Annotated in this window: 44 protein-coding genes and 1 pseudogene (1 of these 45 running past the window's edge); 23 read left to right on the top strand and 22 right to left on the bottom strand. The window is 67.4% G+C overall.

All coding sequences use genetic code 11. From position 1 onward, the window contains the following. Nucleotides 1-151: 151 nt before the first annotated feature. On the top strand, nucleotides 152-2,500 hold the full coding sequence (locus NE2_RS15475) for an SbcC/MukB-like Walker B domain-containing protein (RefSeq protein ID WP_084494070.1): 2,349 nt from the start codon (nucleotides 152-154) through the stop codon (nucleotides 2,498-2,500). Here NE2_RS15475 and NE2_RS15470 read toward each other — a convergent pair whose 3' ends face one another. The 5 genes from NE2_RS15470 to NE2_RS15450 form a co-directional block, all read right to left on the bottom strand. Next, nucleotides 2,501-4,003: a carboxylesterase/lipase family protein gene (locus NE2_RS15470; protein ID WP_063026734.1), complete on the bottom strand. Its 1,503-nt coding sequence runs from the start codon at nucleotides 4,001-4,003 to the stop codon at nucleotides 2,501-2,503. It abuts the gene before it with no gap. A gap of 83 nt (nucleotides 4,004-4,086) precedes the next feature. After that, the gene (locus NE2_RS15465) at nucleotides 4,087-4,614 is read right to left on the bottom strand and encodes a methylated-DNA--[protein]-cysteine S-methyltransferase (RefSeq protein WP_063026732.1); all 528 of its coding nucleotides are present in this window, start codon (nucleotides 4,612-4,614) and stop codon (nucleotides 4,087-4,089) included. Beyond that, nucleotides 4,611-6,251 (bottom strand): AlkA N-terminal domain-containing protein, encoded by a 1,641-nt coding sequence (locus NE2_RS15460; protein ID WP_082856877.1) that lies wholly within the window; start codon nucleotides 6,249-6,251, stop codon nucleotides 4,611-4,613. Before NE2_RS15460 ends, NE2_RS15465 begins: the two co-directional genes overlap by 4 nt. A 369-nt stretch (nucleotides 6,252-6,620) precedes the next feature. After that, nucleotides 6,621-6,815, bottom strand: a complete 195-nt coding sequence (locus tag NE2_RS37090) for a YbdD/YjiX family protein (RefSeq protein WP_373862251.1) — start codon at nucleotides 6,813-6,815, stop codon at nucleotides 6,621-6,623. 95 nt (nucleotides 6,816-6,910) lie between these two features. After that, a complete protein-coding gene (locus NE2_RS15450; protein ID WP_063026730.1) occupies nucleotides 6,911-9,202 on the bottom strand; it encodes a carbon starvation CstA family protein in 2,292 nt (763 codons plus the stop codon). A 338-nt stretch (nucleotides 9,203-9,540) separates the two neighbouring features. On the opposite strand from NE2_RS15450, the gene NE2_RS15440 reads away from it, so the two are divergent. Then, on the top strand, nucleotides 9,541-10,482 hold the full coding sequence (locus NE2_RS15440) for a hypothetical protein (protein ID WP_146165243.1): 942 nt from the start codon (nucleotides 9,541-9,543) through the stop codon (nucleotides 10,480-10,482). Nucleotides 10,483-10,540: 58 nt separating this feature from the next. Here the strand turns inward: NE2_RS15440 and NE2_RS15435 are convergent, their stop codons facing one another. Further along, on the bottom strand, nucleotides 10,541-11,494 hold the full coding sequence (locus tag NE2_RS15435) for a helix-turn-helix transcriptional regulator (RefSeq protein WP_063026724.1): 954 nt from the start codon (nucleotides 11,492-11,494) through the stop codon (nucleotides 10,541-10,543). A 100-nt stretch (nucleotides 11,495-11,594) separates the two neighbouring features. Between NE2_RS15435 and NE2_RS15430 the strand changes: the two genes are divergently transcribed. Further along, the gene (locus tag NE2_RS15430) at nucleotides 11,595-12,209 is read left to right on the top strand and encodes a TIGR03086 family metal-binding protein (protein WP_063026722.1); all 615 of its coding nucleotides are present in this window, start codon (nucleotides 11,595-11,597) and stop codon (nucleotides 12,207-12,209) included. Here NE2_RS15430 and NE2_RS15425 read toward each other — a convergent pair. Next, on the bottom strand, nucleotides 12,182-12,643 hold the full coding sequence (locus tag NE2_RS15425) for a MarR family winged helix-turn-helix transcriptional regulator (RefSeq protein WP_063026720.1): 462 nt from the start codon (nucleotides 12,641-12,643) through the stop codon (nucleotides 12,182-12,184). The two genes, NE2_RS15430 and NE2_RS15425, sit on opposite strands and share 28 nt — an antisense overlap. Between NE2_RS15425 and NE2_RS15420 the strand changes: the two genes are divergently transcribed. Then, a complete protein-coding gene (locus NE2_RS15420) occupies nucleotides 12,552-13,166 on the top strand; it encodes a GlcG/HbpS family heme-binding protein (protein WP_106958519.1) in 615 nt (204 codons plus the stop codon). The two genes, NE2_RS15425 and NE2_RS15420, sit on opposite strands and share 92 nt — an antisense overlap. Before the next feature lie 98 nt (nucleotides 13,167-13,264). Here NE2_RS15420 and NE2_RS15415 read toward each other — a convergent pair whose 3' ends face one another. Continuing rightward, the gene (locus NE2_RS15415) at nucleotides 13,265-13,702 is read right to left on the bottom strand and encodes a GlcG/HbpS family heme-binding protein (RefSeq protein ID WP_030518629.1); all 438 of its coding nucleotides are present in this window, start codon (nucleotides 13,700-13,702) and stop codon (nucleotides 13,265-13,267) included. Nucleotides 13,703-14,115: 413 nt separating this feature from the next. Between NE2_RS15415 and ychF the strand changes: the two genes are divergently transcribed. Together ychF and NE2_RS35700 are read left to right on the top strand one after the other, a co-directional pair. Beyond that, on the top strand, nucleotides 14,116-15,210 hold the full coding sequence (gene ychF, locus NE2_RS15410) for a redox-regulated ATPase YchF (RefSeq protein ID WP_063026716.1): 1,095 nt from the start codon (nucleotides 14,116-14,118) through the stop codon (nucleotides 15,208-15,210). Between the two features lie 231 nt (nucleotides 15,211-15,441). Continuing rightward, on the top strand, nucleotides 15,442-16,107 hold the full coding sequence (locus NE2_RS35700; RefSeq protein WP_146165242.1) for a hypothetical protein: 666 nt from the start codon (nucleotides 15,442-15,444) through the stop codon (nucleotides 16,105-16,107). Here NE2_RS35700 and NE2_RS37670 read toward each other — a convergent pair. From NE2_RS37670 to NE2_RS15385, 4 genes are all read right to left on the bottom strand, one after another. After that, the gene (locus NE2_RS37670; RefSeq protein ID WP_195022606.1) at nucleotides 16,040-16,435 is read right to left on the bottom strand and encodes a class I SAM-dependent methyltransferase; all 396 of its coding nucleotides are present in this window, start codon (nucleotides 16,433-16,435) and stop codon (nucleotides 16,040-16,042) included. The two genes, NE2_RS35700 and NE2_RS37670, sit on opposite strands and share 68 nt — an antisense overlap. Then, nucleotides 16,435-16,926 carry a hypothetical protein gene (locus NE2_RS36275; RefSeq protein WP_167356741.1) on the bottom strand — a complete coding sequence of 164 codons (492 nt, stop codon included), beginning with the start codon at nucleotides 16,924-16,926 and terminating at the stop codon, nucleotides 16,435-16,437. The genes NE2_RS37670 and NE2_RS36275 overlap by 1 nt, the downstream gene beginning before the upstream one ends. 2,087 nt (nucleotides 16,927-19,013) lie before the next feature. Further along, nucleotides 19,014-19,547, bottom strand: a complete 534-nt coding sequence (locus NE2_RS15390) for a ribonuclease FAU-1 family protein (protein WP_063909396.1) — start codon at nucleotides 19,545-19,547, stop codon at nucleotides 19,014-19,016. A 625-nt stretch (nucleotides 19,548-20,172) separates the two neighbouring features. After that, nucleotides 20,173-20,952 carry a hypothetical protein gene (locus NE2_RS15385; protein WP_063026705.1) on the bottom strand — a complete coding sequence of 260 codons (780 nt, stop codon included), beginning with the start codon at nucleotides 20,950-20,952 and terminating at the stop codon, nucleotides 20,173-20,175. A gap of 719 nt (nucleotides 20,953-21,671) precedes the next feature. On the opposite strand from NE2_RS15385, the gene NE2_RS15380 reads away from it, so the two are divergent. Continuing rightward, a complete protein-coding gene (locus tag NE2_RS15380) occupies nucleotides 21,672-22,100 on the top strand; it encodes a DoxX family protein (RefSeq protein ID WP_063026703.1) in 429 nt (142 codons plus the stop codon). A gap of 444 nt (nucleotides 22,101-22,544) precedes the next feature. Here NE2_RS15380 and NE2_RS15375 read toward each other — a convergent pair whose 3' ends face one another. Next, entirely contained in the window at nucleotides 22,545-22,856 is a 312-nt protein-coding gene (locus tag NE2_RS15375; RefSeq protein ID WP_063026701.1) for an EthD family reductase, read from the bottom strand. Nucleotides 22,857-23,006: 150 nt separating this feature from the next. Here NE2_RS15375 and NE2_RS15370 point away from each other — a divergent pair, with 150 nt between their 5' ends. Next, nucleotides 23,007-23,909, top strand: a complete 903-nt coding sequence (locus NE2_RS15370; protein WP_063026699.1) for a LysR family transcriptional regulator — start codon at nucleotides 23,007-23,009, stop codon at nucleotides 23,907-23,909. A 54-nt stretch (nucleotides 23,910-23,963) separates the two neighbouring features. On the opposite strand, the gene NE2_RS15365 is transcribed toward NE2_RS15370, so the two are convergent. Continuing rightward, on the bottom strand, nucleotides 23,964-24,605 hold the full coding sequence (locus NE2_RS15365) for a hypothetical protein (RefSeq protein WP_063026697.1): 642 nt from the start codon (nucleotides 24,603-24,605) through the stop codon (nucleotides 23,964-23,966). A 248-nt stretch (nucleotides 24,606-24,853) separates the two neighbouring features. Between NE2_RS15365 and NE2_RS15360 the strand changes: the two genes are divergently transcribed. Beyond that, nucleotides 24,854-25,498: a dihydrofolate reductase family protein gene (locus NE2_RS15360; RefSeq protein ID WP_063026695.1), complete on the top strand. Its 645-nt coding sequence runs from the start codon at nucleotides 24,854-24,856 to the stop codon at nucleotides 25,496-25,498. 128 nt (nucleotides 25,499-25,626) lie between these two features. On the opposite strand, the gene NE2_RS35695 is transcribed toward NE2_RS15360, so the two are convergent. Then, nucleotides 25,627-25,827, bottom strand: coding sequence for a hypothetical protein (locus NE2_RS35695; RefSeq protein ID WP_146165241.1), 201 nt, complete (start codon nucleotides 25,825-25,827; stop codon nucleotides 25,627-25,629). Between the two features lie 141 nt (nucleotides 25,828-25,968). On the opposite strand from NE2_RS35695, the gene NE2_RS15355 reads away from it, so the two are divergent. From NE2_RS15355 to NE2_RS15345, 3 genes are all read left to right on the top strand, one after another. Then, nucleotides 25,969-26,385 carry a hypothetical protein gene (locus NE2_RS15355; RefSeq protein WP_063026693.1) on the top strand — a complete coding sequence of 139 codons (417 nt, stop codon included), beginning with the start codon at nucleotides 25,969-25,971 and terminating at the stop codon, nucleotides 26,383-26,385. 103 nt (nucleotides 26,386-26,488) lie between these two features. Next, the gene (locus NE2_RS15350) at nucleotides 26,489-27,679 is read left to right on the top strand and encodes an NAD(P)/FAD-dependent oxidoreductase (protein WP_063026691.1); all 1,191 of its coding nucleotides are present in this window, start codon (nucleotides 26,489-26,491) and stop codon (nucleotides 27,677-27,679) included. Nucleotides 27,680-27,689: 10 nt separating this feature from the next. Further along, entirely contained in the window at nucleotides 27,690-28,631 is a 942-nt protein-coding gene (locus NE2_RS15345) for a sigma-70 family RNA polymerase sigma factor (protein WP_063026689.1), read from the top strand. A gap of 11 nt (nucleotides 28,632-28,642) precedes the next feature. Here the strand turns inward: NE2_RS15345 and NE2_RS15340 are convergent, their stop codons facing one another. The 4 genes from NE2_RS15340 to NE2_RS15325 form a co-directional block, all read right to left on the bottom strand. Beyond that, nucleotides 28,643-29,059, bottom strand: coding sequence for a nuclear transport factor 2 family protein (locus tag NE2_RS15340; RefSeq protein WP_218018612.1), 417 nt, complete (start codon nucleotides 29,057-29,059; stop codon nucleotides 28,643-28,645). 63 nt (nucleotides 29,060-29,122) lie between these two features. Further along, nucleotides 29,123-29,392 (bottom strand): Txe/YoeB family addiction module toxin, encoded by a 270-nt coding sequence (locus tag NE2_RS15335; RefSeq protein ID WP_063012445.1) that lies wholly within the window; start codon nucleotides 29,390-29,392, stop codon nucleotides 29,123-29,125. Further along, complete coding sequence (locus NE2_RS36270) at nucleotides 29,385-29,642, bottom strand: type II toxin-antitoxin system Phd/YefM family antitoxin (RefSeq protein WP_063012442.1); 258 nt, start codon at nucleotides 29,640-29,642, stop codon at nucleotides 29,385-29,387. Before NE2_RS36270 ends, NE2_RS15335 begins: the two co-directional genes overlap by 8 nt. 262 nt (nucleotides 29,643-29,904) lie before the next feature. Further along, a complete protein-coding gene (locus tag NE2_RS15325) occupies nucleotides 29,905-30,798 on the bottom strand; it encodes an NADP-dependent oxidoreductase (protein WP_063026683.1) in 894 nt (297 codons plus the stop codon). A gap of 70 nt (nucleotides 30,799-30,868) precedes the next feature. Here NE2_RS15325 and NE2_RS15320 point away from each other — a divergent pair, with 70 nt between their 5' ends. After that, nucleotides 30,869-31,462, top strand: coding sequence for a TetR/AcrR family transcriptional regulator (locus tag NE2_RS15320; RefSeq protein WP_063026681.1), 594 nt, complete (start codon nucleotides 30,869-30,871; stop codon nucleotides 31,460-31,462). Between the two features lie 36 nt (nucleotides 31,463-31,498). On the opposite strand, the gene NE2_RS15315 is transcribed toward NE2_RS15320, so the two are convergent. Beyond that, nucleotides 31,499-32,650: an epoxide hydrolase family protein gene (locus tag NE2_RS15315; protein WP_106958513.1), complete on the bottom strand. Its 1,152-nt coding sequence runs from the start codon at nucleotides 32,648-32,650 to the stop codon at nucleotides 31,499-31,501. Nucleotides 32,651-32,711: 61 nt separating this feature from the next. Here NE2_RS15315 and NE2_RS15310 point away from each other — a divergent pair, with 61 nt between their 5' ends. The 4 genes and pseudogenes from NE2_RS15310 to NE2_RS15295 all read left to right on the top strand — a co-directional run bounded on the left by NE2_RS15310 (nucleotide 32,712) and on the right by NE2_RS15295 (nucleotide 36,998). Further along, nucleotides 32,712-33,671 (top strand): helix-turn-helix transcriptional regulator, encoded by a 960-nt coding sequence (locus NE2_RS15310; RefSeq protein ID WP_063026679.1) that lies wholly within the window; start codon nucleotides 32,712-32,714, stop codon nucleotides 33,669-33,671. Nucleotides 33,672-34,386: 715 nt separating this feature from the next. After that, nucleotides 34,387-35,203, top strand: a pseudogene (locus NE2_RS15305) (zinc-binding dehydrogenase); the annotation flags it as partial. Between the two features lie 86 nt (nucleotides 35,204-35,289). After that, complete coding sequence (locus NE2_RS15300) at nucleotides 35,290-36,234, top strand: ATP-binding cassette domain-containing protein (RefSeq protein ID WP_063026677.1); 945 nt, start codon at nucleotides 35,290-35,292, stop codon at nucleotides 36,232-36,234. Continuing rightward, nucleotides 36,231-36,998, top strand: a complete 768-nt coding sequence (locus tag NE2_RS15295; RefSeq protein WP_063026675.1) for an ABC transporter permease — start codon at nucleotides 36,231-36,233, stop codon at nucleotides 36,996-36,998. The genes NE2_RS15300 and NE2_RS15295 overlap by 4 nt, the downstream gene beginning before the upstream one ends. Here the strand turns inward: NE2_RS15295 and NE2_RS15290 are convergent. Further along, on the bottom strand, nucleotides 36,982-40,107 hold the full coding sequence (locus NE2_RS15290; RefSeq protein WP_233429791.1) for an ATP-binding protein: 3,126 nt from the start codon (nucleotides 40,105-40,107) through the stop codon (nucleotides 36,982-36,984). The two genes, NE2_RS15295 and NE2_RS15290, sit on opposite strands and share 17 nt — an antisense overlap. Before the next feature lie 222 nt (nucleotides 40,108-40,329). Between NE2_RS15290 and NE2_RS15285 the strand changes: the two genes are divergently transcribed. Both NE2_RS15285 and NE2_RS15280 read left to right on the top strand, forming a co-directional pair. Further along, nucleotides 40,330-41,067, top strand: a complete 738-nt coding sequence (locus tag NE2_RS15285; protein ID WP_233429790.1) for a DUF4097 family beta strand repeat-containing protein — start codon at nucleotides 40,330-40,332, stop codon at nucleotides 41,065-41,067. A 44-nt stretch (nucleotides 41,068-41,111) separates the two neighbouring features. Beyond that, nucleotides 41,112-42,338, top strand: a complete 1,227-nt coding sequence (locus tag NE2_RS15280; protein ID WP_063026671.1) for a cytochrome P450 — start codon at nucleotides 41,112-41,114, stop codon at nucleotides 42,336-42,338. A 23-nt stretch (nucleotides 42,339-42,361) separates the two neighbouring features. On the opposite strand, the gene NE2_RS15275 is transcribed toward NE2_RS15280, so the two are convergent. Further along, nucleotides 42,362-43,585 (bottom strand): oxygenase MpaB family protein, encoded by a 1,224-nt coding sequence (locus NE2_RS15275; RefSeq protein WP_063026669.1) that lies wholly within the window; start codon nucleotides 43,583-43,585, stop codon nucleotides 42,362-42,364. Between the two features lie 177 nt (nucleotides 43,586-43,762). Between NE2_RS15275 and NE2_RS15270 the strand changes: the two genes are divergently transcribed. From NE2_RS15270 to NE2_RS15255, 4 genes are all read left to right on the top strand, one after another. Next, nucleotides 43,763-44,131, top strand: coding sequence for a DoxX family protein (locus tag NE2_RS15270; protein WP_218018611.1), 369 nt, complete (start codon nucleotides 43,763-43,765; stop codon nucleotides 44,129-44,131). Between the two features lie 168 nt (nucleotides 44,132-44,299). Beyond that, entirely contained in the window at nucleotides 44,300-44,980 is a 681-nt protein-coding gene (locus tag NE2_RS15265; protein ID WP_063026667.1) for a GAP family protein, read from the top strand. Nucleotides 44,981-45,151: 171 nt separating this feature from the next. After that, nucleotides 45,152-45,850, top strand: coding sequence for an NAD(P)-dependent oxidoreductase (locus NE2_RS15260; RefSeq protein ID WP_063026665.1), 699 nt, complete (start codon nucleotides 45,152-45,154; stop codon nucleotides 45,848-45,850). Between the two features lie 141 nt (nucleotides 45,851-45,991). Further along, nucleotides 45,992-46,398, top strand: the start of a protein-coding gene (locus NE2_RS15255) for a mycofactocin-coupled SDR family oxidoreductase (protein WP_063026663.1). It continues 433 nt past the right edge of the window; the window shows 407 of its 840 coding nt (coding positions 1-407); the start codon lies at nucleotides 45,992-45,994; the stop codon falls past the right edge of the window.

Genomic DNA, 46,398 nt, shown 5'->3' with positions numbered 1-46,398 from the left:
GGCCGCGGTCACCCGGCGCCGCCGCACCGACGAAGCCCGCGACCTGGCCGAACGCCTGGCCGCCCGCCTGCTCGAACCCGAATCCGCGGAGCTTCCCGGAACGACTTGGGCCGCAACCGATCTCGCTGCCGCCGAATTGGCGGATACCGATATGGCCGAGGAACTCTCGGCCATTCCGGACATCGGTGGCGCTGCCGCCGACGACGGTGTGGTGGCCACGGCACCCTCACCGGAGGAGCCCGGTGCGGTGGACGAACCGATCGAATGGGAGTTGTTCTCCATCGACCTCGTCCGGCCCGCAACGGCGCCGGAGTCGCGCGGTAACCGGACTCGCTCCGATGCGGGCGCCCAGAACCAGCCGGGCCGGCCGGGCGGGCAGAAGGTTGCCGGCGCGCTCGACGACTCGGGCACCGATGCGGCGGGAGCGGCCGCAGCCGACGCCGGGACGCCCGATATCTCGACCGGCGCAATGGGTGGGAGCGTGAACCCGCGCCAAGCGGAAGACAGCCCGCGTCCGGCGGATACGCACGCCGCAACCCCGCGCGGTCTCGACGCCGCGGTACAACGGTGGTCCGCGCATATCGGCTCGCTGGAAGAGGTTCGCGCGGACGCCGAGTCGGCCGTCCGCGTGACCGCCGAATTGGCCGGGCTGCGAACGGAATACGCCACCGTATCGCGCGAGCTGGAACAGCTGTCGCAGCGCAGGGAGCAGTTGCCACAGGCCATTCGATCGGCCGAGGTGGCGCTGCGGGAGGCGGCGGATGCCAAGGCCGCGCTGCCGGGTCTGGAACGCGAATGCGAGCGAACCCGCGCCGCGGCGCAGGCTGCGGTCGAGCTCGTGGGCACGCGGAAGGAACTGGCCACAGCGAGCGAGGAATTCGAGCGGGCCCGGGCGGACCATACCGATGCGCGCGAGCGCACCCTCGATCTTCGCGAACGTCGCCTCGCCGGAATGGCGGCGGAGCTGGCGGGTGCACTCGTCGAAGGGCAGCCGTGCACCGTGTGCGGTTCCGCCGACCATCCGGCTCCCGCCCGGCCCACCGCCGTCACCGTCGCGAAATCCGACGAGGACGCGGCGGTGCAGGCCGAACGCGCCGCCGAACAACGACGCGACCGCGCCCTCACCCGCCGCACGGAACTGGAACGCCGGATCGAACTGCTCGGGGAGCGCGGCGGCGACGGCGACCCCGCGGAATTGGCCGCCGCCGTGAACGCGGCGACCGAGCAGTTCCGCTCCGCACAGCAGAAGGCGAGCGCCGCCGCCGATCGCGGCGCCGAGGTGGAGCGGCTGCGCAGCGCCGAAACCGAACTGCACAGCCGCCTTCGAGAACTCGAAAGCCGTTCCAGCGCAGTGCAGGAACGCATCTTGGCCGCCGACCGCCGGCTGGCCGAACTGACGGATCGAGTCCGGGTGGCGGCCGGCGCCGACGGCACGGTTGAGCGTCGCCGTGCCCGGCTGGACGCGCTCATCGCCGACGCCACGGATCTGCTCACCGCCCGCGCCGACGCCGCCGTCGCCGACGACCAGTTCGCCGACCTCGCCCGCCGCGTCGAACAGACCGCCCGCGCCGCCGAACTGCCGGCAGCTCCGGAACCCGAGCGTCCCGCGTCCGGCGCGCCCGACCACGCCGTGCTCGCCGCCTATGCGAAAGTCGTTGCGGCCGCGACTCGTACATCGCAGCAGCAGAAAGAGATGGAGGCCGAGCTCGTCGCCGCCGACCGCCGTCGCGCCCACGCCGAAGCGGTTCTGGCCGAACCCGAGGTCCGAGCCGCGGCCGATGCCGCCGCCGTGGACCTCGCCGAGGTCGAGGCGGCCGTGGCCGAGGCCCGCCGCGCGCTGGACGCCGCGGTCGCCGCGCACGCCGAGAGCACCCGCCGCGTGGCCCAACTCGAGGAACTCGGCAGTCAGCTGTGGGCCGCGGCCGACCGCATCGCCCCCCTGCAGCAGGCGCACACCGAACTCGAGGGGCTCGCCGACGTGGTCGCGGGCCGCGGTGCCAACAACCGCCGTATGTCCCTGCGCTCCTATGTGCTCGCCGCGCGACTGGAAGAGGTCGCGATCGCCGGTTCGGCACGCCTGCGGCGGATGTCCGGTGGCCGATACGAATTCGTCCATTCCGATGCGGCCGGCCCGCGCGGGCGCCGCGGCGGTCTCGGCCTGGACATCCGCGACGACTACACCGGCGCGGTCCGTCCCGCGAAAACCCTGTCCGGTGGTGAAACCTTCATGGCCTCGCTGTCACTGGCGCTCGGCCTCGCCGATGTGGTCGCGGCGGAATCCGGCGGCCTGGTACTGGACACCCTGTTCATCGACGAGGGCTTCGGCAGCCTCGACGCCGACACCCTCGACGCCGTGATGGGTGTACTGGACGAATTACGTTCGGGTGGAAGGGTTGTCGGCGTGGTCAGCCACGTCGACGAGATGCGACAGCGCATTCCCAGCCGGCTCCACGTCATCCGGGAACCGACCGGCTCGCGGCTGCGTTCGATCGTCGCCTGATCACCCGCGGCGCAATCTGCTCCCCGATTCGCGCAGCGCAAGCAGTTCCGCGGCGTGTGGGTCGGGCACGGTGGCCGAGCTCGGGAAGTCGAACATCCGCACCTGCCGGTCCGTTCCGAACGGCGCCCATCCCGGGTCGCCGTGCGTCGCGAAATCCACCCAGGCCCGGTGGACGTCGTCGGCCAGTGGTTGCGGCGGGTTCGGTCCGGTCAGCGGATGCGCCTCGGAGAGTTTGTCGAAGACGAACGGGATCTCCAGCACGTGACAGGCGCCGAGATCGGGAACCTCACTGCGCCAGCCGAATTCGTACACGTGCGTCGGTGCACCGGCGGCGGCGTTGGCCGCCGCGATGCGCATCGAATCGTCGCGGAAGACCACGTCGGTGATCACGGCCGCGAACAGGTCGGCGGCTGTGGCCCGCGGCCGATGCTCGGCATACACCCGCACCACGGCGGGGTCGACGCCGTAGCGGGACAGCACCGGGCCCAGCGTCTCGTCGGTGAGCGTGGCCGCGATGCCGGTCGGAAAGGTGAAGAACCGGAATTCCTCGGCAGTCCAGCCGATGAGCAACGGCACCGCGTGGGCGGTGGAGCGGTCCAGCACATCGATCGGCCGATCCTCGATGAGTTCACCGTCTATCACCGGGAAGAAGCTCAGAATCCCGAGACCGTGGTCGATGATCGTACGGCCCCACCGATTCGGATCGGGATTCGTGATCAACTCCAGCGCCACCGCGTCCTGTGCGGTTCGCAGCCGATCCGGTCCGAGTTCGCCGAAGGCCGCCGCCGTCGGCTCGATTCCCAGTGTGCGAGCGAGATTTTCGGCGACCTTGACCGCGTCGTCGGCCTCGGCGACCGCGGATCCGTTGCCGCTCTGCACGATCGCGCGACGGAACAGGACGCGCGCCGGTGCGGCGGTCAGCAGATCGACCACGCTCATCCCGCCCGCCGATTCACCGAAGACGGTCACATTGTCGGGGTCCCCGCCGAACGCCGCGATATTGTCGCGCACCCAGCGCAGCGCGAAGATCTGGTCGTGCAGCCCGCGGTTGAGCGGCGCGCCGGGCACGGCGGCGAAGCCGGAGATCCCGAGCCGATAGTTGATCGACACCACCACGACCCCGTCGCGGGCGAACGTACTTCCGTCGTACATGGTCCGGGCGTTGGAGCCGCGAGTGAAGGCACCGCCGTGAATCCAGACCATGACCGGCAGACCCGAGCCGCCGACCTCGGGCGTCCACACGTTCAGGTTCAGGTACTCGTCTCCGGGCAGCCCGTCGCTGCCGATCAGGGCGTGGATCGGCGCGGGATACTGCGACTGCACACAGGTCGCCCCGTAGGTCAGCGCATCGCGCACGCCGTCCCACTCCGGAACCGGCCGCGGCAGGTCGAACCGGGCCGGACCGACGGCCGCGGCCGCGTAGGGAATACCGAGGAATGTGCTCACCGCGTTCTCGGTGTCGCCCCGGACCTTGCCACCTGTGACCGACACGATCGTTTCCATGCAGAACTCCTTCGTCGTTCCGCATTCTGCCCGCCGAAGCGAGGGTTCGACACGAGTTCGGCGCGGGGGATCCGGGATAGCGTTCAGCGGCTGAGGTGGGCGCTGTCCTCCGCCGCGCGCTCGTGGGCGAGCAGCCAGCGCTTACAGCCGAGCCCCCAGCGGAAGCCGCCGAGTGAGCCGTCCGTGCGGAGAATCCGGTGGCACGGAACGAAGAGGGCGGCGGCATTGCGCGCGCAGGCGTTGGCGGCGGCGCGGATGGCCTCCGGGCGGCCGGACCGAACGGCGAAGGCGGTGTAGGTGATCGGCGCGCCGGCCGGCACCGCTCGCAGGACCGACCACGCGTGTTCGAGGAACGGACCGGACACCTGCCGGACCGCCACTCCGTCGACGGCATCCAGCTCGCCCTGGTGATACCGCTCGACGGTGTCGGTGAGCTCGTCCAGCGCGTCGTAGCGGCGCAACGCGTCCGGCCGCAGCCGCGGATGGACGAGACCGCGCAGACCTTCCGCGTCGGCGGTCCAGCCGGAGGCCAGGACCGCGCCGTCGGCATCGGCGATGACCGTGAACGGCCCGATCGGGGTCGGTACGGTCGCGTAATCGGCGGTGCTCATCGCCGCGCGCCCAGATAGGCCGCGCGACGGCCGGCCTCGGCGGCCGCGACTCCGGTGCGCGCGGCGTCGCCACGACGGTCGAGCGTGCTGCGCGCGGGCGCGGGCCGGGTGGCGTCGTCGCGGCCGGCGGGGTATCCACCGTTGCGTGCGAGGGCAGCTCGCGCGGTTGCGGCGCCGGCCACCGCGGTGCGTTCGGAGAGCGCGCGCTTCCACAGATGCATCGACAGATACGACCGCCACGGCGCCCATCGCGACGTATCGGTGAGATCGATGCCGTACTGGGCCGCGCCCTGCCGGACCACGAGATCGGTGTGCAGCAGGATGTCGGGGTCGGCGAGCAGGCGCATGGTCACGTAGTCGGCGGTCCACGGGCCGACCCCGTCGAGGGCGAGCAGATCGCGGCGGACGTCGGCGGCGGTCCGGCCGGCATGCAGACGCAGGTCACCGGAGGCGAGGGCACGGGCGGCGCCCACGATCGAGGCGGTCCGCCGGGCCGGTCCGGTCAGTACGTCGGCGCCCCGTTCGGCGATGGCTTCGGCGGTGGGGAACAGGCGCGGCATCGGGCCGTTGACGTTCTCACCCAGCGCGTCGACCAGGCGGGCGGTGTGCGTGGTCGCCGCCGACACCGAGATCTGCTGACCGATCATGGTGCGCAGCAACAACTCCGAGCCGTCCAGGCAGCCCGGTACGCGGATGCCCGCGCCGATGGCCGGCGCCCCGGGCCCGAAGCCCTCGGTGAGGGCGGCATCGATCCCGACCGGATCGGCGTCCAGGTCGAGCAGGTGCCGGATCCGCGCGACGGTCGGCGCCAGATCGCGCATATCGTGCAGCGCCAGGCTGGCCCGCACATGGCCGGGATGGATGCTCGCGCGCACCGTGGCATGCCCGTGCGGAGTGCGCAGGCTGCGCGTGTAGACGCCGTCCTCCCAGCTCTCCAGTCCGGGGACGGCATGCGCGGAGAGGAACCATTCGAGCCAGCTCGCGTCGAGCGGTTCGCGATAGGGCAGGCGCAGGGTGAGGGCGCCGTTGGTGGCGGGCAGTGCGTCGCCGCGCAGCCGCCGCGCCTCCTCGCGCAACACGGTCGGACTCACCACGAACACCTCGCGCACGGTGTCGTTGAACTGCCGGATGCTGGCGAAGCCGGCCGCGAAGGCGATGTCGGACATGGGCATTCGCGTGGTCTGGATGAGCAGCCGGGCGGTGTGAGCGCGATGGGCGCGAGCCAGGGCGAGCGGACCGGCGCCGAGTTCGGCGGTGAGTACCCGGGTCAGTTGCCGCTGCGAATAGCCGAGTTTGTCGGCCAGGCCGGGGACGCCGCTGCGTTCGATCACGCCGTCGGCGATCAGTCGCATCGCCCGCGCGGCCAGATCGGCGCGGGTGTTCCACAGGGGTGAGCCGGGCGCGGCATCGGGCAGGCACCGGCGGCAGGCGCGGAATCCGTTCTGCTGCGCGGCGGCCGCGGTGGGGAGGAACGTGACATTCGTACGCTTCGGAGTGATAGCAGGACACGATGGCCGACAGTAGATTCCGGTGGTGCGCACCGCCGTGACGAATTGCCCGTCGAAACGGGCATCGCGGGTGGCCACCGCTCGATAACAGCGCTCGAAGTCCAGACCGTTCACACTCACGCAGTCCACCTTGTCAGCCCGAGCCCGCCTGCGCTAGCGGGAATCAGACAACTACCCCGGATGGTCAACGTTTCAGCGACATAGCTGTCGGCTATCAACGGTGCGCTGGGTGAGAGCAGCTGGATATAACCGCCGTAAAGGGCCTATTCCACAGCGTCGCAAGGGTTTCGGGTCGGCCGGAGCGGGCGGGTGAGGTGTGCAGGGTTGGTCGCAGATCACACGCGAACGTTTCGGCCACCGGGGCCGTGTGGACGGGCGAATCGCACCGGAACCGACCGCTCGCCGGCGGGGTGCGGCGACCGAGGCGAGCCGGATGCCTGGAACCGCTTCCGGTTGCCCGGTCGACCGGGCTCGCCGCCGATCAGCGGCGGGGCGAGCTCAGCAGCACCGGGTCCCGGGGTTGCGATCGGCCGCCGCGTGCCGTTCGCGCCAGTATTCACTCTCGGTCGGAATCGGCCGGTCGGGATGCCGACGCCGCAGATGTTCCACATATCGCGGGTAGTCCTGCCCGCCGAGCACCGCGTTCATATAGCGGGCTCCCGCCCGGACCGCGTCCAGCGGAGCCCGCAGCACAGCGCCGGTCCGTCGGTGCGCCTTCGCCGCATCCGTGGCGGCAGGCGGACCCGGCACGGGTCCTGCCGCCGTGCCGAGATCCTCGAATTCGCTTGCTAAGAAGCCGGTTCCGGCGTCGCCGCGGCCGCGCCGGGGACCTTCGCCGCGCCCGAACGCTCGTATTCCGCCCATTCGCGCTGCACCTCCTTCTCGGCCTTCGTCGTCACGAAACCCGACGGCCCGAAGATCTTCGACGGTACCTCCGGAGTCTCGGTGGTGGCCCCACCGCCGCGGCGCACCGCCTGCACACAGACGATCACACCGACCGCCGCCACGATCAGCACCAGCACCGCGAAGATGATCGACAGTGAGCCCTGGATGAACGTGTTGCGCACGACCTTGTCCATATCGGCCATGCTCTTGGCCGGCGCCAGCACCTTCCCGGCGTCACGAGCGTCGCTGTAGATGCGGTGCTGGGTCCAGTAGCCGATATTCTTGTCGCCGGAGAAGATCTTCTGCCACGAGGCCGTCATGGTGACGATGAGATCCCAGATCAGCGGCAGCGCCGGAATCCAGGCCCACTTCCACAGCCGCTTCTTCATCACGATCACCAGCACCACCGTCAGCGCGACCGCGGCCAGCAGCTGATTGGCGATGCCGAACAGCGGATAGAGCGTGTAGATGCCGCCGAGCGGATCGGTCACGCCCATCAGCAGCACCGAACCCCAGGCCGCGACCACGACGAACGTGCACAGCCAGGCTCCGGGCCGCCAAGACGGATCCTTGAATTTGCGCGCCGGGCCGCCGAGGTTGCCGAGCGTGTCCGAGAGCATGAACCGCGCGACGCGGGTGCCCGCGTCGATGGTGGTCAGGATGAACAGCGCCTCGAACATGATCGCGAAGTGGTACCAGAACGACTTCATCGCGGCGCCGCCGATGAAGTTGTGCATCACCTCGGCCATACCGACGGCCAGGGTGGGCGCGCCGCCGGTGCGCGAGTAGATCGCCTGCTCACCCACGTCGTGAGCGGCCTGGTTCAACTCGTTCGCGGTGATCGGTGTGCCGCCGAGCCCGAGGGCGTTCACCTTGTCGGCGGCGGCCTGCGCGCTGGTGAGGCCGCCGGTGTTCATCGCGAAGTACAGATGCTGGTCGAGAATGCTGGCCGCGATGATCGCCATCACCGCGACGAACGACTCCATCAGCATGCCGCCGTAGCCGATCATCCGTGCCTGCGACTGCTTTTCGAGCAGTTTCGGCGTGGTGCCCGAGGAGACCAGCGCGTGGAATCCGGAGAGCGCACCGCAGGCGATGGTGATGAACAGGAAGGGGAACAGGCTGCCGGCGAAGGCCGGACCCTTGGAGTTGCCGGCGAATTGGGAGACCGCGGGGGCGTGCAGCACTGGCATGGTGATCACCACGCCCAGCGCCAGCAGCACGATCGTGCCGACCTTCATGAACGTCGACAGATAGTCGCGCGGGGCCAGCAGCAGCCACACCGGCAGCACCGAGGCGATGAAGCCGTAGATGATCAGCATCCACGCGATGGTGGTGCCCGAGAGGGTGAACAGGTCACGGCCCCAGCCGGATTCCGACACCCAGCGCCCGGAGACGATGGCCAGCAGCAACAGCACGAAGCCGACGACGGAGATCTCGCCGACCTTGCCCGGCCGCACATAGCGCAGGTACAGGCCCATCAGCAGCGCGATCGGAATCGTCATCGAAATCGAGAACACACCCCACGGGCTGCCGCCGTGCAGCTGCCCGTCGGCCCCCTTGGTCGCGGCGAGCGCGTTGACCACCACGATGCCCAGCACGGCCAGCAGAATCACCATGATCACCAGCACCGCGATCAGCGCCGCGATACCGCCCACCACACCGAGTTCGTCGCGGGCCATCTGCCCGAGGCTGCGGCCGCGGCGCTTCACCGATGCCCACAGCACCAGATAGTCCTGGACTGCACCGGCGAGCACGACGCCGATCACGATCCACAGCGTGCCCGGCAGATACCCCATCTGCGCCGCGAGGACCGGCCCGACCAGCGGCCCGGCGCCGGCGATGGCGGCGAAATGGTGACCGAACAGGACCCGGCGGTCCATCGGCATGTAGTCGGTGCCGTTTTCCAGTTCCTCTGCCGGAGTGGCGGTGTCGTCGCGCGGTGTGGTGATCTTCCACTCGATCAGCCGGGCGTAGAACTGGTAGGCGATGATGTAGGTGCACACCGCCGCGATGACGATCCATACCGCGTTGACGTTCTCGCCGCGGGCGACGGCGAGAATCGCCCAGGCGACCGCACCGAAGACGGCGATGGCCGCGAAGATCGCCTTCTTGGCGGGCGTGATCGGCCGGCGGTCGACGATCCCGACGGGAGGCAGGTCCGGCTCGGTTCGGAGGTATTCGATGGTCGCCATGCGAGCTACTCTCCCGTGCTGGTGTAGGTCCGATCGGCGACGAGTTTCCCCGCCCGGCCGGACATCAGGTGGAACTGACTCAAGGTAGCGGAATCCCGCCGAACCGGGCGAGCCCACCGTGGGATCCGCACTCCGTTCAGAAACTGTTCATCGGACCGGATCCCAGCGTCCGAGACGAAACCGCAGGTGGCCGCGTGTCGTTCGGGCCGGGCGCGGGTGCGATCCGTAGCTTCGGATCTGGTGTGCGGTTGTATAGGTGGGTGAGGACTGCGCGTTCGGTGTTGTCGGCGATCATCATGCTGATCGCAGCGGCTTCGGTGTCCGGGTGCTCGAGGCCGATGCAGGGGCCTGACCAAGCCGAGCGTGATAGCTGGTCGCGGGTGATCGAATCCGCGATACAGGCCTTGCCGGGGGTGGCCGACGCATCGCACAAGTTCCAGTACCACCGGTACGGTGACTACAGCTCCGGCCTCGATGTTCGGTTGAAGGACAACGCAACGGCCCCGCAGGCAGAGGCCGTGGTGCGCGTGATGGCCACCCAGCAGCTACCGCCGCAATACCGAGGCGACTCGACCGTGCTGAAAATGGTCCGGATGACGGACTCGTATTTCGCATCCTGGCGTTTCGGTGGCGACACCACCACGAAAGCCGAGGCAGCGAACACCTGGGCCCGAGTGTCGGCGACCCGCCCTGGAGCCGAAATACATTGGAGCGACGGCGGAACATACGCGGCCAACGTCGAAGGCCCGGCCGAGAAGGTCATCGTGGCCGCGAGTTCTGGTGCCGAACCCTCGAGCGCCACCGCGGCGATGCGAAAGATCGCCGGCGAGTTTCCCGAACTGGCGGCCCGCGACTGGACGGTGGCCTCCGGTTACCACGATCTCTCGATCGTGGGCTCGAGTCTGGGACCCGACTCGAGCCCGAGCCGCCGTACCCGCTTCCCGTCCGGCAGTGAACTCGAATTGTGGGAGTGGGTGGTCAGCGATCAGCCCTTCCCGTACTTCGCCGACATCCGTGTGTACGACCCGCCCGGTATGGGTGGCCGCACACTGGGCATCGCGATTCTTCCGCCGGCGGGCAAGGTGTTCAGTGCGGAGCAGGCTGCACAGTTGGCCGGTCAGCACCTTCCCCGCCTCGCTCGGTCCGGTGCCGTGGTCGAGTACACCCTCCGCGGGCACCAAGGCTTCGGCTTCGAGGTCCTGGTAGGCGGTTGCCCGGGTCCTGGCCGAAAAATTTCGGCCGAGGCGGAGCCCTTCATTCGTCTGTACGAACGCTGTTAGTGCCGTATCGGCACCTCACATGGCTGTCCTCGGGCCGTTCCGGGGGCCATCGAAAGCGCTATTCGGGCGGGACAGCCGATGAATAACGACGGCCCAGTGTCCGGATGTGGTCCACGAGTTCCGGCGGCTCGTCGACGCGGAAGTCCATCATCAACATGCTCAGGTAGATCGCGATGGTCTCCAAAGTGTCCGCACCGGTGTACAACACACACGACTGCGCGTCGACGGGTTCCACCACACCGACGGCCGGGTTGATGCGCGCGATCACGGTGTCGGCCGGCGCCAGGACCGTGACCCGGGCGTGGACTCGCCAACCGGCCCTGGCGATTTCCCGCAGGACGAAGGCCACCAGATCGTCGTCGGGCAGCGTGCGGGCCGCGAAGTGGTGGGAGCCGGTCGCGACGTCGTCGACGGCGGCCACGGGAAGGGCGCGCCAGCAATGGTTTTCGAGGTCGTAAGCGACGAGATACCACCGGCGTTGCCAATTGATCAGCCGATACGGCTCGAGGCGTCCGCCGTCGACGTTCAGGACCCGGGTACCGCGTATCGCCGATGCGAGGGTGGCCAGAGTCTGCGCCGGCACGGGCGCATCGGGTTCGCGTGAGCCGGTCGTCGCGGGACCGATCTCGGTGGCCGTGCGCAACGCTGTCACCTTGCGCTGCAACCGAACCGGCAGAATTCGCTCCAGCTTGGCGAGCGCCCGCGCCACGTTCTCGTCGATATCCGCGATCCCGGTGGAGCCGTCCTCGGCGAGGCCGATCGCCACCGCCACCGCGACGGCCTCGTCGTCGTCGAGCAGCAGCGGCGGCATGGTCTTGCCCTGGCCGATCCGATAGCCGCCGACCGCACCGCGCTCGGCATGGACCGGATACCCCAGTTCCCGCAGCCGTGCGATGTCCTGACGCAAAGTCCGGTCGCTGACATCGAGCCGTTGCGCCAGCTCCCGACCGGTATAGGTGCGGTCCTGCAACAGCGACAGCAGCCGCAGCACACGGGTTGTGGTGGAGGTCACACCGAGACACTTTCCGTCAGCGAATTATTAGGAAGAAAACAAGCCTAATTGGCGCATAACCTGAGTTCAACGCCGAAAACGAAGAACGAAAGGCCCTCCGATGAACAGCACCTCCGTTTCCCCCGCCGCCGCTCTCGCCCCGGTCTGGCGTGACGTCGTCGCCGACTCCTACCGTGCCCTCGCCGACGCGGTCGCGGGAATCGGCGCCGCCCAGTGGGACCTGCCGACTCCCTGCTCGCAGTGGACCGTCACCCAGGTCGTGCAGCACGCCGCCGGTGATCAGCTCGCCTTCGCCGCGGCCCTGGGGGTGGGCACCGGCCCCGCCTACGATCCCTTCGCCCCCTCCGGCTCGCTCGACGGCACCGGCACACAGCTTGTCTCCGCCGCCATCGACCAGACCGCCGCCGCCTGGGCCACCGTCACCGACGACGCCGAAACCGTTCCCACCCCGCTCCCGCACGGCGCCCTCCCGACCCCTGTCGCGGCCGTCATGGCCGCCCTGGATGCTGCCGTCCACGCCTGGGACATCGCGATCGCCACCGGCCGGCCGTCTCCGCTGACCGACACCCTGGCCACTCATCTCCTCACTGCCGCAACCGATCTGATCGAACCGCTGCGCCAATGGGGCGCGTACGCCGCCGTGCTGGATGCCGAGCCCGGCGATACCGCCGTCGACACACTGCTGCGCTACCTCGGCCGCGACCCGCGCGTCTGAGTCTGCCGGTTGTCCAGCACGCGGGTCAGCAGCTTGACCAGGTGTTCGCGCTCCGCCTTCGTCAGTTCGCCGAATATCTCGTCCTGGGCGGCGGTCAACGTGGCATCCAGTTCGTGCAGTCGGCGCTCGCCGGCCGCGGTGAGGGTGATGAGGTTGCGGCGGCGGTCGTCCGGATCCGGCTCTCGCGCAACGTATTTCTGCGCCTCGAGCTCGGCCAGCATGGCGTGCATATCGCTGCGGTCGATCCGGCACCGCTGGCCGATCGCCACTTGACTGGCGGGCCCGAACTCGTCGAGTGCGGCCAGAATCGAGAAATGGTAGCCGCGGGCGCCGACCGTCGACATGGCTTCTCCGATACGCCGCTGGGCGAGTGTGGCGGTCTTGCTGACCAGCCAGCTTGGTTTGCCGCGCAGGCGTGCGGGCGTGTCGTCCATGCGTGAAGTCTACTGGATTCGTTGGACGAGCCAACGAATGTGGGGTAGCGTCGCCTGGGTGAACCGTTGGTATGGCCAACGATTATCGGAAGTGGAGAAGATGTCGCTCACGCTGGATGAAGCGCACGCCATCAGCACTCGGATACGCTCTCGCGCTGGGGAATTGGGTGCGCGGGTGACCGTGGCCGTCGTGGACGAGGGTGGACACGTGCGAGCGCTGGACCGGATGGACGGTGCGCCACCGCTGTCGGCCCGGATCGCTCCCGCGAAGGCGGCCGGGGTCGCCCTGTTTCATCGCGACGGCGGCGAACTGCAGCAACTCCAGGCGGCGTGGCCCGCACTGTTCGATCGAATCGATCAGCTGTCGCCGACGCCGATCGTGGTGGGTGCGGGCTCTCGGCTGATCCGTCGCGACGGTGTTGTGGTGGGTGCGGTCGCGGTGAGCGGCGGTCGGCCCGAACAGGACGATGAGTGCGCCGAGTTCGGGCTGGCTTCTGGCCGACCGACGCCGGACTCGGTGTAGCAGACCGCCGGCGGGCGTGGTGCCACGCGCGGAACTGCGCCGGTCGCATGGTCGGATCCCTCTGTCCCCGGCTACCAGAGCATGTGCAAGTGTCTCGATCAGGCTGTGTGCGAACGATATTCGTGCCAGCGCTGCACGGCGACCTGCACGGCCTCTTCGTCCTGTGTCGCATGAGCACCCGAAGCCCCGGCGGCCCCGAGAATCACCCCGTTCTCGGTGACGAGCACCCCGCCCGCGAACGGAATGTAATCACCGTCGTAGAGATGCTGAATGCTGTCGACGATCTCACCCGGCAGGGGGAGTTGTCCCGACGGATGCAGTGTCAGTAGTGCGGTGCGCGCCTTGGCCACCGCGAGGCGACTCGTCATCGGCATCCCGCCGTCCGCCCGGCGCAGCGCGATCACCGCACCGCTCACATCGGTAACCGCCACCGCCAGCGGCGGAAATCGATGTTCGGAGGCCACCGCCAGTGCGGCGGTCACCAGCCAATCGGCATCGGCCAAGCCCAATCCGGGAAGTCGAGGGATCTGCGCCATGAAACGACCTTAGCCCGGTGTGGCCGCAGTGTGCGGGCTGCGGTGTGGACCGTCGAATCCGTTGCGGCAGTGTATGTTTGTTCAGCTGCGCAGCGGAGCGAACGCGCGTTCCGGTGCGCCGAGGGGTGCCACTCCTATCGCAATCCGCTCGCACGCCGCCGTGGCACTCTCGCGTCTCTGGATGCGGCGATCGAGAGCGCGCTTGCGCTGCCCGCCACTTTCTGAGTAGCCGGTCGCGCGCGGGTGACAGAACACGTCCGGATACCGGACGACCACGGCGGGGTGGTCGCGCTTCGCCGTCCACGAGACGCTCGATCAGGTCGGTGCGGTCGCCGGGCCGGGGCATTCCCTCCAGTGGTCGCGACCTGGGCAGATTCGGTTGCCGAACGTGCGCCGCGTAGACTCTTGCACTCGTGAGTCTCACCCTCGGTATCGTCGGCCTGCCCAACGTCGGAAAGTCGACGCTGTTCAACGCGCTGACCCGCAACGACGTGCTCGCGGCGAACTACCCGTTCGCCACCATCGAGCCGAACGTCGGCGTGGTGCCGCTGCCCGACCCGAGGCTGGACAAGCTCGCCGAGATCTTCGGCTCCGAGCGCATCGTCCCCGCGACCGTGTCGTTCGTCGACATCGCCGGCATCGTGAAGGGCGCCTCCGAAGGCGCGGGCCTGGGCAACAAGTTCCTCGCCAACATCCGTGAGGCCGATGCCATCTGCCAGGTGGTCCGCGTCTTCGCCGACGACGACGTGGTCCACGTCGACGGCAAGGTCGACCCGCTCAGCGATATCGAGGTCATCGAAACCGAGCTCATCCTCGCCGACCTGCAGACGCTGGAGAAGGCGGTGGTCCGCCTCGACAAGGAAGCCAAGGTCAAGAAGGACCGCAAGCCGGTGGCCGACGCCGCCAAGCAGGCCCAGGAATTCCTCAACGAGGGCAAGACCCTGTACGCGGTCCGCGACAAGCTCGACGCCGACCTCCTGCGCGAACTGTCGCTGCTGACCACCAAGCCCTTCCTCTACGTCTTCAACGCCGACGAGTCGGTCCTGACGGACGAGGCACGCGTCGCCGAGCTGAAAGCCGCAGTCGCCCCGGCGGATTCGGTCTTCCTCGACGCCAAGGTCGAAGCCGAACTCCTGGAACTGGACGCCGAGTCCGCCCTCGAGCTGCTGGAATCCATCGGCCAAAGCGAACCCGGCCTGCACGCCCTGGCCCGAGCCGGCTTCCACACCCTCGGCCTCCAGACCTACCTCACCGCCGGCCCGAAAGAGGCCCGCGCCTGGACCATCCACCAGGGCGACACCGCCCCGAAGGCAGCCGGCGTCATCCACACCGACTTCGAACGCGGCTTCATCAAGGCCGAAATCGTCGCCTACGACGACCTGGTCGAAGCCGGCTCCATGTCCGCCGCCAAGGCCGCCGGCAAGGTGCGGATGGAGGGTAAGGACTACGTCATGCACGACGGCGACGTAGTCGAGTTCCGTAGCGGATTAGCGTCTGGGAAGAAGTAGCGCTGAGGCCGCATCGTGGCAGACAGAGACGCTGGTGAGCCTCAACCGGAGATCCAGGTTGGGGGCCTCACTCGTGGTACATATCGGTGCTATGGCCGTATTGAACAGCGCCGTAAGCGGCATCATTGTGCGTCGGTAGGGCTCAGGTCGCCGTGTCCCCTTGTGTGCACCCTGTCCGGATCCACTGTCGAGCCGAACTAACCGCGCATCAGGCGCCTACATGCCGAAGTGTTGCCCAGTGACGCAGAACCAGACGGCGTCGAAGATGATCAGTACGGCTGTGGCGGCCTCGAGCAGATCTCCGGGATTTCACCGGCGTGCTCCGTTCTCATGATCCGTCGTATCGACGACGGCGACGCGTTCCCGTTTTCGATTGAACGCGAATCGGCTTCGCGCCCGCAGAGCCCTTCGGCACTTGGGGCTGGGCCGAAAGCGGTATCGACCGTAGGACATCAGATGACGTTCTGCCCTTGGTTCAGCTGGGTGGGGAAGCCACGCTTGATGGCGACGGATGCCGGATCCTTCATGAGGATCAAAACATATCGAGAGGGCAAGAATATGAAACCGTTGTCGGAATCGTTGATGGATCTCGCGGCCCGGGTGAAGCAGTTCGAAGAGTCGTCCGCCGCGGCACGGGAGAAGAACCGCGCCACGCTGCAGGCTCAGCGGGAAGAGCTGGGCGCGACCCTCGAGCGCGAGGGGGACGAGTTCGAAAAGACCACGGCGGAACTGCGGGAGGCCGCGCAGAGTTGGTGGTCGGACACCCGGGAAGCCGTCGAACATCAGATCGACGTGATGCGGGCCGACTTCGAGAAGTGGCAGGCCGACATCAAGGCGCAGCGTGCGGAACGAACCGCCGAGGACGGCAAGACCGCTGAACCGATGAGCAAGGGCTGATCAAGCACCGTGACGTGGCCGCCGCGGCATCCTGGTCAGCCTCCTCGTTGAACATGCCGACCACCAGTCGCCCCGAAGGCGCGACCACGAACTCGAACAGGTGCGCCAGGAACCCCGGGCGCTCACGCTCGGGCACGTACTCCAGTCCGGTGCGCACCACGTCGAAACGCTGCGGCGGACACCAGTCGTGAGCGTTGCCGACCCAGATCCGCTCTGCCCGCTGCGGGCAGCGCTGGCGGGCCAAGTCGATCAGGGCGGAAGAGATATCCACTCCGTGCGGTTCGATTCGGATCCCGTCCTGTGCCGCCCGCTGCGCGAGTGTCTCCATCAGGTGCCCGTTGACGCGGCCGACGTCCAGGAAACTAAGCGCCCGGTCACCCCTGGACGGCAGCGTCCGCACCAGCAGATGGCGAGCCGTTTCCCATTGCGCCGCGTCCCGTTGTACCCGGACTGTGCCCGTGGATCGTCCGTCGCCAGATACACCGGCTCGATCAGCTCCAGCACGGCCTCATGCCATGCTGCCCGGTCGATTCGGCCTTCGGCGTAGGCGGCATCGATGACCGCCATCTCCCGCCACCCACGTTCCTTCGCCGCCGCGCTGCTGTGAGCAGCAGAAAACTCCCGCAACCAACCGATCGAATATCTGTACTTTCCCGTCACCGTCCTGCGCTTGGAGGGAATCAAGCCGTGCCCGGTGTGTGACGGCACCGGATTGAAAGGCGGCCTCGCAGGCGAATTCCACCCGCGCGACATCCGCCGCAGCCGCCTCGTCCTCATTCCCGCCGCCTGTACCGCCTGCCGGGGCTGCAGCCATGCCACGCACGGCGAGTGTTCGCCGTTGCACGCCGGTGACGACACGATCCGATCCGCGCCGGCACCGCGGTGACGGCGGGGAGGGGGTCCATTGACAAACTATCTACCGTGTTAGATTATACGCTAATGCTTACTAATGTACTGTCTTCTTGGCGCGGAGCTGGTTGGGGCTCCGAACCTGAGGCGCGAGCAGCGGCGGTCGCTCCCGTGACCGCTCACCCGGGCCTGTCGAAAGTAGGAATCATCAAGTGAGAGTTGCCATTTCCGCGCTCGGGATGACCATCTCAATCTTCGCGCTCAGTGCTTGTCAGGACGCTTCGGATACAGCTGCACCTGTCCCGGGCTCTGCGCAGGCCGTCACCGCGACGTCAGCGCCGACCGGTACCGCGGGCGCGCAGGCACCGTCCGCGCGGTCGGAACCCGGAACCGTGGTCCCGCCCAGCACTGGCGACCATTCGACACCGGGAACGACGGCACGCTCCACAGCGCGGCAGACCTCCACATCAGGGGATCCGACCTCGTGCACGCGAATCACCCGCGACTTCGCTCACCAGATTCTGGTGAACTCCGGAATTACACCCAAGATCGTGCTCGACGAGCCCCAATGTGTCCAATCCTGGGCCATGGTCTGGTCCCAACACACCGACGCAGCGCCCCAGCCCACCGGCTATCTCCTGCACCCGAGCGTGCAAGGCTTCTGGAACCTCGTTGCCCAGGGATCATCCATCGACTGCGGGCATTACCTCGTCCCCGCCGAGGTGGCCGCCCAACTCAAAGGTTGCCGGGGATAACCGCACTCCAGTCATGACGAAACGGCGGACCGCAGTGGTGGACCGACCGTTTCACCGCCCGCGGAGCTCCACTCGAGCAACGCCCTGACTTCCGTTCAGAGGTTGTTCGGAACGCGAACCGAGCTTCGAGTAGGCGTTCGACGTGCAGGTATTGGATGTCGATGCGGTTCTCTCCATCGTTAAGGGCGCTCGGCGCGGCATCCATTGCATCATTATGGATGGGTACCACCTGCACTCGATAGCTGATGGCAAATTTGAGCGGTGGCCGGTCAGCTCGGCACCACTACGGAATCGCAAGTGCGGGAATCGATCTGCTCTGGGTTGACGGGACCCGGCTGTGGGTCCAGAACCTGTGAGAGCGGTTCATTGGTGTGTGCAGATGGCAGCGTATCCGGCCGGGGTGCGGTAGCCCCGGGCTGAATGCCGTAGCCGCCCCGCAACTGTGGTAAATCGCCTGTCGGAAGACCGGAGCTTAAGCGTTCGGGAAACACCCCGGATACCACTCGTTTTCATGCGCCAACACCGCCCGGTCAATTCCATCCCCCTCGAACGGCACCCTCGAATTCCGGCAATCCGCGCCGGCCTCTCCGCTCGGGTTGCCCTGCACAGTCGAAGCACACCACACCCCTGTGTCGTCCTAACGCCCGCCGATTGCGGCGCATGACTGCTTCCGGCGCTCAACCTGTGCGGCAGCGGCTTGCTCCTCACTCGTCTTGGCAGCTGCCGAAGCCGTCTCCGCTGCTGACGCCGCCGCCTGTCGATCCAGGTCCGCATCACACTTTTGGATGGCCTCGTCCGCGATAGCACGGGCCGCTGGCAGGGATACGCCGACATCGTTCGCGAACTGCTGGTCATACCACGGCTCTCCGCCGTTATCGCCAGTCGCCAGATAGCGCAGGAGTCGATCGCCGAAGTCACATTGACGGTGACGCGCAACAACGAGCCCGTTTACCGATGCGGTAGTCCTCGCCGACGTTGGACCACCGTAATCGGCTCACCCGACGAACAACCAGCTACCGTCATGCAGACTATCGAGATCGCCCCAAGTGATCACGCGGCACCACGAACCTACATCTGTGGGCTCCCCACTCCTGCAATGCATCTCGTGTAAGGAATCGGCACCGAGCCTAAGCTTGCTACCCTCGGCAGGCCCACAGCAACAACAGTCGTCGTGAGGCCCGCCTGGGTTGAGGACTGCACCGGGCCGGGACGGCTGCGGATCGTCTTCTCCTGGGCATTAAGTCAATCTTTGTAGCCAAGCTGCGGTTGCAGGGTCCGAACTTCCCCGGGGAAGCGGTGGGTTTACCGGTCGGGCTTCCAGTTCTGCCAGCGCGGAACCCACCAGTAGATGCCGTGATCCAACGCGGAAGCTACGCGTTCGGCCTCGCGCCAGACTGCTTCGGCTTCTGCTGGCGTGATGCGGCCGTCGGCAACTTGTTTCGCGACGTCCTCGCGGTCCTTCCACCGCCAAGCTCCGTCCTTGATGACGATGTCCAGCCCGTGATCGTCGGTGTCGAAATAGTCCTGGCCACGGCTGTAAGGCTTTTCGAAGTTGATGTACCAGTGGTCGATCCGGTTGTGCTGGAAGAACGCCCAGACCGAATAGGCATCAGTAGGTCGATGCAGCTGCAATACGCTGCTGCCGGTCCACCGGTCCTGGCCCGACCATGGGTGCGGACCGAACGGATGAGGTGAGAAGGTGAAGGGGGTGCCGTCTTCGATCCAGACGGCGAGCACATCATCATCCGCAATGACTTGAACTGGCATCGTCATCCACACGCGGCCATGGAGTACTTCGCGCCGCTGCACCGTGGACCCGACAGTGAACCTGCGCATGGCCTGCACGATAGCCGCCGGCAGCGAGTGATGGCTTTCCAACCTTCTGGGGCCGTTCCTTCGTAAAGCCCCTGACTGCGCCTTCTGACATTACCGAGCGCGGGCGACCCGAAGGTGTGTCGCCGTTCAACCTCTGTGACAAGACGTGCGGTATCCGGACTGTCGGATTCTTTTGGGGGGATCAGTTGCGCGGCAATGACTCTGAGTAGGCATAGCTGTTCCAGTACCTTTGTGCGGTAGCTCGAGTCAGTTCCGTTGATCGATGTCGAGAGAGTCGAGTTCCGTAGCGGATCAGCGTCTGCGAAGAAGTAAGTCAGCGCGTGTATCGCCGCTGGTAGAGACTCGACTGAGCCCCATCCGGTGTCTGGGTGGGGGTTCGGTCGTTTCGCCGGCGACGCGTGCTGGCAGGTTCGGTCAGCGCATCGTCATCATATTGGACAAGAGATTCCCGCTGACCTCCGGCCGATGGTTCACGTTTTTTTCCGGACCGACAACGCCGGGCTGATTGTTGTCCGTCGGTTTCGCCATGTTTTCTCCTGTGCCTGCGTGGCTCGATGCCGACCACGGCCGGTATGGGTCTTCGGGCCCAACTCTTCAGAACCCTGGTTCGCACACCGCGAGTACTTCACTGGTGGGCGGGCCGCGGCTCGCCGCCTCCTTCGAGCGAGTCGCGCCCTGGGTGCGACTGCGGCCCCGTCTCGGCCGGTTGCGCTGTGCCGCTGAAGAAGTCGCGGTAGACGCGGAAGGCCATGGCCAGGTAGGCGAGGGTCTTGGGAATCATGAGCAGGCCTAGTTGGGGGATGCGGCGCGCCCACAGAACGACCGGGAGATAGCAGGCGAAGGATGCCGCCATGGCGTCGGAGAGGAAGCGGAAGGTGCGGTCGCCGGTGCGGGTGGCCTCCCGGCGCATGAGGTATATCTCGCTCGCACCCACGGCCAGTAGCGGGACATTGCGGTCCACGGCGAAGCCTGCCGGCGTCTCGTCCTTGTCCCAGTTGTTGAACGGGGTCGCCAGCAGGATCAACCGCACGAACGACAGCCCCAGCAGCGACCTGGTGAAGCCGTCCCACGATCGCCGGAACCGCAGACGCCAGGCATCCAGAGAGAGCACGTAGAACAGGGTGATCGTGATCGAGGTCGCCATCTCCCCGAGGCCGATCAGACTCGCCCGGCGTCCCCGCCAGGTCAGGTACCCGCGGTCCTCGCCCCGTGCCATCGATACGGCCCGCAACGCCAGATGCGCGGTGTCGCCGGTCGCCAGCAGGGTGAACGCCTCCTCGAATCGGGCTGCGGTCTGGCGCTTTTCCGGTGGAACCTGGTTGCGGTTTCGCCGCATGGCGATCACCAGTCCCCAGATGACCGCCAGATAGGACACGTTGAAAGCCAACTCGAATCGTTTGCGCATAACGACCAGTCTGTTGCGCCGACCCCCTCCGGGCGCAGGGCCCAAGGTCCCTTCGTGGCGGACGTCCGATGGAGATTCCACTACGACTTCGAACGTCAGTGCCGGCGCGCTTCGGAGTTTTCCGAGCTGCTGGACCACCCGAACCGCGTCGGTACCCAGGGCCTCCTCCGGCGACGGTGGTAATGACGCGTTCATCATCTCGATGGCGACCGATCGCACTGAAATCCATGCGGTCGGAGAGGCGGTCTCGCGGCATTGACGGCGGTGATCGGCTCGGCGAGCTGCCTGACAGGTTATTCGGCTTCGGAACGCGGGTCGTGCCCTGAGCAGGATGTTTGACGTGCAGATATTCGATGCTGAGCGGGTCGAATTCCGCTTCAACGTGTAAGCGGTCAGCGTCCGAAGAAGTAGGGCAGCGCCCGTATCGCTGCTGGTAGAAGCTCTACTGTGCCCTCGTCCGATGTCCGGGCGGGGGCTCTGTCGTTTCGCCGGCACGGCCATCTGGCCGCTCCGGTCAGCGCGGTACACGGCAGTTCCGTGCGTCCTGATCGGGATCAGTTCGAATCCGAGGGCAGCTCTGGCCGGAAACACAGCGCACATCCGGGCCGGCGGCGCGGTGAAGATTTTTTCGACCGTGGCGACGAGTTTTCCGGACCGCCCCCGTCCTCACTGGTGAACGCGCCATCAACCCGGCGCGACCGACCCAGAAGGAACAAGAAATGACCGCCATCACCGCCACCCAGACGACCGCCGCCGTCCACCCCGGCAAGATCCGCAACCGCGTCCTGTGGACCCTGCAGATCGTGCTCGGTCTGTTCTTCATCATCGCCTCCGGCGGCCCGAAGCTCGTCATCCCGCAGACCCTGATGGAAAACAACGCCACCGCCTTCTCGATCCCGTTGGCGCTGTTGGTCTTCATCGGTCTCGCCGAGGTCGCGGGCGGGATCGGACTCATGGTGCCCCGCCTGACCGCGGCCGCCGCGATCGGCCTGGCGATCGTCACCTTCCTCGCTGCTGGTTTCAACGCCTTCCTGGCCGACACCCCGGAATTGGCTCCGTTCCCGCTGGCGCTCACCGCGATCTTCGTCTGGATCGCCTACGAACGCCGGGCCTCGATCACCGCTCTGCGCGCGCTGATCAAGCGATGACCCGCGCATGACGCCCGGCTACCGGCGGCACCCAGCCGCCGGTAGCCGCGTTGTGCGTTACGGGGACGGTCCGGTCGGGTTGGTCGGGCTGTCCCATCGGGGTCGCGGGGCGGACGTCACCGGATCGGGCCGCCCACCCCGCGACCCTCCGAATCATGCGATGGCAGTTGTTGTTTCGCGGCGGGCGGTGTGGCGCCCCAGCCCCACGCACGAGCAGTTGCCGTGCGCGGGCGAGTCCTGTTATCGCTCGTCCGGCACGATCATGGGAGCTGGTAAAGGTGTTCAGCGCACCAGCGGCAGCCGACCTTCCGTGCGTGCCCACCGCGGGCGGATGTCAATGGGGTCGAGACGCTCAACGAACCGGCAGCCGGGAACGGCGTTCCTCCGAGAGCCGGGACTTGGCCGTAACGGCCGGCCGAACGCGTCCCGGAGCGCCGTCCCGCCTCAGCTGATGCCTTCCTGCACCGGATAGTCGATGACGACCGCACCGCCGGTGGCGTAGTTGACGACATCGGCGGCCGCCCGCCGGCCGTGCAGTGATGCCCGTGCCGCGGCCACGGCGTCGGCGTCGGCGAAGTCGGCTTCGAAGACCGCGAAATACGGCGATTCTCCGTTGGGGGCCGCCACGTCGAAGCTGTAGCGCCAGGCAAGCAGGCCGGGCATTTTCATGACCAGTGGAAGGTGGTTGGTCACGTAGTAGTCGCGGAAATGGTCGGGGTCGGCGGGCTCGGGATACAGGACTACCAACTTGTGCATGACTGCCTCCCGGTGTGTGTGAGTGCGGTGTCCGGTACCGCGGTCGGTTGAATCGTCATATGCGCAGGTTAGGGCTTGGTGCATGGTCGAGGGAAAGACCGAGACGGGATAGACTCAGAACGGATCGTTATCAATCGGCAGGGAGGGTATGTGGCGCCGGATACGGTGAGCCTGCGGTACTTTCTGGTGCTGGCGCAGGAGTTGAACTTCACCCGCGCGGCCGCACGGATCGGTATCGCGCAGCCCGCACTCAGTGCCCGGATGCGCCGATTGGAGGCGGAACTCGGTACGAGCCTGCTGGTTCGAAACACGCGTAGCGTCGTATTGACCACGGCCGGTGCGGCTTTGGCGGAGTCCGCGCCGCCCGCGCTGGCGGCGCTGGACCGGGCATGGGACACCGCCCGGAATGCGGGGGCCGGTGAACTGGGGACGCTGCGCATCGGATACAGCCTCAGCACGGGAGCCGAGACGGCACCGGCCCTGGTGGACAAGCTCATTCGCAGCAGTCCGGGACTCGAGGTCGGCGCGGTCCCGATGGCGACACCGGAGATCTCCCCCGCGGTCGCCGACGGCCGCATCGATGCGGGGATCACCCGCGGTGAACAGCCGGGCCGGGGCGTGCGCCGGTTCCTGCTGCGGCGCGAGCGCGTCGGGGTCCAATTGGCACAGCATCATCCGCTGGCCGAACACCCGGAGATCGAGATCGCCGACGCGGCCGCGTATCCGCTGCGACTTCCCGACCGTGCGGCCAACCCGGTGATCCACGATCAGCTCGCCGCACTGTTCCGCGACACCCGGCCGAGCCCCCGATTCCTCACGCCCGCAGTCTCTTTCGACATCTCGCAGCGCGACCTACGCGACGGCCTCACCCTCGCTCCGGCCGGTGAAGTAGCGGTCACGACACAACCGGCCGGTCTCACGTGGCGACCGCTGCTGGGCGCGCCCACCTTGACGATCCACCTGGTCCTCCCGCGCGTGCAGTCACCACTACACCGCCGCGTCCGCACCGTCGCCAAAACCCTGGCACACGAGCTGCACTGGCTGCCGGACTGACGCGCGAGACGGACATCGGCCCGCCCGGTGTCATCGATGGTGCGTGAGACGCATCTATTGCTGCTGGTATCGGCTTGCTGAGCCTGCCGAGAGGTTTGGTGCCGCCACCGCGGGCGGCCAATCCTGCGGTTCGATATTGGCGGGCTTCCGACTGTGGTCCGTGCTCCAGTCGAATGTAGGTTCCCGGTCGTCGGCGCGAGTGTTGTCCGCCGTCGCGCGGTGCTGTTTGACGACCAGTTTGCTCTGGTGGTTGGCGCCGAGCTCCGGGCTGTAGGGCAAGCGGAGGTATCCGCACAGCACGTCGATGCATTGCTGGCGGCGCGGGCCGTCGGATTCGTCGGCGACACCGGCCATCGCGTAGACCCCAGCGATTCGGACCGCGACATCCGTCGCGCCGAGTTGGGCGGCTGCGGCGCCGAAGCGTTCGACAAATCGGCTCTGTCCCAGATCGCGTTGACGCCGGTAGGCGATGACCAGGGCGACCACGCCGCCGACACCGGCGACAACGGTCAATGCGACACGAGTGATATCGATTTCGGCGGCTTGCTTGGTTTCATCGACGGGGGTGATCCAGCGTAGGAATCCGTAGGCTGCGGAGGCTACAGCCAGTCCGGCCGGCAGCGCCGCCGTGACCGCGGGGAACAGCCGTATTCGTCCCGCCCGGCGGCTGAACGCCGCGCGGGATTCCTTGGTCAACGCCGCGCAGCGCGGTCGGTCTCGAATGTGCCTGTGCGCGAAGCGCGCTCACCCTCCTGGTCACTGCACGATTCTGCTCGATACCGAAAGTAAGCGCCATCGAGCGTGGGAACGGGCGCCGCGCGAGACCTCCTCCGCCGTCGGCGTTCACGGGACCGGTCCAGAGGCTTTTCACGGCAACTGGTTGCGACTCGAGAGCAGTATCGGTACCTTGAAACCGGTTGCAAAGTGCAAGCGGAAGGGAATCGATGTCTCAATTGGTTCGTGTCCAGAACTTCAATCTCTCCAGCGACGGTTACGGTGCCGGGGAGGGTCAGAGTCTGGAGCGGCCCTTCGGGCACGCCGATCCGAGCGCGTTGTTCGCCTGGTGCGGCCCGACCGCGCACTGGCCTACTCGCACCGAGCCGGGGGGAACGTATGGCCTCGACGACTACTTCACTCGCGACTATCGCAACAACATCGGCGCGGAGATCATGGGGCGCAACAAGTTCGGTCCCCAGCGCGGGCCGTGGGAGAATCTCGACTGGCAGGGCTGGTGGGGCGACGAGCCGCCGTTCCGCACACCGGTATTCGTTCTCACCCATTACCCGCGGCCCTCTATCACGCTGGGGGAAACCACATTTCATTTTCTCGATGCGTCGCCGAAGGAGGCCCTGGAAAAGGCTTTCGAAGCCGCGAACGGCTTGGATGTGCGTATCGGCGGCGGTGTCTCCACCATCCGCGATTTCCTCGCGGCGGATCTCATCGACCAGATGCACATCGCCGTTGCGCCGGTCGAACTCGGCAGCGGCGAAAAATTGTGGACCGGTCCGGACGAACTCACAGACCGCTTTCACTTGGAGCGGGTCCCCAGCCTGAGCGGCGTGACACACCATCTGTTCTGGCGTCGCTGACGACAGAGCCCTCGGTGGCCCGGAGCGGCATGCCCCGAACTTTCCGTGCGAACCTCCGCGTTGATGCGCGAAAACCGCCGAACGCGACGTGGTTTGCACGATTTGTTCGGCACCGAGGGCCGGCGGCGCTAGAAGTCCATGCCTCCGAGCCCGCGGGGCGAGGATTCGGGTTCGCCGGGCTGTCTGCCGCCGGTGGGGTCGCTCGTGGCCGAGTGGTGTTCGGCGGCGAGATCGGTGTTCGGTTCGCGGCGGGGGTGGTGGACCATGGCCCACGCCGAATGTGCCGCTGCCGATATTCGCTGTCCCAGGTGGGCCGCAACTCCTGACATCAAATTACTCCTCCTCGGACGACTGTTCTTGCCTCGCATACCCGGTGCTGCCCGGGGCATGCCCATCTGCGCTCCCGCTGATGTCGTGAAACCGGGGACGAAAGCCATATCGAGCGGGGGACATCAGAGGACGTTCTGCCCTTGGTTCGGCCGACGGGGAAGGCGACGCTGGACAGCGACGGATACGGGATCCTGCCGGGGATCGCACCGCTTCGAGAGGGCAAGAATATGAAACCGTTGTCGGAATCACTGATGGATCTCGCGGTCAAGGTGAAGCAGTTCGAAGACTCCTCCGCCGGGGCGCGGGACAAGAGCCGTGCCGCACTGCAGGCTCGGCGCGAAAAGCTGACCGCGACTCTCGAACATGAGGGGCACGAGTTCGAGAAGACCGCGTCCGATCTCCGGGAGGCCGCGCAGAGTTGGTGGTCGGACACCCAGGACGCCATCGAACGTCAGATCGGTGCGATGCGGGCCGACTTCGAGAAGTGGCAGGCGAGCATCAAGGCGCAGCGCTCGTCACGAACCGCCGAGCTCGCGGAACCGGTAAGCAAGGACTGATCGAACCCCGCAGCGGCGGTGTGACTCACATCACTACTCGCTCCTGTCAGGAATTCGCGCTCTGTCTCGTTCAGGCAGCACGCGAACCAGACAGGAGCGAATCATGAAGCACCGCATCGTCGTTCTCGGGGCCGGATATGCCGGAACCTTCTGCGCCGGATACCTGGCCCGCCAACTGCACGCCGACGACTTCGACATCACCGTCGTCAATGCCGAACCCGATTTCGTCGAGCGGTTGCGGCTGCATCAGCTCGCCGCCGGGCAGGAACTGCGCCATCGGCCGCTGGCCGAGATATTCGCGGGTACGGGCATCCGGTTGCGCGTAGCACGGGTGACCGCCGTCGACGTCGGGGCCCGGACCGTCACCGTCGCCGATGATGCCGGCAACGACCGGCTCGAATACGACACGCTGCTCTACGCGCTCGGCAGCACCGCGGCCGACCGAGGAGTTCCCGGCGTCCACGAGCATGCCTTCCACGTGACCGCGCGCCCGGCGGCCCTGCGTCTGCGCGCCCGCCTCGACGATCTGGACGAAGGCGGAAAAGTGCTGGTCGTCGGCGGTAATCTGACCGCGATCGAGACCGCCACCGAACTGGCCGAATCCCGGCCGGGACTTCGAGTCGGCCTCGTCACCAGTGGCGAATTGGGCGGCTGGCTGGGCGCGAAGGGCCGCGGTCATCTGCTGCGCGCCTTCGACCGATTCGGCATCACGGTTCACGAGCACACCACGATCGGGCGCGTCGAGAAGGAGGCCGCGGTCGCGACCGACGGCACCGTCTTCACGTCCGACGCGACCGTGTGGGCCGCGGGTTTCGCCGTCCACCCGATCGCCGCCGCCAGCGGTCTCGAGGTGGTCGCCAACGGTCAGATCACCGTCGACCGTCAGATGCGGTCGGTCTCGCATCCGGACGTCTACGTCGCCGGGGACAGCGTCTTCGTCATCGGCGAGAACGGCCGCCCGTTGCCGATGTCCTGTGCGTCGGCCGGATTCACCGGGATGCAGGCGACCGCGGCGATCATCGGCGACCGGACCGGACGCAAGATACCGACGACCTCGCTGTCGTATGTCGGCAACCACATCAGCCTCGGTCGCAAGGACGGGATCTTCCAGCTGGTCGACGGCGACGCGCACGCGAAGTCGTGGGCCCTGTGTGGCCGGTCGGCTGCGGTCGTCAAGTCGAAAATTCTCGACACCGCCGCCTGGAGCCTGAGCCACCCGAACTTCGGGAAGCCGAGTCACAGGTACCGTTGGGCGGGCATCCGAGAGAACTCGGCGCCCGTGGTCGCCGCCTAGAGTCGTGCTCATGGATACCGCCACCGTGGCGAGTTTCGAGGCCAGTCGGAATCGGCTGGCCTCGCTGGCCTACCGTCTGCTCGGCTCGGCCGCCGACGCCGAGGACACGGTGCAGGACGCGTTCCTGCGGTGGCAGGCCGCCGACCGAGGGTACGTCGAGGTGCCCGAGGCGTGGCTGACCAAGGTCGTCACCAATCTGGCGCTCGACCGCCTCCGTTCGGCGACAACGCGTCGCGAACGCGCGGTCGGCGCCTGGATGCCCGAACCGTTGCTCGACGGCGACCCGATGCTCGGCCCGGCCGATACCGTCGAGCAGCGCGAATCGGTGACCCTGGCGGTCCTCATGCTCATGGAGCGACTGTCGCCGATCGAACGTGCCGTTTACGTACTGCGCGAAGCCTTTTCGTACAGCCACGCCGAAACGGCCGAAATCCTCGACATCACCGAATCCGCGAGTCAGCAATATCTGCACCGGGCGCGACGTCGAATCGCCGCCGCCGGCACGACCACCGAAACCGACCGGGCAACCGCGCGCCGAATCGTCGAGGCGTTCGTCGTCGCCGCCTCCTCGGGCCGGACCGAACAGTTGGTGGCACTGCTGACCGACGACGCGACCGGCATCTCCGACGGCGCCGGTCTGGGATGGGCCGCGAAATTTATCCGGTACGCGACGCCGGAGCGGATCGCCAGTGCGGTGCGGGCCGGCTTCAAACCGACTCCGGCGAAGCGCAAACTCGCCGGCGGCTCGCCCGCCATCCATGCCGCCGTGGTCAACGGCTGCCCGGCCATGCTCGCCACGCTCGACGATCGCGTCGTGGGTGTGCTGATTCTGGAGGTCCGCGACGACAAGATCGCGGGCGTGCGCGGTATCGCCGCCCGGCAGCGACTCGGCCGCCTCACCGAGGAATGGCAGCGGCAGGAACACGATCTCCCGCTGATCGAATCGTGGTGACTACGAGCGGCCTACGCCTGCTCGTCGAGCACCGCCAGGACCGCCGAGGTGTCCTGATAGTACGGCCGGAACTCGGTGATGAGGCCGTCTCGAAAGCTGATCCATTGCAGCAGTGAGGTTTCGAGTTCGCGTCCGGTGCGGCGCGCCCGCAAGCGCCCCCGGCTGTAGACGACGACCCGGTCGCCGTCGCTGAGGAACTGCTGGTCGTCGAACCATAGTCCGTCCCAGCTGTCGCCCATTGCGGCGATGAACTGCCGAAAGCCGTCGTGTCCGTGCCATTCGCCCCCGTAGGGCAGGCTCGAGGCCTGGTACATGACGACATCGGACGCCAGATGCCGAGCCATCTCACCGAACGCGGCCCCCTCCGTGAGATAGGCCGCTTCGGCCGCGTAGAACGCTCCCAAGGTGGTCATCACATCCGCCGTCATGCCCACGATCTTGGTGTTCGCCGCCTTACCGTGCTGGCGAGAATTCGACGTCGCGGTCGGCGATCAATCGTCGTAATGCCCGCCCACACCGATGATGACGATCTCGGTTTCGGTCACGTAGTAGATCAAGCGATGTTCCCGGGTTATTCGCCTCGACCAGTTTCCGGCGAGCTGGTGTTTGAGTGGCTCGGGTTTTCCGATACCTCGGAAAGGGTCGGCGAGGACTGCGGTGATCAGCTTGTTCGCCGCCCGCAAAACCGTTCGATCCCGAGTGAGCCACGACGAGTAGGTTTCCCAGCCGTAGGATGTGAAGACCAGCTTTCGGTCAGGCATCCGGGTCCAGCAACTCTCGCGCTTCGATCTCGCCTCGTTGCGCTTCGCGCGCCGACTCCAGCAAGCGAACCCCGCCGTGGGTCGCGAGTACGTAGAGCGTCTCCTGAATGGAATTCCAATCGGATTCCGCGACCAGAACCGCGTTTTCACCGCTCTTTGTCACGACGGTGACCGTGTCGTGGTCGTCGTTGACCTGCTGTACCAGCGAAAACAGCTGTTGGCGCACGGTCGAGATCGGTAATGCGGTCATGGCGGCCCCTTCGTCGAGCTTGTACAAGATATCGTACAAGACGATGCGATGTTGTGACGCAACGATCGTCGCCGAGCGGGTCCTCACGGCGTCGGGCAGGCCGCTCCAGTTGATGTGTGGTCGAGGACGCCGCTGCCCTTGTCTGCACCGTAGCTCGCTGTCACCGGTACGGATGTGAGCTATTGCGTTGTCGGGGAACGATTCCCGTGGACACGTCACGATACGCCCGCTGATCGTCCGAGCCGTTGCGACTCTCGAACGCTCATACGGCGATGACTCGGCGCCCGCGCGTGTGCCCGGCCCGGCTGTCGATGTGTGCCGCGGCGGCATCGGCGAGCGTGTACGACTGTTCCACCGGGATATGCAGCTTTCCCCGCGCGATGAGATCGGCGGCCTCGCCGAGCGCGTTCGGCATACTTCCCGCTGCGCCGGAGAATCGGACGCCGAATTCGGGTGCGCCGAGGTCGGCGATGGTGATCACCCGCCGTGGGTCCCCGGTCAGTTCGACGAGTTCGCGGAGGACGCCCGAGCCGGCCAGATCGAGGGCCGCGTCGATACGCCCGAGTCGGCGCACGCGCTCGACCCAGCCCTCGCCGTAGGTGGTGGCGGCGGCGCCGAGGCTGCGGAGGTAGTCCTGGTTGGCCGCGCCGGCCGTGCCGATGACCGTGATGCCGCGCTCGCGGGCGATCTGGAGCACGGCCGATCCGACGCCGCCGGATGCGCCGCTGACCAGCAGGGTCTGTCCGGGCCGCACGCCCACCTGGTCGATGATGCGCAGTGCCGTCTCGACCACGGAGGGGTAGCCGGCCGCTTCGTCGAACGGCAGCCCGTCGGGCATGTGGGCCCAGGCAGTCAGCACCGCGAACTCGGCGTAGGTGCTCGAACCTTCGCCGAAGACATGGTCGCCGATCGCGAAACCCGTTACGCCCTCGCCGATTTCGTCCACCACGCCGGCCGCGTCCTGTCCCACTCCGGCGGGCAACTCGAGCGGATGGGCCTGCTGGAACTGGCCTTCGCGGATCCGCCAGTCGACGGGGTTCACGCCTGCGGCGCGCACGGCGATGCGGATCTGCCCGGGACCCGCATGGGGCTCTTCGGCATCGACGAGTCGCAGGACTTCCGGACCGCCGAACTCGGCGAAGCTCACCTTCTTCATACGGCCGACGATAACACTAACGGTTAGTGTTTTGTAGTTGTTAGTTTTTCATAGTTGATAGCATCCAAAGGTGACTGCGCCGACCGGACGTCGTGAGCGGAAGAAGGCCGCGACCCGCCAGAAGATCGCCGATACCGCGTTACGGCTCTTCCTCGAGCGCGGGTACGAGGCGGTGGGCATCCGGGATGTCGCGGCGGAAGCCGACGTGGCCGTGACCACGCTCTTTTCCTACTTCCCCTCGAAGGAAGCGTTGGTATTCGAGCGCGACGACGACTTCGAACAGCGTCTTACCCGGGCGGTGGCCGAGCGGGCGGCGGATGAGCCGCTCGTGCCCGCGCTGCGTCGCGAGATTCTCGCGCTGGTGCGACATTGCACGGCAGCGGGCGCCGACCCGATCTGGCGCATGATCGACGAATCGCCGGCCCTGCGGCAGTACGAGGAATCGATGCGGCTGCGGCACGCCGAGTCGCTGGCCACGGCCATCGCCGCGGACCCCGAACTGCCCCGCACGCCGACGGCCTGCCGGACGATCGCGAGATTCGTGATCGACGCCTACTCTCTGGCCCGCGAGTCGGCCGATCCGGATGCCGCGGTGGACGAGATCTTCGCGATGATCGAGGGAGCGTGGGCGGTCGCGCCCGGGGCCGATTCCGCTGCGGGATAAGCGATTACGTGCCGCCGCGCAATCGGCCCCGGTGGGTCAGCCGGCGACCGAACGGAAGAATTCGCGAATATCGGTGACGAGCTCCGCCGGCGCCTGGAGAGAAGCGAAGTGGCCGCCCACGGGGTATTCCTTCCAGCGCACGACCGTGTTGGCCGCCTCCGCCAGGCCGCGCACGGCCCGATCGCCCCGGAAGTTCGCGACCCCGGTGGGCACGCCCGAGGGCTCGGGTTTACTGCCCCACGACGCCCCGGACTCCCGGTAGATCCGGGCCGCGGAGCCGGCGGTGCCGGTGAGCCAGTAGGTCGTGACATCGGTCAGGATCATGTCGCGGTCGATCGGCGATTGGTCGGTGGCCGTCGGATCCCAGTCGACGAACCATTCGAGATTCCAGGCGAGTTGGCCGACGGGTGAGTCGTTGAGGGCGTAGGCGATGGTCTGCGGCCGCAAGGCCATCTGGGTCGCGTAGCCGTTGTGTCCGTACCACCACATCTGGTTCGCGATCGCCTTCGCGCGATCCGCCTCCGACAGGTCGGCGAGTTCCCGGCCGGAGCCGCTCGCGGTCGCGGCGTCGGCCAGCGCGTTCACATGCACACCGATCACCTGGTCCGGTGCGACCCGCCCCAGGGCCGGGGCGATGAGACTGCCGTAGTCGCCGCCCTGGGCGCCGTAGCGTTCGTAGCCGAGTCGTTCCATCAGCGTTGCCCAGGCGCGTGCGACTCGCGGTACGTCCCAACCGGTTTCGTGGGTGGGGCCGGAGAATCCGAATCCCGGCACCGACGGCGCCACCACGTGGAACGCGTCGGACGGATCCCCGCCGTATGCGCGCGGATCGGTCAGCGGGCCGAGGATGTCGAGGAAGTCGGCGGGCGTGCTGGGCCAGCCGTGCGTGACGATCAGCGGCGTCGCGTCGGGTTCGGGGGAGCGGACATGCATGAAATGCACTGTCTGTCCGTCGATTTCGGTGACGAACTGCGGGACCTTGTTCAACCTCGCCTCGTGTTCGCGCCAGTCGTAGCCGGTGCGCCAGTACTCGGCCAGATCGATCAGGTAGTCGCGATCGACGCCGTAGGACCAGCCGACACCGGGCAGGGCATCGGTCCATCGGGTGCGGGCGAGCCGGAAATTCAGTTCGCCCAGGTCTTCCTGCGGGATATCGATGTGGAACGGGGTGATCGTCGTATCGGTCATGAGAAGAGCATCCGTCCCGTATAGGACGGAAACGGTCCTACACATGCGAGATGATCGATGCATGCCCGAGACCACGCCGGCGCGGCTGTTACGGCTGCTGTCGCTGTTGCAGACACATCGCGACTGGACCGGAACGGAGCTGGCCGAACGACTCGACGTCACCACCCGCACCATCCGGCGCGACGTGGATCGCCTGCGCGAGTTGGGATATCCGGTGCACGGCGTGATGGGACCGGTCGGCGGATACCGACTCGGCGCGGGCGCGTCACTGCCGCCGCTGCTCCTCGACGACGACGAGGCGGTCGCCGTCACGATCGGACTGCAGACCAACACCACCGGCACTGTCGCCGGCATCGAGGAGACCTCGCTGCGCGCGCTCACCAAGATGGAGCAGGTACTTCCGGCCCGGTTGCGCCACCGCGTCGACACCCTGCGTGGCGCGGTGGTCGCCATGCCGCCCCGCTACGATCCCGGTCCCGCTGTCGACGCCGATCAGCTCACCGCCATATCCGCCGCCATCCGCGCCGCCGAGACGCTGCGCTTCGACTATCGCAGCCACACCGGCGGCGACTCCCGGCGCCGCGTCGAGCCGCACCGCATCGCGCATTGGAGCCATCGGTGGTATCTCGTCGGCTGGGACTGCGACCGGGCCGACTGGCGTACCTTCCGCGTCGACCGCATGTCGCTGCGGACGCCCAACGGCCCGCGCTTCGCGCACCGCCCGTCGCCCGACGGCGATGTGGTCGCCTACCTGCGCCGCACGATGGGCTTCGCGATGTGGCCGTATCGGTCGGTCATGCGCGTCCATGTCCCGGCCGAGCAGCTCGCCGGCCGCATCGAAGGTCTCGTCACCCCCATCGACGAGCACACCTGCCGACTCGAAATGGGTTCGGACTCCTACGCTCTGGTGGCCCTGGTGGTCGGCATGCTCGATGTGGAATTCGAGGTCGAGTCGCCGGCGGAACTGACAGAACACCTACGGGCACTCGCGGGCCGATTCACCCGCGCGGCAGGTGGATAGAGGTCGCTGCACGCGACGACCCGTACCGTTTCGGCCACAGGCCGGGCCGGGCGGGGGCGAGTGGCTCCCTGCCCGGCCCGGCTCGATCAAGGGCGCTCAGGACGACCCGGTGCCGGCGCCGAGTTGGCCGCCCGCACCGAGGTTGATGCCGAGCGCGCTGAGAAAGAGGTTGAATGCGGTGGACAGGTCCATCGGACTTCTCCTGTCGTTGTCGGTACATCATTTCTTTCCGATACGATTTTCAGTTGTATGGCGTTTATCGACCCGGCTTCGCGTCCTGTTAGCAGCGTTTCGTAAAAATGGTTCGGATCACATCCGGCGGCCTTCGAGTCGGCTACTCGTATAATTTGGTCGTATGCCCAGAATTTGAATTCTTGCTCTCGGTGACGATGCGTGATGAAATCTCGGCAGCGTGTTGTCGCCTCATAATCGCAGTTGGGGAGGGGTTTGAGAAAATTTGGGGCGTGTAATTCGGTACACGGAACCCTCGCCGGGCGTGCTGGTTCCAATCTCTCGCCGCCGGGATTCTCTACCCGATCAATCGACTGCGAAACCCGGGTAGCCTAATTTTCCGGAGACTGATTCTGTTCACAGTAAAACCTAAGAAATGGGGGTTTCCCTGCCTGCCTCCACACCGGCCGTTCTTCCCGTCGCCGAACCCTCGGTGGAGCACGACGAGCACATCTTCCGGCTCTGCTACGTCCGCAGACCGGAGGGCATCATCGCCGAACTCGGCGACGGCGTGGACAACTACGCGCTCGGCGACCGGGTCGCGGTGGGCTGGTTCGGCGGGCACTGCGGCGAGTGCATTCCCTGCCGGCAGGGAGATTTCATTCATTGCGTGAATCTGCGGGTTCCCAGTTGGCACTACCCCGGCGGATACGCCGAGTCGGTGACGGTCCCGGCCAACGCGCTGGCCCGCATCCCCGACGAGCTGTCGTTCAGCGAGGCCGCGCCGATGGGGTGTGCCGGCGTCCACCACCTTCCACGCCCTGCGTGAGAGCAGGGCACGGCCCGGCGACCGGGTCGCGATCCTCGGCATCGGCGGACTCGGGCACCTGGGCGTTCAATTCGCGCGTGCGATGGGCTTCGAAACGATCGCGATAGCGCGCGGTGCGGGCAAGGCCGAGGACGCCCGCGCGCTGGGCGCCCACCACTACATCGACTCGACCGCGGTCGAGGTCGGCGAGGCATTGCGGGAACTCGGGGGCGCGGCGGTCGTCCTCGCGACGGCGGGCAATTCCGCCGCCATGGCCGATACGGTCGGCGGGCTGCAGCCGCGCGGTGAGCTGATCACCATCGGCGTCACGGCCGATCCCCTGCCTATCAGCCCGATGCAGCTGATCGTCCCCGGCCTGCGGGTCATCGGCCATCCGTCCGGCACCGCGCGCAATGTCGAGGAAACGATGGAGTTCGCGGTGCAATCGGGCGTCCGCGCGCGCATTCAGGAACTACCGCTCGAACAGGCGGCGCAGGCCTACGCCGATATGGAGCAGGGCCGCGCCCGCTACCGCATGGTCCTCACGATGTGATGCGGTGACCAGCGCAAACTCCATATCAGCGATCGTGTCAGGCCGACGTCAGGGGCATATCAGCCGGCCACCGCACAGTTGTCCCCATGAACAGCACAGCAATTGCCGCCTCCGGGTTGCGGAAGGCGTACGGGGACAAGACGATCCTCGACGGGATCGACCTGACCATCGAGGCCGGGACGATCTTCTCGCTGCTCGGCCCCAACGGGTCCGGGAAGACGACGACCGTGAACGTGTTGACCACGTTGGCGAAGGCCGACGGGGGAACGGCTCGGATCGCGGGACACGACCTGGCCACCGAGGGCAAGGCCGTCCGGGCGGCGATCGGGGTGACCGGGCAGTTCGCGGCGGTGGACGATCTGCTGACGGGAGAGGAGAACCTGCGGCTGATGGCGGGGCTGCATCGCCTGCGCGGGGATGCCGGCAAGCGGGTGGTTGCCGAACTGCTGGAGCGGTTCGATCTGGTGGAGTCCGCGGGTAAGCGGGCGGCGACCTACTCCGGCGGTATGCGCCGGAAGCTGGATCTGGCGATGACGCTGGTCACCAAACCGCAGATCGTCTTCCTCGACGAGCCGACGACCGGCCTGGATCCGCGCAGCCGGCGCACCATGTGGGACATCGTGCGAGAGTTGACATCCGAGGGTGTGACGATCTTCCTCACCACCCAGTATCTGGAGGAAGCCGATCAGCTGGCCGACCGGATCGCGGTACTCGACCAGGGCCGCCTCGTCGCCGAAGGCACCCCCGACGACCTCAAGCGCCTGGTGCCCGGCAGCCACATCCAGCTCCGGTTCGCACAACCCGAGGAACTGGACGCGGCGGCGCACAGCCTGCCCGGCGCCACCCGCGACGACAGCGCGCTGACCTTACGCGTGCCCGGCAACGGCGGCACGAAATCGCTGCGCCACCTGCTGGATCGACTCGCCGAATCCTCGGTCGAGGCCGAGGAGGTCACCGTCCACACCCCCGATCTCGACGACGTCTTCCTTTCCCTGACCGGTCACGCGACCACGGAGGTTTCACCGCGATGAGTACGATCACCCTGCCCGCGCCCCTGTCCGATGCGTCGATGATGTTGGGCCGCAACTTCACCCACATCGCCCGCACTCCCGTCACCATCTTCAACGCGGCACTGATGCCGGTCGTGATGATGCTGATCTTCGTCTACGTCTTCGGCAACGCCTTCGATGTCGGTGGCCACTACATCGATTACGCCACACCGGGTTTGATCCTGCTGGCCATCAGCTACGGCCTGTCCGGCACCGCGGTATCGGTGAGCTCCGACATGGCGAAGGGCATCATCAACCGGTTCAAGGTCATGGACGTGTCCCGCAGCGCCATCCTGATCGGTCACGTGGCGGCGACCATGCTGACCAACCTGGTGGCCATCGCGGCCGTCATCGGTGTGGCCTTCGCGCTCGGCTTCCGCCCGCCGGCCAGTGCGACGGACTGGCTGGCCGCCATCGGCATCATGGTCGCGACCTCGTTCGCGGCGTCGTGGCTCACCGTCGCGCTGGGAATGGCCGCGAAGACACCGGAATCCGCCGGTATGAGCGTGGTGCCGCTGATCATGCTGCCCTTCGTGAGCAGCGCGATCGTGCCGGCCGACAAGATGGGCCAGGGCATCCGGCAGTTCGCGCAGTACCAGCCGTTCACGCCGATCATCGAATCACTGCGCGGATTTCTCGAAGGACACCCGTCCGGCGGCTACACCGCCGCCGCGCTCGCCTGGTGCGCCGGATTCGCCGTGGTCGGATTCTTCTGGTCGCGTGCCACGTTCAACAAGCGAGCGTAGCCGCCGCCAATTCCTGCCAATTCGCTTGTGCCCCTTCCGCCGTCGCCTCGGTGAACCGCTGGTCACCGAGGCGGCGTCGTGCTGTCTGCTCTATCCGCTCCACATCCGGCTGGGATCGGTCGACCAGTCCGCGAACCGCGGCACTGGCCGCCAGCAACCGGACCGCCTGTTCGTCCTGTCCGGCCCGTGACGCCAGATCCGCGATCCCGACCAGTATCAAGGCGGTGAGCGGTGCGTAGCCGGCACCGGTCGCGGCTCGCAACGCGGCGGCGTGCAGTGGGCGTGCGGCGTCCACATCTGTTGTGAGACAACCCAGCTGATAGTTTGTCAAGGCGTCGACGTAGCTCTGGTCGGTGTCGCCGCCCTGCATGGATGTCGCGATCTCGATCTGCCGGCGGGCCTGTTCCGTATCGCCTTGCCAGCGGGCCAGTTCTGCCTTGGTGAAGGCGAATTCGGCCAGAGCGTTCGGCCAGGCGGACCGGTCCGCGTACCGCTGCGCCTCGGTCATGGCGTCGGCACTCGCCTCCGCATCGCCCAGCAGCCAATACAATTGAGCCTGGCGCGCGCGGATCAGGAAGACGTCCTCGATGGCGCCGACCTCGGTGACGACCGCGATGGCCTCGTCGAGATGTGCGCAGGCGGTGACGAATTCGCCGCGCATGGCGATCCTGTTCGCCAGCTCGGTCAGGGCGAACGACATTCCCCAGCGCTCGCCGAGCGCGCGGAATTCGGCCAGTGCCGTCTCGAGGTGCTCGTCCGCCTCCCGGCCGGGGAAGCCGAGGGCGATCCGCGCCTTACCCACCTGTAACCGGGATAACGCCCGCACCCACGGATCGTCGTGGGTGAGCAACGGTTCGAAGGCGGTCAGGAACTCGTCTCCGCCGCGCAACATGCGTTGCAGGGCGCCGATGAATGCCAGGAGCGGATAGTCGGATTCGCTGTTCCGTCCGAGGTGGTAGGCCTTGTGGACCCATTCCGCGACCTGGTGCTCGTCGTTCGGCCCGGAGCTCATGAAATGCACGATCAGGCCGTAGACCCTGGCCCGGAATTCGTCGTCGCCGGTCTCCGCCGCGGCGCCTTCGTGTCCGCCGATTCGTGCCGCGGCGGTAATCAGTTCCATCCCTTCGGCTTTGTGCCCGCCCAGCCACCAGTACCAGCCGGCGGCCGCCGCGAGCCGCAGCGCGCCCGCCGCGTCGTCGTCGGCGAGCGCGCCGCGCAGGGCGGCCGCGATATTGTCGTGTTCGGCCTCGAGCCTGGCGAGCCACTCCAGCTGCTCGGCGCGGCGCAGATGCGGCTCCGCGGTGTCGGCGAGGGTCGTGAAGTACGAAAGATGTTGCCGGCGTACGCGTTCCGATTCACCGGCCGCGACCAGGCGGTCGTATGCGTACTGTCTGATCGTTTCGAGCATCCGGTAGCGGGGTTCGCTGTCGGCCGTGTTGAGCAGCAGCGACTTCTCGGTCAGTGCCGTCAGCAAGTCGAGCACCTCCCACGGCTCGACTTCCCCCGGCTCGTCGGAGATGTCCGCGCAGATCTGCTCGGCCGCTTCGAGACTCGCGCCGCCCGCGAAGACCGCCAGCCTGCGCAGCACCGTCCGCTCCGCGTCGGTGAGCAGTTCCCAGCTCCAATCGACCACCGCGCGCAACGTCCGGTGCTGCGGGATGGCGGTGCGGCTGCCGCCGGTGAGCAGGCGGAACCGATCGTCGAGGCGGTCGGCGAGCTGGTCCAGGGACATGGTGCGCAGCCGGGCCGCGGCGAGCTCGATAGCCAGCGGTATGCCGTCGAGGGCACGGCAGACGCGCGCGATGGTCGACAGGGTGGCGGGGTTGGTCATCTCCAGATCGGCCCGGACCGCGCCGGCCCGATCACGCAGCAACTGCACGGCGGGAGAGGATTCGATCTCGGCCGGCTCCGCGTCTTCGGCCGGCAGCGCCAGCGGCGCCACCTGCCACAGCGCCTCGCCCGTGATGCCGAGCGGTTCCCGGCTCGTGGCGAGAATCCGCAGGCCCCGGCATTCTCCGAGCACCCGGTGAGCGAAGGCCGCCGCGGCGTCGATCACGTGCTCACAGTTGTCCAGGATCAGCAGCGTCTCGCGGTCGCGGATCGCCGCGACGAGCCGGTCGACCGGTTCCGCATCCGGTGTGCCGCCGAGCAGTGCGTCGCGTAGCCCGAATGCGGCCAGCGCCGATTGCGCCACGTCACCGCCGGCGCCCACGGACGCCAGTTCCACCAGCCAGGCCCCGTCGGGCAGATCGTCGAGCAGGGTGCGTGCGGTTTCCAGCGCCAGCCGGGTCTTCCCCGAGCCGCCCGGACCGGTCAAGGTGGTGAGCCGGTGGTTCGCGATGAGTTCGCGCACGGCGGCGACGTCGGTGTATGTGCCGACGTAGCTGGTCAATTCGGCCCGCAGGTTGGTCTTGCGTTCGCTGTCTCGCGGTCCCGCTTCGCCGCGCAGCAGGGCCACGTGCAGATCGGACAGTTCCGGTGCGGGATCCACACCCAGTGTGTCGGCGAGTGCTTCGCGGGCCCGCTGGTAGACGAGCAGGGCCTCGGCGCCGCGGCCCGCCGCGGCCAGGGCCCGCATCAACGCTGCGACCAGTCGTTCCCGGACCGGATGCCGGGCCACCAACTCCGTGAGTTCGGCGACCAGCTCCGGTCCGCGCCCGAGGCGAATCTCCGCTTCGTACAGGTCTTCCAGCGCGGCCAGCTGCAACCCCTCGAAGCGGGTGACCACCGCCTCGACCGCCGCACTGTCGCGCACATCGATGTCCTGCATCGGCGCCCCGCGCCACAGCGCGAGGGCCTCGCGCAGCAGGTGCGTCTGGCGGACGACGTCGCCGCCACGAGCCTGATCGAGGAGCCGTTCGAACCGCAACGCGTCCACCGCGTTCGGATCCACCGCCAGCCGGTAGCCGCCCGCCTGCCCGTCGAGCGAACCGTCCGGCAGCACCCGCCGGAGCCGGGAAACCAACGCCTGCAACGCATTCGCCGCGTCGGCGGGCGGTTGCTCACCCCAGATCCAGTCGACCAGCGTCGCTTTGGGGACCGCGCGGCCGGGTTCGAGTGCGAGGGCGATCAACAGCGCCCGCAACCGGGCGCCCGGTACCTCGATCACTTCACCGTCATCTGCCCGGATGTCGAGCGTTCCAAGCATCCCGATTCGCACCCGGATCATTCTGCCGTGGTCGGCCGACCCGTGTGAGATCGCCCGGTCCACGGCTGACAAGAACACCGGCGAAATTGAACACAACCCGTGTGACCAGCGGAAACAGTATGTCAGCGGGCATGTCAGCCCGGCATCAGTGCGATATCAGCCGGGTTGGCGACAGTAGTTCTCGTGAACAGCACAGCGATCCGCGCCGCGGACCGGTTCACCGGCCGGATCCCCCGATCCCGCCGCCCGATTCCCAGCAGAGCACAGGAGAACACCATGCCTACCTTCCAGACCCCGGAACCGATCGCCGTCGCCGTCGAGGTGCTGTCCGGCGCCGTCACTGTCATCGCCTCCGACCGCACCGACACCGTCGTCGCGGTCCGTCCCGCCGACGCGGCCAAGAAGGCCGACGTGCGCGCCGCCGAGCAGACGCGGATCGATTTCGCCGACGGCGCCCTGACCGTGACGACGCCGAAGGACTGGCGAACCTACACCCCCTTCGGCGGAAACCCGTCGATCGAGGTGACCGTCGAGGTGCCGACCGGTTCCGCGTTCCGGGGCACCGCCGGTGTGGGCCGGATCCTCGGCGCCGGCGAACTCGGCGACTGCGTGCTGGAGGTGTCGGCCGGGGACATCGTCGTCGAGCGTCCGCTCGGTTCGGTGACCGCGAAGACCGCCCAGGGCAATATCCGGATCGGCGAGGCCACCCGCGGTGTGCTGCGGCTGGAGACCTCGGTGGGCGATCTGGAGGTCGGTATCGGTCCGGGTAGCGCGGCGCGGCTGGAGACCACGGTCGCGAGCGGCGCCGTGCACAACCAGCTCGGGCCGGTCGACGGTGCGCAGGACGACGAGCACACCGTGCGGGTGTATGCGCGCAGCGCCCTCGGCAACGTCGTCATCCAGCACGCGTCCGCCGCCTAGTTCCCCTCGATATCCGCCGATCCATCTCCCGAGAGGAAAACGCCATGACCCGAACGGTTCCCGTCCCGCACGGCCTGCCCATGGAACGGAATGCGGGCCCCTTCGATCCGCCCCGCGAGATCACCCGGTTGCGTGATGCTCATCCCGTCGGTCCGATGATCTTCCCCGACGGACACGAGGGCTGGCTGGTCACCGGATACGACGAGGTGCGCAGCCTGCTGGCCGACCCGCGCTTCAGCTCGCGCCAGGACATCGGCGTTCTGCATGTGCCGTACGAGATTCCGGGCATGCCGGTCGCCACCGAGCCGTCGCCGCAGATCCCCGGCGTCTTCATCGCGATGGACGCGCCCGACCATACCCGGTTGCGGCGCAAGCTCGTCGGCGCCTTCACCGTCAAACGGATGAAGCAGCTCGAAGACCACATCGTGGACGTCGTCGAGCGGCAACTGGAGGCGATGGCCCGGCTGACCCCGCCGGTCGACCTGGTGGCGGAGTTCGCGCTGCCGGTGCCCTCGCTGGTGATCTGCGAACTGCTCGGCGTTCCCTACGAGGATCGAGACACCTTCCAGGTCAACTCGGCCAAGTTCCTCGTCAAGGACCAGGCGCTCGAGGAGAAGATGGCGGCCTACGGCGCGCTGACGTCCTATCTGGCCGAACTGGTCGTCCGCAAGCGCGCCGAACCGGGTGAGGACATTCTGTCCGACCTGGCCCGCGACGACGATCTCACCGTCGAGGAGCTGACCGGCATCGCCTTCCTGCTCCTGCTGGCGGGGCACGAGACCACCGCGAATATGTTGGGGCTCGGCACATTCGCGCTGCTCGAGCATCCGGAGCAGGCGGCCGAACTGCGTGCGGATCCGGCTCTGGTTCCCGATGCGGTCGAGGAACTGATGCGCTATCTCTCCGTCGCCGACATCTTCTACCGCTACGCCACCGACGACATCGAACTGGGCGGTGAAACCATCGGCAAGGGCTCGACCGTCGTCGTCTCGCTGCTGGCCGCCAACCGCGACCCGCGCCGCTTCGACGACCCCGACACTCTCGACGTGCACCGCACGGCCCGCGGCCACCTGTCCTTCGGCCACGGCATGCACCTGTGCCTCGGTCAGCAGCTGTCACGGATCGAAATGCGCGCCGGATTCGCCGGCCTGCTGCGCCGCTTCCCGACCATGGCCCTCGCCGTCCCGGCCGATGCGGTGAGGTTGCGGACCGATATGAATATCTATGGGGTGCACGAACTTCCGGTCACATGGACGGATGTCGCGGAGTAGCCGGAGCGGTCGGGTGCGGCGGTTCAGGCGGCCGGGGTGATGTGCTCGGCCGCTCCGCCGATCACAGCCGCATCGGGTCCGGCGAGGGTGCGGATGAAGGCCAGTTGCGCGGCCCGGCCTTCGGCGACGACGCGCTCGAACTGGCCCGGGATCAGCCGGGCCCGCGCCGACCGCGCGAGGTTGACGGGTATGCGCAGCACGGGATACCAGGGAAGGGTGCGACTGGGCAGGCCGAGTCGTTTCATGGCGGCTGGGCCCAGATACATCATCGCGATCGACAGGTGCTGGGACCGGGCGATCCGCCGCCGCAGTCCCGGCAGTCGGTCGTAGTGCCAGCCGAGCGGTTCGTCACGCATCGGGATCGCGAGTTGGCGGGAGGTGTCGTCCGGGTTCGTGATCGCGGTCATCGTGTGGTAGAGAATGCGGACGCTGTCGCGAAAGTCGTTGGGCAGGAAGCGTTCCTCGACACCCATCACCCAGCCGACGTAGCGGGCCAGGTGGGCCATGGCCTCCGCGTCGCGGGGCGTGATGACGACTCCCATGCCGATGGCGCCGATCATCGGGGCGATCAGCGCGCCGACCAGTGTGGCGGCCATATCGGTCTGATTGATCGGCAGTCCCCACTCCTCGGCCCGCCAGTCCGGTAGTGCGGCCACATGCCGGCGGACCAGCGAGTGGATCAGCCGGACGTGCACGGTCGAGCGAAAACCGGTGCCGCCCGGCGCCATTCCGCCGGCCGCGGTGACATCCATCGCCCACTGCGTGGTCTCGGCGAATCGCTTGGCCGGGCCCTTCTCCAGGGCGCCGGTGCGCAGCAGCGTCTTGTTGAAACCGGAGGCCAGGTAGCCGCCCAGGAACGACATGTCGCGGGCGACGTAGATCCCGTCGCGGCCGCCCAGGCAGGAGACGCGCTCGGCGTGGCGGATCTTTCGCCGATCCACCCACTCGGGCACCGCTTCGACGTATTCGAAGAATTCGCGCAGGGGCACCGGGGCATTCGGTACTGCGGCGATGCCCTCCCGCAGGGCGCGGTCGAACAGCGGCCGGGTCGTGGCCATGCCCTCGCGATACATCCAGTCCACGAGCTCGTCCATCGGTCGGTCGCCGACGGTCAGTGCCTCGCCCAGCTCGCGAAATTCGGCCGGGCCCGGCGCGCCGAGCCCGAGCATCCGGGCGAGCGTGCCGAGACCGGGCCCGGGGACGGGCCGGGGTGAGCTCGGGTGCCGGAGCGGAACGGTCGGCGTCACGATGTCCTCCTCGTCGAAGATCTGGCAAGATCCTCTACCAGAAACCGGCTTTTGGCAAGACCTCCTACCAAAAGCGGCGGCCTTGCGGTCCTGCCGTGCCCTTCGGTCGATGTTCCTTTTGTACGCCGTCCGATTCCGGCGGATGATGCTGCTTACCATTCGTCATCATCGGAGGTCATGGTGGAGATCGCGTACTGGATCGTCGGCGCGCTGCTGGCGGTGTTCTACCTCTACTCGGGCGGGATCAAGATGCTGCGGTCGAAGGACCGGCTGCGCCCGATGATGGGGTGGATCGACACCGTGCCGCTGGGCCTGGTGCGAGGCATCGGCGCGAGCGAGGTCCTCGGCGCGGCCGGGCTGATCCTGCCGCCGCTGACCGGGATCGCCGTGGTTCTCGCGCTCGTCGCCGCCATCGGATTGGCGCTGGTGCAGGTCGGTGCGATCGTGGTGCATCTGCGCCGCGGCGAGGTGAAGCTGATCGGCCTGAATGTGGTCCTGCTGGTGCTGGCCGTCGTCGCCGCGTGGTTGTCCACCGTGTGGTTGTGAGCAGGGTTCGAAACTCCGGTCGGGGAATCCTCGGCAATTCGGTATGGTGCCTCGAAATTACCTATAGCCCCAAGTAGATTGCAGAAATCGGTCGCGGCTCGGAACTCGTGACCGAATGACAGCGAGCCTGTGGCAAATAATCGCTCGTGCGGCCGAAAGGAACGGCGGATGGGCACCGTGATCGGGAGGACCCTGCCCTTGGCCGCCGCGATCGCGGTGAGTCCACTGCCGCTCATCGTGGCGGTGCTGATGCTGGTGTCGGGGCAGGCGCGGACGAAGAGCAGCGGATACCTGCTCGGCCGGATCTGCGGGTTCGCGGTGCTCGTCACCGCGGTGGCCTGGCTGATCGGCGCGTCCGCGGGCCGGCATCTGCCTCCCCATCACGCCTCGACCGCGACCTCGCTCATACGTCTCTGCGGCGGGATCGGGTTGCTCGGTGTCGCGGCGTGGTTCGGGTTTCAGCGCGGGCGCGGCGAGGCGAAGCCGCGGAAACTGTGGGACCGAGTCGACCGCGTGACTCCGGCGGGCGCCTTCGGGCTCGGTGTGGCGCTCGTCGTCGTCGACGTCAGCACCCTCGTCCCCGCCGTCATGGGCGGGCTCGACATCGCCGAGGCGCGGCTGCCGGCGCCGAGAGCGGTGGGCGCCGGTGCGATCTTCCTCGTGATCGCGCTGGCTTCGTGCATCGCGCCGGTCGTCGCCTACCTGGTCGCGGGTGAGCGGCTCGATCAACCCCTGGCCGCCACCAAAACCTGGCTGGTCGCCAACGACCGAACCGTGATGATGGTGCTGCTGCTGCTCGTGGGAACGATGCTGATCGGCCGAGCCATCGAAGCCCTGACCTCCGGATAGTCGCGGCGGTTCAGCGGTGGCGCCCCGGTGATGTAGATCACTGTCGCGGGTTGTTATGCGACGGGCTCGACGGGCGTCTTGTGTGCGTCCACGCAACGAAGAGGGCTCGGCGACGGCGGCGGATTTCGTCTCGCCCGCCGCCGTCCGCCTCCTCTGTCCGAAGGAAAAGCCATGCGTATCACCATCTTCGGGGCCAACGGTCCCACCGGCCGCCAGCTCACCGCGCAGTCGCTGGCCGCCGGACATCAGGTCGCGGCGGTGACGCGGCAGCCGGGCGAATTCCCGCTGCGCCATGAGCGGCTCGAGGTGATCGGCGCCGATGTGCTCGACCCGGCCGCGGTCGACACCGCGGTGAAGGGGGGCGACGCGGTGCTGTCCGCGCTCGGGGTGCCGCCGAGCAAGGAACCGATCACCACTTATTCCGAGGGCGTGTCGAACATCGTGACGGCGATGCGGCGGCACGGGGTGAGCCGGATCGTGGTGGTGAGCTCGGCCGGCGTCGATCCGCGCCCCTACAGCGAGGGCGGCTTCCTCTTCAATCGGCTGCTGGTGCCGTATGTGACGCGGGTGGCGGGCAAGACGCTCTACGACGATATGCGGCGGATGGAAGCACTGCTGCGCGACAGCGATCGGGAGTGGACCGTGGTGCGTCCGAGCGGACTCTACGACCGCCCCGACGTCACCGATTACACGATGGTCGAGGACTACGCCGACGGGATCTTCACCGCCCGAAGCGATCTGGCCGCGAGCATGCTCGCCGCCGTGGCCGAGGGCCGTTTCGTCCGCGCCGCGGCCGGTGTGATCACCACCGATTCCGGTAACCCCACCCTGCTGCGATGGATCCGGCAGCAGGCGAGCGGCGGCCACTGAACCACACCGGGCGCAAGGTATGGAAATTTCATTCTCGATGCTGGAGAATCCGATTAGCAAGTGAGCGATCGCTCGGCGCGGGTGGTCGGGAATCCGGCATCGGGCATCGGTGTGCCCGAGTGGCAATGAACGAGGTGCGTTATGGCTGGGCGGGTAGAGGGCAAGGTCGCCTTCATCACTGGAGCGGCACGCGGCCAGGGGCGAAGTCATGCGGTGCGGCTCGCGGAGGAGGGCGCCGACATCATCGCCGTCGACGTCTGTAAACCGGTGAGCGGTACCGATCTGATCCCGGCTTCGACCCCGGCCGATCTGGCCGAGACGGTGGAGCTGGTCAAGGGTCTCGGCCGGCGCATCGTCACCGCCGAGGTCGACGTCCGCGATTTCGACGCGTTGAAGGCCGCCGTGGACAACGGGGTCGAGCAGCTGGGCCGGCTCGACATCATCGTGGCGAACGCCGGGATCGGCAACGGGGGTGCGACCCTGGCCGAAACCAGTGAACAGGACTGGAACACGATGATCGGCATCAATCTGGAAGGTGTCTGGAAGAC

It is taken from the genome of Nocardia elegans NBRC 108235 (assembly GCF_001612845.1).
GTDB lineage: Bacteria > Actinomycetota > Actinomycetes > Mycobacteriales > Mycobacteriaceae > Nocardia > Nocardia nova.
This window is presented reverse-complemented; position numbering and strand designations above follow the sequence as displayed.

Excerpts from the sequence above, each read along its gene's own strand:
- NE2_RS15475 (WP_084494070.1), top strand. The coding sequence starts at position 152 with ATGGCCGAGGAACTCTCGGCCATTCCGGACATCGGTGGCGCTGCCGCC.
- NE2_RS15470 (WP_063026734.1), bottom strand. The coding sequence starts at position 4,003 with ATGGAAACGATCGTGTCGGTCACAGGTGGCAAGGTCCGGGGCGACACC.
- NE2_RS15465 (WP_063026732.1), bottom strand. The coding sequence starts at position 4,614 with ATGAGCACCGCCGATTACGCGACCGTACCGACCCCGATCGGGCCGTTC.
- NE2_RS15450 (WP_063026730.1), bottom strand. The coding sequence starts at position 9,202 with ATGGCGACCATCGAATACCTCCGAACCGAGCCGGACCTGCCTCCCGTC.
- NE2_RS15440 (WP_146165243.1), top strand. The coding sequence starts at position 9,541 with ATGCAGGGGCCTGACCAAGCCGAGCGTGATAGCTGGTCGCGGGTGATC.
- NE2_RS15430 (WP_063026722.1), top strand. The coding sequence starts at position 11,595 with ATGAACAGCACCTCCGTTTCCCCCGCCGCCGCTCTCGCCCCGGTCTGG.
- NE2_RS15420 (WP_106958519.1), top strand. The coding sequence starts at position 12,552 with ATGGCTTCTCCGATACGCCGCTGGGCGAGTGTGGCGGTCTTGCTGACC.
- NE2_RS15425 (WP_063026720.1), bottom strand. The coding sequence starts at position 12,643 with ATGGACGACACGCCCGCACGCCTGCGCGGCAAACCAAGCTGGCTGGTC.
- NE2_RS15415 (WP_030518629.1), bottom strand. The coding sequence starts at position 13,702 with ATGGCGCAGATCCCTCGACTTCCCGGATTGGGCTTGGCCGATGCCGAT.
- NE2_RS37670 (WP_195022606.1), bottom strand. The coding sequence starts at position 16,435 with ATGGAGACACTCGCGCAGCGGGCGGCACAGGACGGGATCCGAATCGAA.
- NE2_RS15390 (WP_063909396.1), bottom strand. The coding sequence starts at position 19,547 with ATGCGCAGGTTCACTGTCGGGTCCACGGTGCAGCGGCGCGAAGTACTC.
- NE2_RS15385 (WP_063026705.1), bottom strand. The coding sequence starts at position 20,952 with ATGCGCAAACGATTCGAGTTGGCTTTCAACGTGTCCTATCTGGCGGTC.
- NE2_RS15380 (WP_063026703.1), top strand. The coding sequence starts at position 21,672 with ATGACCGCCATCACCGCCACCCAGACGACCGCCGCCGTCCACCCCGGC.
- NE2_RS15375 (WP_063026701.1), bottom strand. The coding sequence starts at position 22,856 with ATGCACAAGTTGGTAGTCCTGTATCCCGAGCCCGCCGACCCCGACCAT.
- NE2_RS15360 (WP_063026695.1), top strand. The coding sequence starts at position 24,854 with ATGTCTCAATTGGTTCGTGTCCAGAACTTCAATCTCTCCAGCGACGGT.
- NE2_RS35695 (WP_146165241.1), bottom strand. The coding sequence starts at position 25,827 with ATGTCAGGAGTTGCGGCCCACCTGGGACAGCGAATATCGGCAGCGGCA.
- NE2_RS15350 (WP_063026691.1), top strand. The coding sequence starts at position 26,489 with ATGAAGCACCGCATCGTCGTTCTCGGGGCCGGATATGCCGGAACCTTC.
- NE2_RS15345 (WP_063026689.1), top strand. The coding sequence starts at position 27,690 with ATGGATACCGCCACCGTGGCGAGTTTCGAGGCCAGTCGGAATCGGCTG.
- NE2_RS15340 (WP_218018612.1), bottom strand. The coding sequence starts at position 29,059 with ATGACGGCGGATGTGATGACCACCTTGGGAGCGTTCTACGCGGCCGAA.
- NE2_RS15335 (WP_063012445.1), bottom strand. The coding sequence starts at position 29,392 with ATGCCTGACCGAAAGCTGGTCTTCACATCCTACGGCTGGGAAACCTAC.
- NE2_RS36270 (WP_063012442.1), bottom strand. The coding sequence starts at position 29,642 with ATGACCGCATTACCGATCTCGACCGTGCGCCAACAGCTGTTTTCGCTG.
- NE2_RS15325 (WP_063026683.1), bottom strand. The coding sequence starts at position 30,798 with ATGAAGAAGGTGAGCTTCGCCGAGTTCGGCGGTCCGGAAGTCCTGCGA.
- NE2_RS15315 (WP_106958513.1), bottom strand. The coding sequence starts at position 32,650 with ATGACCGATACGACGATCACCCCGTTCCACATCGATATCCCGCAGGAA.
- NE2_RS15310 (WP_063026679.1), top strand. The coding sequence starts at position 32,712 with ATGCCCGAGACCACGCCGGCGCGGCTGTTACGGCTGCTGTCGCTGTTG.
- NE2_RS15300 (WP_063026677.1), top strand. The coding sequence starts at position 35,290 with ATGAACAGCACAGCAATTGCCGCCTCCGGGTTGCGGAAGGCGTACGGG.
- NE2_RS15295 (WP_063026675.1), top strand. The coding sequence starts at position 36,231 with ATGAGTACGATCACCCTGCCCGCGCCCCTGTCCGATGCGTCGATGATG.
- NE2_RS15280 (WP_063026671.1), top strand. The coding sequence starts at position 41,112 with ATGACCCGAACGGTTCCCGTCCCGCACGGCCTGCCCATGGAACGGAAT.
- NE2_RS15270 (WP_218018611.1), top strand. The coding sequence starts at position 43,763 with ATGGTGGAGATCGCGTACTGGATCGTCGGCGCGCTGCTGGCGGTGTTC.
- NE2_RS15265 (WP_063026667.1), top strand. The coding sequence starts at position 44,300 with ATGGGCACCGTGATCGGGAGGACCCTGCCCTTGGCCGCCGCGATCGCG.
- NE2_RS15260 (WP_063026665.1), top strand. The coding sequence starts at position 45,152 with ATGCGTATCACCATCTTCGGGGCCAACGGTCCCACCGGCCGCCAGCTC.